We start from the raw sequence: 55,596 nt of genomic DNA, 5'->3' as shown, positions 1-55,596 counted from the left end.
CACGATGTGTTGTTGCGTGCGCTGCTCCAGTGGGAGCACCTGAAGCATTGGGAGTCGTACAAGCAGCGCTTCTGGTTGGGGCGCGTCGCCGAGAACTGCTTCCTGGACCGGTGCCGTCGCAGGAAGAGCGAGGCGGACCGGCTGCGCAACCTGCTCGAGCTGCATGAAGAAGCCGAGCACATCGACGAAGCCGCGCAGGACGAGCTGTGGTGTCACGTCGGTGAAGACGACGTGAAGCGGGCGCTGGGCTTCCTCAGCCCCAGACTCCGTCTGACCTTCGAGCTGTACCTCCAAGGGATGTCCTATGCACGCATCGCTCGTGAGACTGGCGTATCGCCGGGGACGGTGGGAGCGCGCCTGCATCACGCCCGGTTGGAGCTACGAGAACTGCTGCGCGAGACGGCCGAGCGTCGACGCCGGGAGCGGGGGCGATGAGCGCCGATTGCAAGGACCTGCCTCGCTTCCTCGATGGACAGATGGACGCGGTGGAGCAGGGTGGGTTCCGTCAGCACCTGGGTGGGTGTGAGCGCTGCGAGGCGCGCTTCCGAGATGCGCTGCAACTGGAGCTGCTGGCGCACCAGGCGCTGCCCTCGCTCGCGCCGCCCATCGAGAAGCCGTCCGAGTCGACGGAGCGCAAGCGCTGGAGGCCTCGGCGGGGGGATGTCGGCTCCGGGTTCCGCGTGCTCGTCGCCTGCTTCGCGATGTTGCTGATATCTCCCAGCGCCAGCCACTGGAGCGGTGATGACCTGGCCTGGCTGGTGAAGGATGGCCCTCGCACGCTGGAGGCGCGGGTGACGTATCGCGCCGTGGATGCGCGTCATCAGCCCTTTGTCCCGGACCGGGGTGGACCCTGGGAGCGCCCCGGCGTCCCTTCGCTGCCGCTCCACGAGCTGTCGCGGATGGAGGCCCGAGGAGACCTGCACGGCATCGCCACCGCGTACCTGCTCCATGGCGCGCCCCGTCAGGCGCTGGCCTTCCTGAAGCGCCTGCCTCCCTCGGTGGACAGGGACTCTGATCTGGCGCTCCTGGCGCTGGAGCAGGCTCGGCAGGACGGGCCGCTCGACAGCCGGCATGCGCACCTGGAAGAGGCGCTGGAGCTGCTGTCGGAGGTGCTGCGCGTCGCGCCGCGACATCCCCAGGCCCTGTGGAACCGGGCGCTGACGCTGGCCGAGCTGGGGCTGACGCTCCAGGCGGCGGACTCGTTCGGTGAGGTCGCGAAGCTGGGGGAGCCGGGCTGGAGCGAGGAGGCCGCTTCCCGTGAGCGCGCCCTGCGGGAGTCCACGCTCTCTCGCGGGAGGGCCTGGAAGGACGCCTTCGCGGCGACGCGCGACTTGCTGACGGATGCGTCGGCGCCGCTGCCCGTGGCGGCGGTGAGGGACCATCCGGGCATCCTCCGGCTCGCCTTCTACGACGCGGTGCGCGCGGCGCCTCGACGGCAGGACGTGCTGCGGTTGCTGCCGCTGGCCCGGGCGCTGGACGAGCGCTACGGGGGGAGCGTCCTCCAGACGTGGCTGGCGCGCGTGGCGGAGCGGGACTTCACGCGACGGGGGCCCCTGGCGCGGAGGTATGCGCAGCTCGTGCTGGGGGCGCTGTCGCCCTCGGGAGCGGTGATGGAGGAGCTGCGCCGCTCGGGGGAGGATGACCTGTACCTGGGCGCGCTCGTGCTCGCGGGGTTCGCGCGACAGCCCGTGGACTCGGCGGCGCTGGTGCGACTGGCGCGGGCCTCCGAGGACCCGTGGATGCGGGTGTTCGGAGAGCTGGAGCTGGCGCGCGTGGACCAACGCGAGGGGCGCTGGTGGAACGCCGAGCAGCGACTGCTGGAGGCGCTGGACTCGTGCCAGAAGCAGGGCCTGGTGTATCGCTGCCTGGGCTTGGAGCAGGCGCTCACGGACCTGTACCTGGACCTGCACCGCCCCGCCGAGGCCTTCCAACATGCATGGAATGGCTGGAGCCGCGCGCAGGAGGCCCGCGAGTGGCGCTACGAGCAGGTGTTCCTCCAGGAGCTGGCGGACGTGGCGCGCTACCAGCACTCCTTCACCAGCGCCCGGGCCTATCTGGAGGAGTCGCTGGTCCGCATGCCGGAGGACTGCGCGCAGCGCACGCATGTGCACAGCAACGTGGCCTTGCTGGAGTGGCAGCGGTTCCGCCCGGAGGCTGCGCGCGAGTCACTGGAGCGGGCGCTGGAGTGCGAGCGGCCCCTGGGGATGACGGGCGCGCGGGTGTTGTCGGAGCTGGCCCGCTTCCAGCCCCGGCCGCATGACGGACATTGGCTGCGCCGCGCCCTGGCGGACCTGAGACAGGCGGGCGTCTCGCCGGGCCGCGAGGCGCTGCTGCTCGTCCTCGAGGGCCAGTTCGCGCTGGAGCAGTCGCATGACACGGGGCAGGCGCTGCTCTGGCGGGGCGTGTCGATGGCGGAGCACCTGCCGGACAGTGTCGATGCGCGCAAGGCCCTGGCCTTCGGCTACTCCGCCCTGCTGTCCGAGGCGGGGCGCGCCGGGGCCTGGCACGAGGCCCTGTCGTTGATGGCGCGCGAGCTGAGCGTCGAGCCCGCTCCCACCCGCTGTCTGTTGGCGGTGTCGCTCCAGCACGAGCGCACCCTGGTGCTCGCGCGGGGACCCGGTGGTGAGCTGAAGGGGGCGTACTCCACGGGGCGACGGGTGCCGCTGCGAGACGACGCCTCGGGGCTGGTGCCCGATGAACTCTTGAAGGAGCTGACGGGCTGCGAGCACGTGGACGTGTTGACCCGTCCTCCTGTGCACGGGCTCACCGGGTTGCTGCCGGGCGAGCTGGCGTGGAGCTATCGGGTGGGACGTGGTGGGCGCCCCACGCCGGCGCAGGGTGGGGGCTCCAGCCACCTGGTCATCACGGAGGTGGCGAGCCCGCCCGCGCTGAGATTACCGAAGCTGGGGGCGCTGACCGCGCCGCGCGTGCCGGACCCGTGGCGTGTGGAGCTCCGGGGCGGGGAGGCCACGCCGTCGCGCGTGGCGAGAGAGATGGCGGATGCGTCCGAGATTGAAATCCACACCCATGGGCTGTTCAGCGCCTCCTTGTCGGATGCGTCGATGGTGGTGCTCGCACCGGATGCGGATGGCGACTACGCGCTGAGCGCCGACAGGGTCCGTCAGACGCGCTTGAAGCACGCGCCGCTGGTGCTGCTGGCCACGTGTGGCGCGGCGAGGACGGCGCCGTTTCCGCACGAGTCCTACAGCCTGCCCGTGGCCTTCATCTCCGCGGGCGCGAGCGCGGTGCTGGCCGCCTCCGTGGAGATTCCCGACTCGGCGGGGGCCTTCTTCGAGAAGGTGCGTGAGCGCATCCGCGCGGGCACGCGTCCGTCCGTGGCGCTGAGGGATGCGCGCGCGCTGTGGCTGCGCGAGCACCCCGATGACGCGCGGTGGCTGTCCCACGTCCTCCTCTTCGAGTGAGCGCCTGTCCAGGCGCGCCTCGGGGGTTGTGACGTTGGAGGTTTCCGGCAACAAGCAGGACGTCGTGCGTTCTATGGCTTGAGGGCCGCTGGTGCCCCGCATCTTGCGGGAGGGACGGCGGACCCCAGGAGCCGTGCGACATGACGAGCTGCATGAGCGATGCGAAGCCGGCGGAGGAGACCCCTGCCCTGCAAGGGCCGGCGGTGAGCGGGGCGGCGGTTCCGAAGAAGGCGCCCGTGGTGGAGTCCGACGCGCCGCGAGACTCCGTCGTCCCCCCGCCGGAGTCGGCGCGTCCCGATGTGCGAGACCCTCCGCCCACCGGTCCTCCGGGCTGAGCGAGTCACTCGCGACGGCGCGAGGTCCTCGCCGATGCGCCGTCCGTGGGACCTCCATGCAGTCGAGGGAGGCCGCAAGACGCGGTGTCCTCCAGGTGGCGGGTCGACTCCGCCCTGGGGGCTGCAACGGTGTCGGGGAGGCGGCGGAAACCGGCGTGGCTGCGTCGGTTTCCGGACGGCGACCCAAGGATTCCGGGTGGCTGCGTTTCGAGTGGGCGTGGAAGGAGGGCGAGGGGTCGATGAGGGACCATCGCAATGCCTCGGTGAAGCGATTCACCGTGGCCTACAGTGCCGCCGTGGCACACGAAGGCTTTGAAGAGTTCGCTCAGCGCGTCAGGCCCATGCTCGTGGCCCTGGCGAGGCGTCTGTGCGGCCAGGGTGGTATCGACCCGGAGGATCTGGCGCAGGAAGCGCTTGTCCGGGCGCTCGTCCACCATGCCACCTTGTCCGCGCAGCCAGAGCCCGTGTACCGGGCGTGGCTGTGCCGGGCGCTCACCAATCACTTCCTGGACCAGTGCCGCAAGCGCAGGACGGAGCTGCTGGAGCAGGAGCGCCGGGACATCCGGCTCGTGCGAGAGGACGTGGAGTCTCCCGACGCCAGGACGGGGGAGATGTGGGAGCGCATCACCGACGCGGACCTGGTCCAGGCCATCTCCCGGCTGCCCAATCCGCGCGTGCGTGAGGCGTTCGAGCTGCACGCCACGGGACTGCGCTACCGGGCCATCGCCCAGCGCATGGGGGTGCCCGAGGGCACCGTGGGGAGCTGGCTGTTCCAGGCGCGCAAGGAGCTGCGCGAGCTGCTGATGCCGCTGACGGACGGCGGAGGGCTGGTATGAGCCCTCCGTGTCATCGGTTGTATCTGTTCCTGGATGGCGAGTTGCCCCCGGTCGACGAGGAGAACTTCCGCCACCACCTGGCCCGCTGCGCGATGTGCGCGTCCGGGTTGCATGAGGCGATGCAGCTGGAGCTGCTCGGCTTCCAGGCGCTCCACCCGGAGGGGCTTCCTCTCCAGGATGAGGAGGAGGTCGAGGAGGAGGCGCCTCGCTACGAGTCGCCTCCGGCGTGGCCCGCGCCGCCCTGGCCGAAGCCGGTGTGGCACCAGCGGCTGCGCTCGATGTTGCCCGCGCGGCGGGCCCCAGTGGGCTGGTGGGCCGCGGGCGCGGTGGCGCTGGGGCTGCTGGTGCTGGTGCTGGCCGTGCCTCGCGGGCGGGACACGCCGCCAGAGGTGTGGACGGCGCATCCGGCGCAGCGCGCGTTGGAGGCACGGGTCGCCTATGCGCGGGCGGACGGGTATCGGCGCTACGTGCCGATGCGCGCCGGGCCCGAGGCTCCCGTGGTGACGACGCCCCTGCCGCTGCGCGAGCTGGCGGAGCTGGAGGACCGGGGGGATTTGCACGGCATCGCCGCCGCGTACCTGGTGCGACGGGACGTGCGGCAGGCGGCGGACTTCCTGCGGCGGACTCCCGCGTCGTTGGACCGTGACAGCGACCTGGCGGTCATCGCGCTGGAGCAGGGCCGCCGCGAGGACGCGCTGGAGTTGCTGGAGGCCGTGTTGCGCAAGTCTCCGGACCATCCGCAGGCGCTGTGGAACCGGGCGCTGGTGCTGCGGGAGCTGGGGCTGACGCTCCAGGCGGCGGAGGCCTTCGACGCGGTGGCGAAGCAGGGAGAGGCCGGGTGGAGCGAGGAGGCCCGGGTGCGCTCCCAGGCGCTGCGCAGCGAGACGCTCCTGCGCTCGCGGGACTTCCACGACGCCCGGGCGGCGGCGCAGAACCTGGCCACGCTGGAGGGTGCGCGGCTTCCCCTGGATGAGGCCCGCCGCTTCCCGGGTGTGGTGCGGCTGGCCTTCTATGACGCCTTGAGGGCCGCGCCCACGCGAGAGGCGGCGCTGCGACTGCTGCCGCTCGCGGAGGTGCTGGACGAGGTGCAGGGCAGCGCCACGCTGCGAGACACCGTGCACGCTGTCTCACGCGCGGACTTCCAGCGGCGCGGTCCGCTGGCGCGCGAGTACGTGCGGCTCTTGCGCGACGAGCACCCCACGCCGGAGGCCTATCTGGAGACGCTGCGGCGCTCCGGCGAGGATGACCTGTACCTGGGTGCGCTCGTGTCGCGTGACGCGGTGGCGAGCCACCTGGATGACTTCGTGCGCATCGCCCGGGCGGGAGGAGACCCGTGGCTGGTGCTGCTCGCCGAGCGCGAGCTGTCCGTGCGCGAGGAACTCCAGGGTCAGTGGTGGAAGGCGGAGCAGCGGCTGCGCGCGGCGCTGGCGTCGTGCTCGGGGCGGGGGCTGGCCTACCGGTGCGCCACGCTGCGACGACGGCTGGCGGACCTCTTCGTGCGCCTGCACCGTCCGGCCGATGCGCTGGAGGAGGCGCGTGACGGCTGGCGCCTGACGCGGGAGCTGGGCGAGTGGAACCTGGAGCAGCAGTTCCTCCAGGAGATGGCGCAGATTGCCCGCTATCGCCACAGCGCGGCCAGCGCGCGGGCCTTCCTGCGCGAGTCACTGGCCCGCATTCCCGATGAGTGCGAGCAGCGCACGTACGCGCATCGCAACCTCGCCATGGTGGCCTGGGCCGACTTCCGTCCGGACGAGGCCCGCGAGGAGCTGGAGCAGGCCACCCGCTGCGGACGGCCCCTGGGCATGTCGGGCGCGTGGGTGCTCTCGTATCTGGCCCGCCATGGCGCGGAGGTCCGCGACGAGGATCTGCTGCGGCGCACGCTCGACGAGCTGCGGCGCGGCTCGCGCACGGCGGGTGAGCTGGCGATGCTCACCTTCCTGGAAGGGCAGTTCATGCTGGAGCGCGAGCGCGCGTCGGGCCGGGAGCTGCTCCACGGCGCCATCGACGCGGCGGAGTCGCTCCCCCGGGACGTGGACGCTCGCAAGGCGCGAGGCTTCGCGTACGGCGTGCTGGTGAGCGACGCGGGCCGCTCGGGCGTCCAGGAGCAGGTGCTGGAGCTGATGGGGCAGGCGCTGCGCGTGCCCGCTCCGGAGCGCTGTGTGCTGGCGGTATCCGTGGACCACGAGCGCACGGTGGTCACCGTGCGCGACGCGGAGGGCTCGCTGGCGGGCGTCTATGACGACCAGCGCTCCACGCCCCTGCATGGGACGGCGGAGGGCCTGGTTCCTCCGCGCCTGGTGGCGGCGCTCCGGGGCTGTGAGCACGTGGACGTGCTGGCCCTGCCGCCCGTGCATGGCCTTCCCGGACTGCTGCCCGCGGACCTGGCGTGGAGCTACCGCGTGGGCCGGGGAGGGCCCGCTCCCGAGGCGCACGGCCCTGTCGGGCGCCACCTCGTCGTCACGGGCGTGGAGGCGCCGCAGGCGCTCGGGCTGGAGAAGCTCTCTCCCCTGGAAGGGCCCCGAGTGCCGGACCCGCTGCGCGTGGAGCTGCGCGGCGCCGGAGCCACCCCGTCGCGCGTGCTGCGGGAGATGGCCCAGGCGCGCGAGATTGAAATCCACACGCACGGCCTCTTCAGCCCGGAGCTGTCGGACAGCTCGCTGCTGGTGCTCGCTCCGGAAGAGGACGGGCGGTACGCGCTCGCGGCGGCCCAGGTGCGCGAGCAGCCACTGCTCGGCGCGCCCCTCGTCCTGCTCGCGGCGTGTGGCGCCGCTCGGGCCGCGCCGTTCCTGCACGAGCCGGTGAGCCTGCCGGTGGCCTTCATCGAGGCGGGGGCACGCACGGTGCTCGCCTCCACCGGTGACATCCCCGACACGGCGGGGCGCTTCTTCGAAGCCGTGCGCGAGCGCATCCGCGCGGGGGCCCCGGCCGCCCGGGCCCTGCGTGACGAGCGCCTGGCGTGGCTGGCCCGTGAGCCGGCCGCGACGTGGCCCGCCCAGGTCCTCCTGTTCGAGTGACGTGGCGGAGCGTCTTCAAGGATTCCGACCCCCCGCGTTCTGAAGGTGACGCTTGCGTCCACGTGATGGCGCGTCGTGCCTTGAAACGTCGAACAGGGGGGGATTCACACATGAAGAACTCGAGCTTGGGGAAGCCCGGCGCGGACATCATCGCCCAGGAGATTCCGGACCCACCGCCGGAGCGGGACAGGGGCCTGCGCGCACCCGGGGAGGAGGCCACGCCCGTCTTCTCGGCGAAGCTCTCCATCCCCCCGCCTCCTCCGGTGGAGTCGTCAACCGTGAGCGACGAGCGCTGAAACAAGTAACAGCCGTTTCATGGCTCTCCTGAATTTCGAGAGAGTTGCATGTTTTTCGGGGCGTTCTCGGGGGAGGCGCTCCGAATTTTTTTGAACAAGGACGCTCAAGGAAAAAGGCTCGAAACGTATTTCAGAAGGAAGAGGGCGGCGACGGGGGAGTACGGCTGCTTCGACTGCATCGCGACAGGGGGGAGTGATGTTCCGAAGTGACGCACGGGGCCATGGGAACTCCCATGGGATGTGGGCACCGGAGGATGGGCGGGGTTCGGGTGGGGGCGCCTGGGGGGCGCTGGCGGAGGGGGGCGAGCGGGAGTCGGGTGGGGGGAGTCGGGCGGGGGGGGCTTTCTTCGGGGGGGATGAGCAGGAGCAGGAGGGCTCGCGGACGGAGCTCCTCCTGGATGACGACCTGGATTTTCAGATCGCCAGTTATTGAGTTTCACGGCGCGAGGGTTCGGGGAAACGCATCACGCTGGCGGCTGACGTCGGGGGACGCCAGCCACCTCAATCGGATGGCGTCGTAGTGGTGGGGGAGACGACGCGTAGGCCTTGACGGTCGCGGGGGGGCGTCATCTGAAGAGGGCCAGGTGCGGCGGACGAGGGTGCAGGTGGCAGGACGCGCCCCAGGTCCTCCGCCTCCGGAGTCTCCAAGGGCTCCGGGGGTGGGGGACTTCGGCGAACGGCGCGCTGGGGCTAGGGTGGGGTTCCAGCTCGACTCGGAGTCCCGCATGACCCTTCTGAAGTGGGCGGCCTTGCCGCTCTTGTTCCTGTCCGCCTGTACCGGTGCCCGGTGCGCCGAGCGGGCCGACGAAGCGCCTCGCCTGTTGCCCATGTCCCAGCAGATCTCGCTGCGGGAGGACTGGCTGGACAAGCGCCATGGCCTGCTGCTGGAGATGATGCGGCGGCACGGCGTGGGCATGTGGATCGTCGTCAACGAGGAGTTCCACGATGATCCGCTGACGCAGTTCGTGGCGCCGCCGCGTCCGTACGCGGGCAACCGGGACATCTTCGTCTTCGTGGACGCAGGCACGGAGGGCCTGAAGCGCGTGGCGCTGACGGGCTACGCGGAGGAGTCCATCCTCAAGTTCTTCGAGGCGCCCGAGGAGGGCCAGTCCGCCCCCGAGGCCTTGAAGTCGCTCGACGCGCGCTACCACCCCAAGGCGATTGCGCTGGGCATCGGCGGCAAGCGGGGCGTCACGCGCAGCCTGACGAAGGATGCCTATGCCTACCTGGTGGACGCGTTCGGCGCGGAGGCGGAGGCGCGCTTCGTGAGCGCGGCGCCCCTCATTGAAGAGTACCTGGACACGCGGCTGCCCGAGGAATGGGAGCCTTACAAGGGGATGGTGGAGCTGACGGACGCCATCGTGAAGGAGGCCTTCTCCTCGAAGGTCATCGTGCCGGGGAAGACGACGGTGGGGGACGTGCGCCGCTGGCTCTACGACAGGTTGGGGACGCTGGGCCTGAGCACGTGGTTCCAGCCGGACATGCGCGTGCAGCGCAAGGGCGGCATCCCCGCGAAGTCCCGAGGCTTCCTCGCGGTGGCGAAGGAGGACCTGGTCATCGAGCGCGGCGACCTCATCCACGTGGACTTCGGCATCAGCTACCTGGGGCTGCACACCGACTGGCAGAAGATGGCCTATGTGCTGCGCGACGGTGAGACGGACGCGCCCGCGGGTCTGAAGAACGCGCTGTCGAACACGAACGCGCTCCAGGACGTGTTGATGTTGAAGGCCTCCCGGCCGGGCCGCTCGTCCGCGGACGTGTATGACGAGGTGATGGCGGAGATGAAGGCGCGCGGAATCGAAGCGCAGGTGTACAGCCATCCCCTGGGCAACCACGGCCACGCGCTGGGGGCGTCCATCGACTTCCGCTCGTCCACGCGCAAGGAGGACGCGCCGAAGCTACTGCGAGAAGGCTCATACATCGCCATCGAGCTGAACACGTCCACGCCGGTGCCGGAGTGGGACGGGCAGAAGGTGGCGGTGATGGAGGAGGACCCGGCCTACCTCACGCACGAGGGCTGGAAGTTCTTCGTGCCGCGTCAGGAAGCCTTCTACCTCATCAAGTAGCGGGGCCTTTCAGAAGGCCACGCCCATCCCCAACCCCAGTGCCCACATGCGTGAGGCGCTGGGCGCGGGGCTCGACTCGGGAGCCCCCAGGTCGATGCGCACGCCCGCCCGGGCGAACGCGGGCCCGAGGCGCGCGCGGACGAACGGCTCCAGGGAGAGCTGGGAGTCCTCTCCGTCCCACGTCGCCTCGGTGAGGTGGGGCGAGACGACCTGGGCGCGCACGCCGGGCTCGAGCATGCCGAGCCCGAGCGAGGCCTCCGCGCTGGCCTGAGCGACGAGGTGGGTGTCGCGCGCGGAGCGGGACACGGGCATGAGCATGCCGAGCGCCACGTCCGCGCGGAGCTGGAAGCCGGGCAGGTCGATGCCCACGGCCATGGGCAGGACGACGGAGGTTGTATCGAGCGCCCACAGCCATGGGTCCGCCAGCCCGCGCACGGCGGCGGCGGTGGCGTAGTTGACGCCTTCCGTCTCAACCCTCCGAGCGTCGGTGACGCCAGCGTCCTCATGTCGTGCCAGTGGCAGGGCGACGCCCGCGCCGATGCGGACGAACAGGCTGTCATCCGCGAACGTGCGGACATGGTGCAGACCCACGAGCAGGTTGGATGAGCCCAGGTGGCTCATGGACCCCTCCACGCCGCCCTCGGGTTTCAGCGCGGTGTAGGGCAGCCCCCAGTCGAGCCGGAGCTGGCCATGCTCGGAGACACGGAAGCCAGCGGCCACGGTGGGCGAGACGTGCCGAGTGGAGACGTGCCGCAGCCTGGGCGCGGAGGAGAGGGTGACGGCGGTGGAGAGGAAGTTGTCGGGCTCGCGCACCTGCGCCCCGGCGCGCATCCCGGTCAGGAGCAGGGCGGTGGCGATGAGCCACGCGGCGCTCCAGCGGCGAGGCACGAGGGTGCGGTGAGGCGTAGGCATGGCGATGGTCCCGTCGAAGGCCCGTCCGGCTCACGGCCCCCCTTCTTCGTGGAACACCGATGAAGACGCCGAGCGTCACCACCCTTGAGGCGGGGGCGTGCTTTTTCCGCGCCGCCCTCGGCTTCGTCAGTCCGGGCCCGCCATCCCGCTGACGTCGGCCCAGGTGAGGCCGAAGCGCGCGAGGTACTTCTTGAGGCGGTCCGCGTCGTTGACGCTCGCCTTCCTCGCGCGGGATTGGGAGAACAGCACGCGACCGGCTTCGGACAGCGAGCGCACGCCCTGGCAGACGCCCAGCACGTCCGCGAGCTGCACGCGGTCGAACCTGTCCAACTCCTGGGCCAGCGCCTCCCCCAGCACCTCGGCGACGCGGTCCCCGGCCCCCGAGGGTTGCAACGGCCCGGGGCGCGAGCCACCCGTGCGCCACTGCGCGCGCAGCCGCTCCAGCTCCTCGTCCACCACGTCGCGGGTGATGCGGCCACCGGGCGCGAGCGTGGCCATGCGCAGCACCGCGGCGTTGAGGTCCCGGAAGTTGCCCGACCAGCGCGCATCGGGCGAGGTCGCGAAGCGCAGGAAGCGCTCCTGGGCCTCCTTGTTGAAGGTGATGCGCGCGCCCATCGCCTCGGAGGCCTTGTCCAACTCGTAGAGGAGGTTGGGCGGGATGTCCTCCGGCCGCTCTCGCAGCGCGGGCAGTCGGAAGGTCCACAGGTTGATGCGCGCGAGCAGGTCTTCCCGGAAGCGCCCCTGCTCGACGTCCACCTGCAAGTCCCGGTTGGTGCCGGCGATGAGCTGGAAGTCGCTCTCGACTTCCCGGTCCGAGCCCACGGGCAGGAAGCGCTTGTCCTCCAGCGCCCGCAGCAGCATGGCCTGCTCGTCCGCCCCCAGCTCCCCAATCTCATCCAGGAACAGCACGCCGCCGTGGGCCTGTCTCAGCAAGCCGGGCCGGTCCTGGAGTGCCCCGGTGAAGGAGCCCTTCACGTGGCCGAACAGCGCGGACATGGCGCCGTCGCCGCGCAGCGTGGCGCAGTTGAGGTCCACGAACGGTCCGCTGACGGTGCCTCGCGACTTCTTCAGCGTGTAGACGCGCCGGGCGAGCTGGGACTTGCCCGCGCCGGTGGGGCCGGTGATGAGCAGCGGGGCCCGCGACTGGGTGGCCACCTGCTCGATTCGCTCGATGATGCGGTTGAAGGCGGCGTTGCGCGTGTCGATGCCGGCCTTGAGGAAGGACAAGCCCTCGCGCTGCTCCTGCTGGAAGCGCGTGGCCAGGGTGTCGTAGCGCGACAGGTCCAGGTCGATGAGCGTGTGCGTGCCAGCGCCCGTGCCCGTCTTGTCCCGGCCCGCGGGGGACAGCTGCACCAGCCGGCCGGGGATGAGCCGGCTCTCCACCAGCAGGAACATGCAGATCTGCGCGATGTGCGTGCCCGTGGTGATGTGGACGAGATAGTCCTCCTCCTCCGGGTTGAAGGGATACGCGCGCACGTAGTCGAGCAGCGCGCCGTAGGTCTCCTCCAAATCCCACGGGTTGCGAATCTCCAGCGGCCGGGCGCGCACGGACGTCTCCGGAGACACCTGGCGGATGTCTCCCACCAGCGTGGCCGCGAGCGCCGCCGCGCCAGGAGGGTGCAGCAGCTCCAGCCGGTGCACCACCAGGTCGTCCTGCTGGCACAGCGCCACCGTGGGGCGCCACTTGCTCCACCGCCCCGGGCCCTGGCCCGTGTCCAGCGTCGTCCCGAGCATCCCAAGGACCACCGTCTGCTTCGCCCGTGTCTTCGCCATTCGAATAGGACTTTATCCCAAGGGATAGGGATGACCAGCCGCTTCGGGGCGCTTCCCTCGGGAGGAGGGTTGGCACGCCGGCTGCTCTACGTCCCTCCGTGCCCGGGAAACAGAGCCCGGGCGAACGACCGAAAGGTGAAGGCCATGGAGCGCAACAAGGTGAGCTACGAGGTGCTGTCGGACGAGGCGGGTCGCCCCATCAAGTCGTGGACGATGGGAGTGCCGTTCGAGGACGAGGCCAAGAAGCAGCTCCGGAACCTGCGTGGCCTGCCTTTCATCCACAAGTGGGTCGCGGTGATGCCGGACGTGCACCGCGGTTACGGTGCGACCGTGGGGAGCGTCGTCCCGACGGTGGGCGCGGTGGTTCCGGCGGCGGTGGGTGTGGATATCGGCTGCGGGATGATCGCCGTGCGCACGACGCTGCGTGCGGACCAGCTCCCGGACTCGCTGCGTGGGGTGCGCTCGGCCATCGAGCGGGCGGTGCCGCATGGCCGCTCGGATAACGGGGGCCGCAACGACGTCGGCGCGTGGCGCGTGGCTCCGGCCTCGCATCAGCAGGTGTGGTCGCGGTTGATGGAAGGGTATGACCGCATCGTCGCCAAGCACCCTCGCATCGGCCGTGGGCCGGAGCTGGCGCACCTGGGTACGCTCGGGACGGGTAACCACTTCATCGAGCTGTGCCTGGACGAGTCGGATGGCGTGTGGCTGATGTTGCACTCCGGTTCGCGTGGCGTGGGTAACCGTATCGGCAGCTACTTCATCGAGCTGGCGAAGGAGGACATGCGCCGCTGGCATATCAACCTCCCCGACGCGGACCTGGCGTACCTGCCGGAGGGGACGGAGCACTTCGATGACTACGTCTTCGCGGTGAGCTGGGCGCAGGACTTCGCGGCGATGAACCGCGAGCTGATGCTGCGAGGCGCGGTGGATGCGTTGCAGTTGAGCGGTGAGCTGCCTCCGTTCTCGCTGTCCGAGTCGGCGGTGAACTGCCACCACAACTACGTGTCGCGTGAGCATCACTTCGGGAAGAACTGCTTCGTGACGCGCAAGGGCGCGGTGCGGGCGCGAGAGGGTGACCTCGGCATCATCCCCGGCAGCATGGGGGCGCGTTCGTACATCGTCCGAGGGAAGGGAAACGCGGACAGCTTCCATTCCTGCAGCCACGGCGCGGGCCGGGTGATGTCGCGTGAGGCGGCGAAGAAGCGCTTCACGCTGGAGGACCACGCGAAGGCGACGGAGGGCGTGGAGTGCCGCAAGGACGTGGACGTGATTGACGAGACGCCGGCGGCGTACAAGCCCATCGATGCGGTGATGGCGGCGCAGTCGGACCTGGTCGAAGTGGTCCACACGCTGAAGCAGGTCGTCTGTGTGAAGGGGTAGCCGAAGGACAACGACAACCCCCAACACGCGAGGTGGCCATGCCGGGATGACGACACCGAGGCGCCCGTTCCCCCCAAGAGGCCGAAAGGCCGCCAGAGTGGGGGAGCGGGCTCCGCTATTTGGGGAAGGGTGTCAGAATGCCGGGGCGGGGCCGTGAGGCGTGGGAAAAGCAGGAGACGACACACATGCTGCGCATCGATGGTTCCAGGGGAGAGGGCGGCGGCCAGGTGCTGCGCACGTCGCTGGCGTTGTCCTTGGTGACGGGGACGCCCTTCACGATGACGAACATCCGCGCGGGCCGCGCGAAGCCGGGCCTGCTGCGACAACACCTGACGGGCGTGAAGGCCGCCGAGGCAGTGGGCGCGGCGGAGGTCTCCGGCGCGGAGCTGGGCTCGAAGGAGCTGACGTTCCGTCCGCGCGCGCTGACGGCGGGCAACTATCACTTCGCGGTGGGCACGGCGGGCAGCGCCACGCTGGTGTTGCAGACGGTGCTCCCCGCGCTGCTGGCCGCATCCGAGCCGTCCACGCTGATGTTGGAGGGGGGAACGCACAACCCGGCGGCGCCGCCGTTCGACTTCCTCACCCGCGCGTATCTGCCGATTCTGCGCAAGCTGGGGCCAGACGTCGCGGCCACGCTGGAGCGTCCCGGCTTCTTTCCGGCGGGTGGCGGGAAGTTCCGCGTGGACGTGCGGCCCGGGCCGATGAAGCCCCTGTCACTGCTGGAGCGCGGGCGGGTGCTGCGCCGCGACGCGAAGGCGGTGGTGGCGATGATTCCCTTCGACGTGGCGAAGCGGGAGATGGAGACGGCGGGCGCGCTGCTCAAGTGGCGTCCGGACGAGCTGCGGGTGGAGGAACTCAAGCGCACCACGGGACCGGGCAACGTGCTGGTGGCGGAGGTGGAGAGCGAGCACGTCACGGAGGTCTTCACGGGCTTCGGAGAGCGTGGCAAGCGCGCCGAAGTCGTCGCGGAGGAGGTTGCCAGCGAGGTGAAGCGCTACCTGGATGCGGAAGTCCCGGTGGGCGAGCACCTGTGCGACCAGCTGCTCCTGCTGTTCGCGCTGGCGCGAGGCGGGGAGTTCCGCACGCTGCCGCTGGATGGGCACTCGGTGACGCAGCTGGAGACGATGGCGCACTTCCTCGATGTGAAGGTGGACGTGCGCGAGGTGTCTCGCGAGGTGCGGGAGGTGGTGGTGCGCGGCTGAGCAGGCCGTCGAGCGCGTCCTCCAAGTGGTTGCCGCACCTGGGGGACGCGCTCACGTCACGTGGCTGCTGAAGGTGTCACTGTCCGGTGCGCAGGTACTCGATGGCGCGCAGCAGCTCCGGGTCTCGACCGGTGGCGATGTCCGAGGCGGTGGGAGCCACCTCGATGTCGGGGACGATGCCGATGCCGTGGAAGCGCTCGCGGTTCTGGTGGAGGACCTCCATGCTGGTGAAGCACGCTGACATGAGGCCCGGCAGCAGCAGGTAGGTGATGTTGCCGTTGGTCCCCGCGCTGCGGCGACCCACCACCGTCACCCGCTGGGCGCCCTTCAGCATGATGGAGAAGTTCTCCGCCGCCGACACCGTCCCAGGCCCCACCAGCAGGACGATGGGGCCCGCATAGGAGGGGTTTGACTGCGGCTGACGGGTGTGGATGCTGTCGAACATCTCGAAGGCGTCAGGCCCCGTCCAGACGGGGTACCGGAAGATGGGCGACTGGAACGGCGCGGGGACGAGCCGCTCCGCAATCTGATAGTTGCTGACGCCCGGATAGCCGCGCATGTCCACCACGAGCCCTTGCGCGCCCTGGGCCCCGGTCAGTGCCGTCAAGAAGGCCGCGGGTGTGTTGAGAACCTCACTGGCCAGGTTGAGGTAGTGCAGCTCCGGTGCGCCGAGGTCCGCGAGGCTCCCCGCGCCTCGCAGCGACGCGGGGCCACTCACCTGGCGCAGCGCCGCCACTGGCTGGGGCTGTACTTGCACCGAGCGCACCGTGCCATCCACGGCGCGAAGACCGAAGGTGGTGGGACCCTTGAGTGGGAGGAGCCGGCGGACCACCACGTTGTGCAGGTAGCCCGGGGTGGCGGCGGAGGCATGGGCCTTCTCCTCGGCCAGCCACGCGGACATCGGTGTTCCTCCCACGCTCACCACCGTATCGCCTGGGTGGACGTCGGGCAGCGCGGAGCGGCGGATGACGGGCTCTCCCGAGACTTCTTCCAGCGCGACGGGGAAGTAGCCGGCGGGGGCATCGGAGTTCCAATCATCGACGAAGCCGTGGCCATCCTTGAGGACCTCATTGAACCGTTGCAGGAGCCGGTGCGTCTGTGAGCTCTGGGTGACGGGGGTGGCATCGACCAGGGCCAGGGTCTCCATCAGCCGCGCGTCGATTCCGTCACCCACCACGTGGAAGTAGGGGAAGAACAGGCGGGTGGCGCCGTGAAGGATGAGCAGGTCGGCGCGGGCGATGCCGGAGGATGCGCCAGGGGGAGGCGTGTCCTCGAACGGGATGCGCTCGGACGGAGCCTTGCGTACGACAGGCGCGGTGCGGTCCACGGGGGCGGGCGTGCCGAGCAACGACGTGAGGGAGCTCGCTCGCGCCGAGGTGGGCAGGTCCGTGGTGGCGCCACTCAGTCCCAGGATGGACAGCGACAGGTCCGGAGCGAGGACGTCGGGAATCGGGCCCTGGCTGTCCTCCAGCCGCGAGGTCCGGATGAGCAGCCCTCTGGCACTCACGGGCATCCACCGGGATTCGGCGACGCTCGTGTGGACCGGCGCTCCGACGAGCCAGGCTCGCTGGGCCATCCGCAGGTCCACCGCGAAGCGCGCGGCGGCGGGCGCCAGCGCGGGCCCGGTGAGCAGCGCGACGGGAAGCTGCGCGTGTCCTGTCGCCGCGTGGGGCGCTGGCGTGCGCGCGTCGATGAAGTTCCGATAGACGTTGTAGTACGACATCTCGTCCATCATTCCGAGGTGCCCCCGGACGCGCTCCGTCAGTCGGGTGACGGGCGCGGTGCTGGCCACGCCGATGGCTCGGGCCAGGGCCTCTTCCAGTCGCGGGTCCTGGGGAAGGTTGCGCAGGTCGATGACCACCGCGCGCGTGTGACGTGGAAGGGTGAGCGGGCCCGTGCCGGGACGGACGAAGGCGATGGGGCCCAGGGCGAGGACTCGGGCGGGCGCCAGTGATTGCGATGAGACGTCCAGGGCACAGACGGACTCCATCATGTCCGCGTAGCTCGTGGTGGCCGCGTCCCAGTCCACCGTGAGTCCCTCGAGCGCGGCGGCGAGGGACAGGTCCGTGTCGACGTAGTTGGGGCCCGCGCCGAAGAAGCGTGCCTGCGCGTGAGCGGCGGACATCGCGACGGGGGCGGGTAGCGCGCTCGCTGGACCGGCACTGCCATTTCCGCACCAGGTTTCGGAGGACGGATGCGACTGTGCCCCGGCACTTCCTCCCAGCAGTGCGAGGAGGCTGGCGGTGAGGACGGGGTGGTGACGGAACGAACGCGCACGGGTGGCGCCGTCGTCGACAATGCGACGGAAGAACGACTTGCTCATGGGGCTCTCCAGACCTGGCCGGAATGGCTCATCAGGTCGCGGAGGGAACGCGAGGCTTCGCGGCGCAATATCGCCACGTGTTTGCAGCGGTATCGCGTGACAACTATTCCCGAGCCCGCGTGGAGTCCTGACGACAGGCCCCCGGGTGCGGGTGACTCACCCGGGATGGCGTTCTTCAGGGCGAGCCTTCGCGGTGTCCAGTCCATGCTTGCCTGGAGTCCCGCCGGGCACCCGGGAATGAAGTCCTCCAGACTGGCGAGAGTACGGGCCGCGCGACAGTGGAGGGACGGAGGACATGCGTCGCAATGGCCGAGGTTCCCGAGGTCGAAATCATCGCCCGTGACTTGCGACAGGCTGTTGTCGGCCGGCGCATCACGGACGTGGAAGTGCTCGCTCCGCAGGCGGTCCGCTTCCCATCCCCACCGGAGTTCGTCTCCGCGCTGCGAGGCCGGCTCATCACCGGTGCTCATCGTCGGGCGAAGTTCATCCTCCTGTCGCTGGAGGACGGACAGACGCTCGCGGTCCACTTCATGCTCTGGGGCTCGTTGTCATTGAGGCCCGTGGGCAGTGAGCGTCCACCCGAGAGTCTGGTGGTCCTGAAGCTCGACGCGGATGAGGAGCTCTGGCTCACGGACACCCTGGGTTACGCGCGCATGGCGGTGGCCCGCGCCACCGAGCTGAGCACGCGCCTGAAGCTGGAGGAGCTGGGGCCGGAGGTGCTCGATGCGGACTTCACCGTGGACCACCTGGCGAGTCGGCTGTCACGTCGCAGGAGTCCCCTCAAGACGGTGTTGCTCAGCCAGCGTGTCATCGCGGGGCTGGGGAATCGGGACGCGGATGAGAGCCTGTGGAAGGCGGGGTTGGACCCCCGTCGCCTGGCAACATCGCTCACGCGAGAAGAGCTGACGCGGCTGCATCGCTCGATGCGCGAGGTGCTCGAAGAGGGCCTGTCGCTGCGAGGCACGCAGCGGGACTTGTTCGGGGTGAAGGGTCAGGCGAGGCACCGGCGCAATGTCTTCGAGCGCACCGGAGCGCCGTGTCCGAGCTGTGGCACGCCCATCACCCACGAGCGCGTCGGAGGCCGCAACACGCACTGGTGCGCCCGGTGCCAACCCGAGTCAGGAACACCCTCTGGACCGACGCAGGGGTTGTTGCTGTAAGCCCCCGTCAGGAGGAGGCCATTGCCTCTTCTTGTCCCTCGCAGCAGGAGGAGCGGGCCACCCCGCTGCACTCCCTCCCGCTCCGCTGTTATGAAGCAGGTGTGTCCGACGTCACCGAGTCCACACCGTCGCCGCTCGACTCCGCGCTGGCCCGAGCCAGTGAGGAGCTGGGGCTGCCCAGCTACTACCAGTCCTGTGTGCGCCCGCTGCTGCGCAACCCCGAGGGCCGTTGGCCCCGGTGCTGTGGCGGCGGCTGCGAGCCGTGCGCCCAGACGCTCATCCAGGTGGCCATGCGCACCCTGGAGATCCTGGGCACGCCGCGCCAGGCCCCCCTGCCGGACTGAGGCCACGCCATGGCGCCCGCCCATCCCCTGCTGCTCGTCGACGACGACTCCGCCTTCCGAAAGGTCTACGGCGGCCTGCTGCGCGACGCGGGTTACGAGGTGGTGGAGGCGGGAGACCGTCCCTCCGCTCGCGCCGCCTTCGAGGCGCGCCCCTTTCCCCTCGTCCTGCTGGACTTGATGCTGCCTCCGGACGGCAGCGTCTCCGCGGGCCTGGCCGGACTGGCCGCGCTGCTCGACGCCCGGCCCGGCACCAAGGTCATCGTCGTCTCCGGGGTGGGTGACACGCGGCACTCGCTGGAGGCGATTCGCCTGGGCGCCTACGACTTCCTCACCAAGCCGGTGGACCCGGATGTGCTGCTCGTCGTCGTGCAGCGCGCGCTGGCCCGGGTGGCGCTGGAGCGCCAGGTGGAGGCGCTGCGCACGTCCCTGGAGCGCGCCGCCGGAGACGCGGCCATGGTGGGGCAGAGCGCTCCATTCCTCGCCGCCCTGTCGCTGGCGGAGCGGGTGGCCGGCAGCGATTTGCCCGTGCTCGTCACCGGCGAGAATGGCACCGGCAAGGAGCTGCTCGCGCGCCTGGTGCACCAGAAGAGCCGGCGCCACGCGGGCCCCTTCATCCCCGTCAACTGCGGCGCGCTTCCGGAGACGCTGCTGGAGAGCGCGCTCTTCGGCCACGTGAAGGGCAGCTTCACCGGCGCGACGAGAGACCACCGGGGCCTCTTCGCGGAAGCCGACGGCGGCACCCTGTTCCTCGACGAGCTGGGCGACATGACGCCGTCGCTTCAAGTGAAGGTGCTGCGCGCGCTGGAGACGGGCGACATCCTCCCGGTGGGCGCGGACCTGCCCGTGCACGTGGACATCCGCCTCATCTCCGCGACGCACCAGGACCTGGGACACATGCTCCAGGAAGGCACCTTCCGCGAGGACCTCTACTGGCGCGTGAAGGGCGTGGAGCTTCGGCTGCCGCCCCTGCGCGAGCGCGCCACTGACTTGCCGCTCCTGGCCAAGCACTTCCTCAATCAGTGCGCGCACCTGTGCCCGGACGGACGCGCGAGACTGCTGTCGGATGCGGCGGCCGAGTCCCTCGCGTCACACGGCTGGCCGGGCAACCTGCGTGAGCTGCGTCACGAGATGCAGCGCGCCACCGTGCTGGCCGGAGAGCGCCGCGAGCTCCAGCCCGAGGACCTGTCCTTCACCGGCAGCGAGCGACCGCGCGCGAGCGCCCCGGGTGCCACCACGCTGGCCGCCAAGGTGGAGGCGCTGGAACGGCGCGAAATCGAGGACGCGCTGAAGCGCTTCGGTGGCAACCGCACGCACTCGGCGGAGGCCCTGGGGCTGTCGCGCCAGGGGCTGCTCAAGAAGCTGGAGCGCTTCGGGCTGACGTGAGTCAGAAGAGGCGCGCGCCCAGGCCCGCCTTCAGCGCCCAGCCCAGTCGCGTGTCGGTGAGGCCCGCGCGTTCCCGGAACGTGTCCGAGCCGAGCTGTCCCGCGAGCAGCACCGACACGTTGCTGCCCAGGTACACCTCGACGCCGCCACCGCCGAGCGCCTGGAAGCGCCGCTGCTCCCCCTTCGAGATGCCGATGTCCAAGGGCAGGTCCACCAGCCCCAACACCGTCACCGTCTCGGCCACCTTCCAGCCCGCCACCAACCCCGGGGACAGGCGCAGCAGCACGCCGGAGACGTTATCGTCGTCCATGTACGTGGCGCCGGAGTTGAACACCACGCCCACCCCCAGCGTCGGCGCCAGCGACACCGAGCCGCGCTCCAGCACCTTCAATCGCCCCACCAGCTCCAGCGCGGCGGAGAGCTGGAACCAGTTGAGCCGCGCGCGTGCCTCCAACTCGACGCTGGAGATGCCCTGCCGGAAGCCCACGCCGATTTCCGGCGCGCCCGCGTAGCCGTATAGCGACGTCGTCCCGGGCGGCAGCGTCACCGGCGCAATCACCGCCCCGTGCGGATTCTCCTCGGACGCGGCGGACAGCTGCTCGATGCGGCCCTCCTGTCCGGGTTGCCCGGCCGTCGCCTCCTGGGCGGCGGAGGCGGAGGCCAGCGACATCGCGGACAACAGGAGCCAGGAGGAGACTGAGCGCATCATGCGGCGCACCCTACCGCGACCTGTTTGTTACCGAAACTCAACGATTCCGAGGACTTGTGTCCAGGTTGCGAATCTATCAGGCTTCGCTGGAATAATTCGGTATCCATGACTGCCGCGCTTACCCAGCTCCCCGAGCGGAATGAGCCGATGGCCTCGGTGCCGCCGGAGGTGGGGGCGCGTCGTCGCGGGGGCCGGGGCCGGGCGCGGGTGCTGCTGGTGGACTCGGATGCGGCCGCTCAGTCCGCGCTGGCGGCGGCGCTGGTGGAGGCGGGCTTCGAGGCGCTGCTGGTGGGTGGGGCGCAGGCCGCGCTGGAGGCGCTGGCTCCGGATGGGCCGCTGCCCAGGCTGGTCATCTCGGAGGTGGAGCTGCCGGACGGTGATGGCTTCAGCCTCTGCGGACAGATTCGCGCGGACGAGCACACCGCGCACCTGCCGGTGCTGTTGCTGTCGCGGCACGAGGAGGACTTCCACCGCGACCTGGCCGGTGGCGTGGGCGCGGATGACTACCTGACGCGTCCGGTGGACGTGGCGGACGTGGTGTCGCTCGCGCGGCTCAAGTCGGGGCGCGCGACAGGCTCGGCGACGTTCGAATCACACACCGCGAGGTTGCCGCTTCCCCGGATGACGCGGGCGCTGCTGTCGGGTGTGCGCTCCGGGCGGCTCGTCCTGGCGGAGGGCGAGGGCTGGTTCTCCTTCCGCCATGGCCTGGTGGTGGACGCGATGTTTCATGGCGAGCGTGGCAGCCTCGCGTTCCGCCGCATGCTGGGTTTCGCCAGCGGCGCGTACGCGGTGGCGCTGGGGCCGGAGCTGCACAAGGGCTCGTTCACCATGGACCGGACCCACCTGTGCGAGACGGTGCTGCCGGCGCTGGAGCGCTTCGAGGCGCTCAGGGCGCGCGGCCTGCCGCTGGCCTCACGGCTCACGGTGGACTTCGCGAAGCTGGCGGAGGAGCTGCCCGCGCTGCCAGAGGACGTGGGCGAGGTGGTGCGTCTGTTTGATGGGCGACGCACGGTGCGCTCGGTGCTGCTGGAGTGCCGCTACCCGGAGGCGGTGGCGTACGAGGCGGCCACTCGCCTGTTCGCGCTGGGCGTGCTGGTGCCCGCGTGTTTCATCGAGGAGCGGGAGCGGGCACGCGGTGGGGCTGGAGTGCCCGGGTTCTTCGAGCCCACGCTCTGCGTCGAGCCCCCTCCGGCGGCGTCGCGAGAGGCGCCGGACTGAAGGTTTGACTCCGCGCCCCGGGCTGGGAGACAAGGCCGCCCAGAGGCGACACCTTCCATGTCCGGTCACAATCGGTGGTCGAAGATCAAGCGCCAGAAGGCCGCGATGGGCGCGACCAAGGGCAAGCTCTACTCGAAAGTCGTCAAGGAGATCACCGTCTCCGCGCGACTGGGAGGCGGAGACCCCGCTGGCAATCCGCGTCTGCGTGTGGCGCTGGGCCTGGCCCGTGAAGCCAACATCCCCAAGGACACCGTCGAGCGTGCCATCAAGAAGGGCACCGGCGAGCTGGAAGGGGAGCGCTACGAAGAGGTGATGTACGAGGGCTATGGCCCCGGCGGCGTGGCCGTCCTCGTCGAGTGCGTCACCGACAACCGCAACCGCACCTCTGCTGACGTGCGCTCGACGTTCGGCCACCACGGCGGCAACCTGGGCGCCGAGGGCGCGGTGGCCTGGATGTTCCAGAAGAAGGGAATCGTCACCATCAAGCCCGGCCCCCAGGAGGACGCGGTGCTGGAGAAGGCGCTGGAGGCGGGCGCCGAGGACGTCGTGCCCCAGGGCGCGGACGGCTTCGAGGTGCGCACCGCGCCGGCGGACCTGCACACGGTGGCCACGGGCCTGGAGTCCGGGGGCCTTCCGCTGGGCGAGCAGAAGTGGGCGTACCTGCCGCAGAATACCGTCCAGCTCGACGGTGATAATGCGAAGAAGATGCTCAAGCTGTTGGACGCGCTCGAGGACAACGACGACGTGCAGAACGTGCACGCGAACTTTGAAATCGACGAGTCCCTGATGGAGTCCCTGTCGCAATAGCGGTGGTTGGAACGGAGTGAACGGTGCGCGTTCTCGGAGTGGACCCTGGCAGCCGCTTCATGGGCTACGGGGTGGTGGAAGAGAAGCGAGGCCGACTGGTGCATGTGGGCCACGGCGTCATCAAGGTGGATGAAAAGGCGCCCCTGGCCTTCCGCCTGAAGGAGCTGCATGCCGCCCTGAGCGAGCAGCTCGCGCACTTCCGTCCGGAGGCAGTGGCGGTGGAGGGCCTGTTCACGTTCCGCAATGCCCGGAGCGCGCTGGTGCTGGGACATGCGCGCGGCGTGGCGCTGCTGGCGGCGGCCCAGGTGTCGCTGCCCGTCTTCGAGTACGCGCCCGCGAAGGTGAAGAAGTCGGTGGGCGCCGGTGGCGCGGACGGCAAGGACGCGGTGGCGCGGATGGTGCGGACGTTCCTGAAGCTGGAGGCCGTGGACCTGGGGCGCGCGGACGCGAGCGATGCCCTGGCCGTGGCGCTGTGTCACCTCAACCATGGTCGCGCCGCCGTCCCCTCGGCGAGCACGGCCGGCAAGAAGCGCAAGGGCGCCGCGGCGCTGCTCGCGGACAGACTGGCGCCGTCCTACCGGCGCCCGGAGGCGGGATGATTGCTCGGCTGCGTGGCGTGGTGCTGGAGAAGGATGCCGAGAGCGCCGTCATCGACGTGCAGGGCGTGGGCTACCTGGTGAACTTCTCCACGCTGGCCCTGGGGAAGCTTCCTCCAGAGGGCCAGGCGGTGGACGTGCGCGTGCGCACCGTGGTGCGCGAGGACGCCTTTGACTTGTTCGGCTTCCTGACCCGGGCGGAGGAAGAGGTCTTCCTGCTGCTCAACGGCGTCTCCCGCGTGGGCCCGCGCATGGCGATGGGCGTGCTGTCGGGCCTGGAGGTGCCGGAGCTGGTGGCGGCCCTGTCGCGCGGCGAGGTGGCGCGCCTGGCGAAGATCCACGGCGTGGGGAAGAAGACCGCCGAGCGGCTGGTGCTGGAGCTCAAGGACAAGATGAAGAACGTCCACCTGGAGGCGGTCTCCCGGGGGACGGCTCCGGTGGCGCAGTCGGGGGGGACGCAATCCGACCTTGTCTCCGCCCTGCTCAACCTTGGCTACAAGCCTCCGCAGGCGGAGAAGGCCGCGGAGCTGGCCACCAGCAGGCTCGGCGCCGACGCATCCTTCCAGACCCTCTTCCGCGAGGCCCTCAAGTCCCTCCGGGCAGGTGCCTGAAGGATTCTGGACCTTTAGCGACGCGGTTGTGACCGGGTGGCCAATTCGGGACCTCCCGGACCAGCCCGCACAAGCTTCTTTCCTCTAAGAAACCGAAACGGTCCAGGGTCCGACGGGCCCTCTGTCGGCCTGGAGGCAAGGGTCGGCGTGCGTCGCGGGATGGCGGACAGCCTGGGCCCCTCACTTCCCACCATGGGTAGCCGGTTCCGCCAAAGGTGACACTTTCCAGCCACAGCGGTGGAGGCGGGAGCCCCACCCAGGACAAGGAGTTGCTCACATGAAGGCATGGCGTGGCGTCCCGGTGCTCGTGTCCGTTCTCGTGGGAAGTCTCATCGGGGTGGGGTGTGGTCCGGCCGCTGAGGTGGGGGGGGACGAAGTCGTCGCGTCGGTCCAGTCGTCGGTGGATGCGACGCCGGGCAATGCCGACGCGGAGGTGAAGGCGCGCCGGGCCTGCGGACCGGACCGGGTGGGGCCGCCGGGCTCCAAGCCGGAGTGGTTGACGCGGGGCGCGGGGCGCCTGTTCTTCAGCGCGGAGGCGGAGGGGCTGGGGCGCGAGCTGTGGAGCAGCCGGGGCCGCGCGGGTTGCGCGAGCGTGGTGAAGGACCTCCGTCCGGGCGTCATGGGCTCGGTGCCGCGCTTCCTGACGCCGCTGGCGTCGTGGGTGCTCTTCGTCGCGGATGATGGCGAGCACGGGCCGGAGCTGTGGCGCACGGACGGCACGGCGGCGGGCACGGTGATGGTGAAGGACGTGCTGCCCGGCGAGCGCGGCTCTGCGCCCGGGTCGCTCACCCGTGTGGGGGACCTCGTCTACTTCACGGCGACGGACTTCGCGCACGGCCAGGAGCTGTGGCGCACGGACGGCACGGCCGCGGGCACGCGACTGGTGCACGAGTTCGCGCCGGGGCCGGCCTCACTGCTGCTGACGTCGCTCACGGCGTGGGGAGACCAGCTCGCGCTGGTGACGTACTCGGCCGAGGCGGCGGTGCTGTGGTCGGTGGACTCCAAGGGGCAGGCGCGCGTGCTCTACCAGTCCACGGTGGGGGTGCTGTCCTCGCTGACGGCGTCGGGCCGCCGGCTGTTCTTCCTGCGGGACGTGGGCACGGACATCGCGGAGCTGTGGGTGGCGTCGGAGCGTCAGGGCTCCGCGACGCGGGTGCGGGACTTCACCGGCGAGTTCCCCTCGTCCTTCGCGGCGATGGATGGCCAGGTGTTCTTCATGGCGGGCGCGGATGGCGTCTTCGGAGAGCAGGGCGACACGCGCCACGGCGGCGAGCTGTGGCGCAGCGACGGCACGGCGGTGGGCACGCGCGTGGTGCGCGACATCTGGCCCGGGCCCAAGGGCTCGCTGCCGTCCGACCTGGTGGTGATGGACGGCGTGCTGTACTTCGCGGCGGAGGACGGCTGGCGCGGGCGCGAGCTGTGGCGCAGCGACGGCACGCTCCTGGGGACGTGGATGGTCTGGGACCTCCAGTGGGGCGAGCAGGGCAGCGAGCCGGAGCAGCTGGTCGCGGAGGACGGCTCCCTGTTCTTCTCCGCGAAGACGGTCCTCCACGGCCGCGAGGCGTGGGCAAGCGACGGGTGGCTGTGGAACACGCGCCGGCTGACGGACATCGCTCCGGGGACGTCCTCGTCGGACCCGCACTCATTCGTGCGCCTGGGCTCGGAGCTCTTCTTCCTCGCCAACGAGACGGTGGCGGAAGAGGCGCTGTGGGTGGCGCCCCTGCGTCCCTTCGTGCCGTGCCTGGACGGTGCCGCCTCGGACGGGCGGGGCTGCTGAGCTCAGGCCGCGCGCCGGCTCGCGGGCGTGGGCCGCACGTCGCCGAAGTTGGGCGCGGGCAGGACGATGGTGGGGGACAGGCCCGGCGAGAGCAGGTGTGAAGTCAGGAGCGAAGAGGGGTGGAAGTTGATGAACGCCCCTTCCACTGCGGAGTGCCCCGCGAAGAGCTTCTCCACCACCATGGACGAGTACTGCGAAAGCGAGTCCTCGCGCGTGTTGCCGTTGAGCACCACCTCCCAGCCCATGTGCTCGGCGAAGCGGCGCACCCCGGGGATGGCGGACAACAGCGGCGTGTAGCTCTCCGTGGCCACGCCATTCTCGCTGACGACGAACACCTCGCGAGACGTCGCCACCGCCAGCGACATGTTGCCGCGCGTGTGGCCCGGCGTGCTGAGGAAGGCGGCGCCCACGCCCAGCCAGGTGTCTCCGTCGAGCAGCACCACGCGCTCGGCCGGCACCTCGGTGCCTCCGGGGACGAACCACACCGTCTGCATGGGGTGCAGCTCCTTCACCATCTCCCACTCCGCGCGCTGCACCAGCAGCTTCGCCCGGGGGAAGTACGCGGAGATGCCCTCGCCGCCCAGCCACCCGCGCAGGTCCTGGATGTGGAGGTGGTCGAAGGCCAGGTAGTCCACGTCCGCCGGCGTCAGCCCCAGCGAGGCCAGGTGGCTCTGCACCGTGCCGTGCTTGGTGGACATGACCTTGTCGGACACGAAGCCGCCGTAGCGCTCGCGCAGCGCGTGGTAGAACGGCGCGGCCACGCCTCGCTCGTAGTCGGACGGGTTGAAGAGCAGCGTGCGCCGCTCACCCCGCGCGTCGACGAACTGCACCACCTGCATGCGGTTGGTCATCATCACGTACGGCGCCGGTGACAGCGCCGCCCCGCTGAAGGCGAACAGCGAGGGGTACGGAAACGTGACGAGCTCGCACGTGGCCACGGCCGCCACGGGGCCCTCCTGGACGAAGCGCTCCCGGGCCTCGAGCGTCGCGCGGCGCAGCTTCTGGAGGCGCAGGCCCGGCAGGGGCTCGGCGTGGGCCTCGGCGAGGAAGGGCAGGGGGCGGAACGCGGGGCTCTGGCTCAAGGGTTCACCGTGACAGCAAGAGGTCGAAGACCGGCGCGACGAACGGGACGCGCGGCCCATGTTCTCCGGCCCGGCCTCGCGGATGCCAGGCAACGTCCACGTGTCTCACCCGAGCGTCCGCCAGTCCACACGCTTTCCCAGGGGCCTCGTGTGTGCGCCGTCTCACTGGCGGCGAAGCCGCTCACGCATGGATGTTGGCGCAGGTCGCCTGCTGGCTCACGGATGACTCGGGGCGAGGCGTTGAAGCCCGTCATGGCGGTGGGCGCTCCCTGGCCTGCTGGGCGCCCCGAGTCTAGCGCCCGAGGATGTGGGCGACACGCGCGACCTTCCTGTATAGGGTTCCATGGTCATGGCGAGGAAGTCCGACACGCTCTCCGAAGAGGTTCTCCCCGAGGACGTTCGGCTCGAGGCCTCCCTGCGTCCGCGCTCGTTCCACGAGTACGTGGGACAGGGGCTCGTCGTCGAGAAGCTCAAGGTGTACGTGCAGGCGGCGCGCAGCCGGGGCGAGGCCCTGGACCACTGTCTGTTCTCCGGCCCTCCGGGTCTGGGCAAGACGTCGCTGGCGCACATCATCGCCAACGAACTGGGCGTGGGCATCCACGTGACGAGCGGCCCCGCGTTGGAGCGCAAGGGCGACCTGGCGGGCCTGCTCACCAACCTGGACGCGCGCGACGTCCTCTTCATCGACGAAATCCACCGGCTCAACGCGGCCGTGGAGGAGTACCTCTACCCGGCGATGGAGGACTTCCGGCTGGACATCACCATCGACACGGGGCCGGCCGCCCGGGCGATGAAGATTGATTTGCCGCCCTTCACGCTCATCGGCGCGACGACGCGCACGGGCCTGCTCACCTCGCCTCTGCGCGACAGGTTCCAGATTCAGGAGCGGCTGGAGTACTACGACGCGAAGGATCTGGAGCTCATCCTCCACCGCTCCGCGCGCATCCTCGGCATCCCCCTGGAGAAGGGGGCCGCCCACGAGGTGGCCACCCGCTCGCGCGGCACGCCCCGCATCGTCAACCGGCTGTTGCGCCGGCTTCGCGACTTCGCGGAGGTCGAAGGCAACGGCACCATTACGTTGGACCTGGCGAAGAAGTCCCTGGACCGGCTGGGCGTGGACGCCAGCGGCCTGGACTCCATGGACCGCAAAATCCTGCTCACCATCCTGGACAAGTTCGGGGGCGGCCCGGTGGGCGTGGAGACCATCGCCGCCAGCGTGGGCGAACAACGCGATACCATCGAGGACGTGTACGAGCCCTTCCTGATGCAGGAGGGCTTCCTGCAACGCACGCCCCGGGGCCGGATGGCCACGCACCGCACCTACCAGTATTTCAAGAAGCCGCTACCGCCCACGCCCCAGGGCAGTCTCTTCTGAAACCCGCGAGCCATGAGCCAGGCCACCTCTCCCGCGTCTCCCGCTTCCGGACCCACCACCCTCCGCGTCGCGCGTGACTTCTACGCGGACCTGATGCGGGCCTCCCAGACGTCGCGCGCGGGCTTCCTCGCCGAGCGCGAGCGCTGGCTGCGCAACGTCCCCGTGGACGGCCGCGAGGAGCTGCTCTTCGAGTTCGAGATGCTCCTTCGCGCGGTGGAGCGCTACCTCAACCTCACCACCGTGGTGGACGCCAAGGACCGGCCGCTCGTCACCCGCGACTTCCACGAGGAGCTGGTGGACGTGCGCGACGCCATGGACCGCGCCATCCGTGTCGCACGTCACCTCCAGGACCCGGACAGCGACCAGAAGATGGTCTTCCGCAAGTACGTGGAGACCCAGCTCGCGGATGACCGGGTGCGTCGCGCACTCATCGAGGAGGAGCTGGACCAGGAGACGCCGCCGGAGAGCCTCTTCGTGCTGCGCGAGGACCTGGACGCGCTGCGCAACCTCCTGGACCACCTGCTCCAACTGCCCACCGCGCGCCTCAACCTCTTCCAGGATCTGGGCAAGCTGGCCCTGAAGGAGATTGTCCTCAACCGCTACTTCCGGCCCTTCCGGCCGCTGGAGTTCCGCGTCGAGTACGACCGGCTGCGCTCGGTGCGCCTCCTGGATTTGCTGGCGCCGCTGCCGGAGGAGCAGCGCGCGGGCTTCTCCACCGCGTTCCTGGGGCTGTTCCGCCTGCTGCACTACCTGACGTACGTGGACGCGGAGGGGACGCCGCCGGTGCCCCGACGGGTGCGGGTGGTGCTGGCCCTGGTCCGCAGCGAGACGCACGCGCTGGCGACGTGGCTCCACGCGGAGCTGTCGCCCAAGGCAGGCTCCAAGGTGCTCCAGGCCGCGGCCCTGCGCACCGCGCGCGATTTGGCCAAGGAGTCGGAGCGCATCGGCCGCGAGGTGCTGGCCCACGTGGACAAGGAGCCGGACGCGCCCGCCCGCGCCGCCGCCGCCTTCACGTCGCTCTTGCGCACCCAGGTCGTCGCGCTGGTGGAGGCGCTCGCGCCCAACGGCGGCCTGTCCGACGGCGTCTTCGACGCGCTGGTGAGCCCCCAGGACGCCGCGCTGCGGCTGCGCAAGGACCTGTGGGTGTACGCCCAGCTGTGCCGCGCCGCCGAGGGCCACCTGCGCGCCGACGACGTCCCCGCCGCCGAGCGGGCGCTGGACGCCCTCAAGAGCTTCCTCGCGTACTTCCACGACGGCGGCTACCAGCTCCTGCGCTACGCGGACTACGACGCCTTCGACCGCTTCACCGCGCTCCTGGTGGAGCTGCCCTGGCCGCCGGAGGGCCCGGGCATCCGCACCCGGCTCGCGGAGGACCTGCGCCGCTTCAGCCAGACGCTCGAGTCCACCTTCCACTCCGTCAGCCGCCGCACCCTCCTCCAGGGCAGGGGCTTCGACCGCCAGGAGGCCGAGGCCCTCCGCGACCGGTTTGTCGCGCTCCCAACGCGCTGACACTCCCGGCGGGGACTTTTTCGACCCACGCCCACGCGCCCCGTATGACGCAACCCCCCACGGGGCGTGCTCGTACGGGGCGTGTTTGCTTCCAGCCAGTTCCTTGCGCTATGGACGCCCCCGTGTTGCATGGAAGACACGCTTCATCGCGAAGCGCGTCATTGGGGCAGGGCGGCGGGTGAGGCGGTGAAGAATTCCCGGACACCAATGTCACGGTTCCGGGTGAATTCACCAACCCTCGGACGGGGGGAGGGTGGCTGGCCACGACGGGCACCCACCGCGCTGTCAGAAAAATGCCAACTGTTCCAAGGGGTTCGAGGCACCCAAGCCCCCCACCACGGAAGGCAGGCTGTCACACGGTCGTGGCATGCCACTTGCTGAATCTGCGCGTCGCGTCAGACCACTGTTGAACGATTCCGGCGCCATCTGGCCAGATGACCGTTCGGAAGTCCCGCAGCACGAGCAGCCACGAGGCGACACCGACATGCCCCCGTCTTCCTACAACCAGCGCACCCTCTCGAAGACCGCCAGCCTCCAGGGCATCGGGCTCCACTCGGGCGCGAAGGTGACGCTCACGCTGCGTCCGGCGCCCGCGGGGCACGGCATCGTCTTCGTGCGCACGGACCTGCCCCGCCCGGTGAGCATCCCCGCGCTGGCGGAGTACGTGGTGGACACGGCGCTGGCGACGACGCTGGGACGCGACGGCGTGAAGGTGGCGACGGTGGAGCACTTCATGTCCGCCATGGCGGGCCTGGGCATCGACAACGCCCGGGTGGAGCTGGACGGCCCCGAAGTCCCCATCATGGATGGCAGCGCCGCCCCGTTCGCGGCCCTCATCCAGGACGCGGGCATCCGGGAGCTGGACGCGCCCAAGGAGCTGCTCGTCATCCGCAAGCCCGTGTCCGTGGTGGATGGCGACAAGCAGGCCTCGCTCACCCCGTCGCGCCACTTCCGCATCAGCTGCACCATCGACTTCGAGCACCCGGTCATCCAGGGTCAGGCGTTTGATTTGGATTTCAGCGACCGGGACTTCTCCCGGGAGATTTCCCGCGCGCGCACGTTTGGCTTCCTGCGCGACGTGGAGAAGCTCAAGAAGCTGGGCCTGGCGCGCGGCGGCTCGCTGGACAACGCCATCGTCGTGGACGAGGTCTCCATCCTGAACCCGGAGGGGCTGCGCTTCACCGACGAGTTCGTGCGTCACAAGATCCTCGACGCCATCGGTGACGTGTCTCTGTTCGGCCGTCCCGTCATTGGCCACCTCACGGCCTACAAGACGGGCCACGCGCTCAATCACAAGCTGGTTCGCAAGGTCCTTTCAGACCCGAGCTGCTATGAGATTGTCCCCGCGCGTCGTCGCGACGTGGAGGGCCTGGAGCTGGGTCTGCCTGGGTTGGCTGGCGCGCTGGAGCTGGAGCCGCTCGTCGCCTGATGTTGGTTTGGCATTTCCTTGCAGGTCGGGGCTGGCTCGACTAAGTCGCGGGCTCATGCCCATGCGTCCAACCACCGTCATCCTCGCCGCGCTGCTGGCGGCTTCGTTCACCGCCGGTTGCAACAAGGAGAAGGCGCCGGTCACCGCGCAGGCTCCCGAAAACCAGGCCGCCGGTCAGCCCTCCCCGGACACCGTGGTCGCCACCTTCGGTGACGGCCAGAAGATCACCTACAAGGAACTCAACGACCGCGTCCAGGAGCCGCTGGCCAATCTGGAGAAGCAGCAGTTCCAGATTCGCAAGCGCGGCCTCGAGGGCATGGTGACGGAGAAGCTGGTCGACGCCGAGGCCAAGAAGCGCGGCATCACCCAGGACGCGTTCCTCAAGGCGGAGATCGACGACAAGGTTCCCGCGCCCACCGAGGAGAAGATCAAGGAAGTCTACGACGGCGCCGCGGGCCAGCTGCCCCCGGGCTCGACGTTCGAGCAGATGAAGCCGCAGATCCTGGAGTTCCTCACGCAGCAGCCCAAGCAGGAGCGGGCCCAGGCCCTCTTCGCGGAGCTGCGCAAGAACGCCAACGTCACGATTACGCTGCCGGAGCCGCCGCGTCCTCCCGCCGAGCGCAAGACGGTCTCCGCCGTCGGCCCGTCGAAGGGTCCGGACAACGCGCCCATCACCATCGTCGAGTTCAGCGACTTCCAGTGCCCGTTCTGCAGCCGCGCCATCGGCGCCGTGGACCAGGTGATGAAGGACTACGACGGCAAGGTGAAGCTGGTGTTCCGCCAGTTCCCCCTGGACTTCCACAAGGAGGCGCAGAAGGCCGCCGAGGCGTCGCTGTGCGCCAATGACCAGGGCAAGTTCTGGGAGATGCACGACAAGCTGTTCGCCAGCCAGTCCGCGCTGCAGGTGGAGAACCTCAAGAAGTACGCGGGCGAGCTGAAGCTGGACCAGGCCAAGTTCGACAAGTGCCTGGACTCCGGTGAGAAGGCCGCCACCGTGAAGAGCGACATGGCGGACGCGCAGAAGGTCGGCGTCAGCGGCACGCCGGCGTTCTTCATCAACGGCATCATGCTGTCGGGCGCGCAGCCCGTCGAAGAGTTCAAGAGCATCATCGACGCCGAGCTGAAGCCGCAGGCGCAGAAGTAATCACGCGGTTCGGAGGGCACGGGCGGTGGCCCAGAAACCCAAGGCCACGCCCCGTGTCGGCGGTGAGGCGACTTCGCTGGAGCTGGAGAAGTCGCTCGCCGCTGGCCTGTCCTCCTCCCGTCCCCTCTCGGCCTGGTTCCACGGGCCGGAGGGGATGGTGCTCCTCCAGGAGCCCACGGGCTTCGCCGGCTTCCTGGCCGGCACGCTCGGGACGCTCTCTGTCGAGGAGGTGTTCGCCCACGTCCTGACGGGCATTCGCAGCGGGTTGCTCGCCGTGCAGCACGGCGCCGTGCGCCGCACGGTGTCCTTCCGGGATGGGCAGGTGGTCTTCGCCACGTCCACGGAGCGATGGGAGCGGCTGGGCGCGGTGCTGGTGCGGCTGGGGCTGGTGACGCAGGCGCAGCTCACGCAGGCGCTCTCTCGCGTGACGCCGTCGCGGCGCATCGGCCAGGTGCTCACCTCCGAGGGCCTGGTGTCCGAGGCCCACCTCTACAGCGCCATGACGTACGTGGTGCGGGAGGTGGTGCTGAGCCTCTTCGAGCTGACGGAGGGCAGCTTCCTCTTCGTCGAGGGCCCCGCGCCCATGGCGGACGTGGTGAAGCTGCCGGAGCGCACGCGGGACCTGGTGCTCACCGGAATCAAGCGCTCGGAGGAGCTGTCGCGGTGGCGGCGGCGCTACCCGGAGGACATGCGCGCGGAAGGCGGGCCCCAGGGGCCGCGGCCGGGCGAGGAGCGCTTCTTCCAGAAGCTGGGCGCGGGCACCACGCTGGGCGAGCTGCGCACGCTGCGCGAGAGCGGCCACCACGCGTTCTTCACGTGGGTGGAGGAGTGCGTGCAGGCAGGCCACCTGACGGTGCGTCCCGCCACGCCTCCCGCGCCGCCCGTGCCCGCGGTGGAGGGCATGGCCTGGGAGCTGTTGTCCGCGGAGGAGCGCTACAACCTGCTCCTGTCCCTGATTCACCGCGCGCTGCGCGACGCGGGCAAGGACGTGGACCTGCTGCGGGGTTTTTTGGATTCACCGCCCGCGGGGCTCGAGGACGCGTATGCGGGGGTGGTGCTGAGCGCGGAGGGGCGGGTGGACGTGGCGCGGCTGCGAGCGAACCTGTCCAGCGGCGGCGAGGCGGTGGCGCGCGCGCTGACGCTGGAGGCGCTGGACGCCATCGTCTCGTACGCGCTGTTCTCCGCGCGCAACGTGCTGCCTCCCGACGTGGCCGAGCGCCTGTCCAACACCTACCGCACCCTCCAGGGAGGGCTGGCCTAGCAGGCGCCACATGCCCACGTTCGCGGCCACGGCGTTCGTGGTCGGGGGACGATGGTCATGGGTGTGTTGCGGAAGCTGGCGTGGGGGTTTCTGGTGCTGGGCGCGGCGGGCTGTAGCAGCTCGCGCCAGGCCGTGAAGGCGGACGCGGCGCAGCCCGGGACGGGTGGCTCGGGACGGGTGGAGGCGCCGCTGACGACGTCCGTGTCCGGGCCGTATGTGGACGAGGAGCTGGGGTTCGAAATCATCCGTCCCAGCGACGAGTGGCAGCTGGATGTGTCGACTGAGCGCACGCCGGAGGGCCTGGCGATTCCGGTGGTGCTGCGTCACGCGGGGTCCGGAGCGCAGGTGGTGCTCCAGGTGGCGCCCGCGGTGGCCACGCCCACCCAGTTCGCGGAGCGACTGGCGGAGGGCCTGCGTCAGCAGCCGGGCTTCATCACCACGGACCCGGTGCCGCTGTCGCTGTCGGACACGGCGGTGGGCTTCAGCTTCAAGGTGGGTGACAACGTGCATGGCCGCGTGGCCGTGCGCGAGGGGCAGGAGGGCCGCGTGCTGATGATGCTGGCCACCTGGCCCGCGCAGGCGGTGGCGGGAGACCTCCTCAACGTGGATGCCCTCATCGAAGGCATCCGCCCGCTGCCCGACCGCAAGGCCCCGCCCAGCAAGATGCCGCAGGCCGTGGTGCCCTGAGCCGCGGGCTTTCGCTTCACCGCGTCTGCGCGCGGCCCGTCGACGAACTGGACGGGCCGCGGCGAGGAGGGGCGCGACTTCAGCTCCGCGCGGACTTCCTGGCGCCACGCGCCGCGCGGGCCGGCTTCGCGGGGGCCTCGGGGGCTTGGGTGGCCTGCGTCTCGGCGCGCAGCCGGACCCACTCCACCAGGGTGCGGACGCCCACGCCGGTGGCGCCCTTGGCGTTGTAGCCGCGCTCCTTGGGGCTGTTGGACGGACCAGCGATATCCAGGTGCACCCACGGCGTCTCGCCGACGAATTCCTTGAGGAACAGGGCGGCGTTGATGGAGCCGCCCCAGCGCTCGCCGGAGTTCTTCATGTCGGCGACCTCGGAGCGCAGCGCGTCCTTCTGCAGCTCGCTCACCGGCAGGCGCCACATCTCCTCGCCCGCGGTGCGCGCGGCCTGGAGGACCTCGTTGACCGTGCCGTCGTTGTCGCCGAAGGCGCCGACGATGTAGTTGCCCAGCGCGACGATGCACGCGCCCGTGAGCGTCGCCAGGTCGATGACGGCGGACGGCTGGTGCTCGCAGGCCCAGGTGAGGATGTCACCCAGGACGAGGCGGCCCTCGGCGTCCGTGTTGGTGATCTCCACCGTCTTGCCCAGCCGCGACGTGAGGATGTCGCCCGGCCTGTAGGCATCGCCGGAGGGCATGTTCTCGCACGCGCCGATGAAGGCATGCACGGGGAAGGGCGGCTTGAGGGCGGCGATGACCTGCATGGCGCCCAGCACCGCGGCCGAGCCCGCCATGTCCGTCTTCATGTCCACCATGCCCTCGGCCGTCTTCAGCGACAGGCCGCCGGAGTCGAAGGTGATGGCCTTGCCCACCAGCGCCAGCGGCGGGCGCTTCGCATCGCGCGCGTTCTTCGGCGTGTAGACGACGTGGATGAGCCGGGGCTCCTCCGTGCTCCCGGCCGTGACGCCCAGGAACATGCCCATCTCCAGCTTTTCAATCTCGCGCTTGCCGCCGATGGTGATCTTCAGCCCGTGCTCGCGCGCTGACTTGCGGGCGGCCTCGGCCAGCGCCGTGGGCGTCACCGTGTTGGGCGGCTCGTTCACCAGGTCGCGCGCCCAGTTGGAGGCTTCCGCCACGCGCTTGCCCAGCGCCAGGGCGTCCTCCACGTCCCGCGACTTCTCGGTGCCCTCGGGCAGCGCGAGCGAGACCTTGATGGGCTTGGGCGTGCCCTTCTCCTCGCGCGCGGAGGACTTGTACTTGTCGAAGCGGTACGCCCCCAGCTCCAGGCCCTCCACCACCGCGCGCACCGCGTCCACGGGCGACTGCGTCGTCGGCAGCGCGACGATGAGCGACGTCACCTTGAGCCGCTGGGCCGTCTTCGCCGCGCGTCCGGCCGCCAGCCGCAGGACTTCCGGGTGGAAGCGCGCGCGGCTGCCCAGGCCCAGCAGCAGCACGCGGCCCGCCGCCGTGCGTCCAAGGGTGTGCATCACCAGGGACTGGTCGGCCTTCGCCTTGAATCCCTCCTGGGTGGCGGCGCCGCGCAGGCGGCCTTCCAGCGACTTGTCCGCCGAAGCCAGACTGGCCGGGGCGCCCTCACCCAGCTCGCCCTCGAAGAGCGGGATGACGAGCAGGTCGCCATTCGCGAGGGTGGCGTCGCCGGAGACGAAGGTGAAATTCATGGGCCGATGAGCTCCTGAACGGGAGTGGGGATGCAGGGGAGGGCGCGGACTGTAACGCCCACCTTGTTGCACGCAAAGCGCTCGATTTCATTCGAGCGTTGCATTGCGACAGGGCCCTGGGTAGCAGTCAGGCAATGCCCACCTTGCTGATGCATCTGACCGCCATCGAACGGTTGGCCGCCAACCCCGGAGAGCTGCCGGCGGAGTGGGTGCGCGCGCTCTCCGAGGACCTGCCCTACGCGCGCTTCGGCGTGGCGCTGCCGGACCTGCCGCTGTGCGAGGGCGTGCGTGGAGGCCTCGCCGCGTTCCTGCCCGAGCGGGAGCTGCCCCTGTACTCGCGGCTGTATCACGAGCGCGCGCCAGTGGGCTTCGGGCTGAAGATGGCGGAGCTGGTGGCCACCGGCGCGCTGGTGGGCACCGAGCCGGGGCTGGCCCTGCTGGCCGGCTACTTCACGCACCTGTGCCTGGACCGGCGGCTGCACCCGGTGGTGGACGACCTGGTGGTGCGCCACCGCCGTCGCGGCGAGCGGGCCCTGGCGGCCCACCGCGACATCGAATGGGCCCAGACGCTCTTCTACCTGCGCGAGCTGCACGGCGTGGAGCTCTTGGGCACGCCCCGGCTGCGCGAGAAGTGTCAGGTGGTGAAGAGTCCTGGCTTCCCGTGGCGCGGCATCGGCCGGGGCATCTACGAGCTGGTGCGGCTGTCGTCCCAGGAGCGCGTGGGGCAGGCGCCGACCAAGGCGGAGGTGGATGGCTGGGTGCGCGGCCTCTATGTCTCCGGCCTGTTCCTCTCCAGCCCCATGGGCCGCACGCGCGCGCTGCCCGCCTTCGCGCATCTGTCCTTCCAGGAGCTGTATCGCAACGACACGTTCGACTTCGCGCAGGAGGTTGAAGGTGCGCTGGAGTCGGCACGTGGAGTCCTTCGGAGGTTGCACGGCTACATGGCGAGGGGCACCTTCACACCTCGTACGCGCGCCCGCTTCCTGGAGGCCTTTCCCGAGGGAAACCTGGGCGTACGGGCCGCATAGCGCGCCGCGCATCGCCCCCGGGTGCCGGGTGGTTTCGCATGCAGAGCAACCGTCCTGGCGAGCTTGTTCCCTACAGGGGAATGGCTCTGGGCGTGGCGTTGGCACGCTCCTATCCTCGTGACTGAATGACGGTTCTTCTCCTCATGGTGGTGGGCGGGCTCGCGGGAGCACTGGGCGCGATGCTGGGCATCGGAGGTGGCATCGTGCTGGTGCCCGCGCTGGTGCTCGGCTTCGGGCTGCCGCTGGAGGAGGCGGTGCCGGCCAGCTTGATGTGCGTGGTCGCCAACTCGTGTGCCGCCGCGGCCGGGTATGTAGACAACCACCTGAGTGACATCCGGCTGGGGTTGACGCTGGAGCTGGCGACGGTGCTCGGCGCCATCGCCGGAGGGCTGGTGGCGGCGCTCATCGCCCCGGCGATGGTGGCGGTGGTGTTCGGCCTGTTCACCCTCTTTGTCGCGCTGCAGATGATTCTGCTGCGCTCGCCCCGGAGGGAGCCGGCCACGCTGGACGACTACCAGCCGACGAACTACCCGCTGGGCATCTCCGGCTCGTTCGTGGCGGGCGGGCTCTCCGCGCTGCTGGGCGTGGGCGGCGGGCCGCTGAAGGTGCCGCTGATGAGCTACGGCATGCGCGTGCCGTTCAAGGTGGCCAGCGCCACCAGCAACCTGATGATTGGCGTGACGGGCGCGGCGAGCGTGGCCGCCTATGCGCTGCGCGGACACCTGAAGCTGGCCCTGGTGTCTCCGCTGGTGGTGGGTGTGCTGGCCGGCGCGTATGTGGGCAGCCGGCTGATGCCGAAGGTGCCCACGGCTGTGCTCAAGAAGCTCTTCGCACTGGTGCTGCTGTCGGTGGCGGGGCAGATGTTGTGGAAGGGAGGGGCGGGACTGTGGCCGAGCGTGTGGGAGTGAGCGAAGGCGACCCGGACGGTGCTGAACCGCCGCGGGTCTCCGCGGCGATGTCGATGTCGGACCCGGCGGTGATGGGTCAGAACGCGATGGTGGCGACCCCGGCGCAAGCCGAGGCCCCGGAGCTGGAAGCAGAGCCCATCACCGAGGGGCTCATCGAGGCACCGTCCCAACGCGTCACGCGCGTGCGGGACAGGACGCTCGCGGGAGACCGGTGGATTGCCCGGGTGTTGCGCGTGGGCGCGGTGCTGAGCGGCGGCATGTTCGTGCTGTCGCTGGGCCTGGAGGCGCTGCCAGGCACGGAGACGACGCACGTGGCCATCGACCAATTGCGCAAGGCGGCGGCGTCCCTGCTGCTGGTGACGCCGGTGGCGCGGCTGGGCGTGGCGGGCACGCTGCTGGGCCTGCGCGGTGAGTGGCGCTACGCCGTCATCGCCGCGGGAGTGCTGGGGCTGTTGGCCCTGGCGGTGGGCGCCGGCATCCAGGCGTGATGCGGCGCCCGGAGCAGGGCGGTGGGTGGGCGCCTCAGGCGCCGCGCGCGGCGAAGTGGGCGAGGATGTTGCGCACCTTGGCGACCTCGTCCGCGCGGTTCTGCTCCTCGTAGAGCGGAATCACCGCCTCCAGGTGGCTTCGCGCCGCCGGCAAATCGTTCGAGTAGTAGCAGGACAGGCCCAAATCCCACCGGGCGCGGGCCTCGTACACGTGGTCGTGCAGCTCCTGGTACAGCTCCACCGCGCGCAAGAGGTGCGTGCGCGCGCCCTCGTGGTTGCCGAGCAGTCCCTCGGACTCACCCAGCAGCAGGTGGCCCAGCGCGAGCGCCTCCGCGTCGTCTCCCTGCTCCAGCATGGGAATGGCTTCGAGGAAGCGCTTGCGAGCCGGCTCGTACTCGGCCTTCTCCATGCGGATGTCGCCGATGTCGAGCAGCAGCCGCGCGGTGCGCTCGGTGTTGCGCGTCTGGCGGTAGAGGATGAGGGCCTCCTGGTACTTCTCCTCGGCGGCCTCCGGCTGACCCAGCGCGCGCAGGGACTCGCCGATGCAGGCGCGGGACAGGGCCTCGCCCTCGCGGTCCTTCGTTTCATTGAAGAGCTTGGCGGCCTGGGCGATGAGCTCCACCGCGCCCCGGTGGTCCTCGAAGTTCGCCTTCACCACACCCAGTCCGAAGCAGGCCTGGGCCTGGCCCGGCTTGTAGCCGGCCTCCTTGAACATCGCGAGGGCCTCCTCGTAGCACTGGCGGCTGGCGGCATGGTCTTCCAGCATGCCGTGCAGCTCCGCCAGGCTCACCAGCCCCTGGCCCACCTGGGTGGGCGAGCCGGTGATGCGCAGGGTGGCCAGCTCGTTCTTCTGCTTCTGGAGCGCCTCGAGGAAGTGGGCGCGTTCGGTGTCGTCGGGCGGGTGGATGCTCACGCGTCGCCACCCTTGCGGCGTCGGGCCGCCTTGTCCAACGAATCGTGCTTCTCGCTCCGGTCAGTGCCATTGACGTCCGGGGGGACGGACGCGCCCGCGGGGGGCGGCGGCGCGTGGTGCCGGTCCTTCTCCTTCTCCACCTTGTCGGCCTGCTCGTAGCCGAGCAGCGGGGAGAAGAAGCAGTCCTTCTTCGTGTACTCGTCGAAGGAGAAGGCGAAGCGGTAGCTGGCCGCCGCGCGCTGGTTGCAGTCGGTGCGCTCGCAGAAGCGGCAGGAGATGCCGGAGGGGATGGCATCCTTGCGCAAGTCGTTGGTGGGCAGGCCGTAGGCCAGGTACTTGGCGTTCTCCGCGTGGGTGCCCAGGCCGATGGAGTACGCGGTGCCCTTGACGATGGAGCCTTCCGTCGGCTGCAACTGCACCTTGGCGAAGCAGAAGTACGTCGTGCCGTCCGGCATGATGGAGTACTGCCGGGTGAGCTGCGACGGATTGAGGAAGGCCAGGTGCACGGCCCACTTGCCGCAGCTGCCGCCGCCGCTGGCGAAGCGGATGCCGGTGCCGCTGTAGCGCTTGGAGATGTTGCCGGCGATGTCCGAGCGCAGGAAGTGGAAGGGGATGCCCGGGCGCTTGGGGTCCGACAGGTTGCACAGCCGGTGGGCCACCGTCTCGTAGGTGGAGCCGAAGATGCTCGACAACAGCTCCACGTCGTAGCGCGTGCGCTGCACTTCCTTGAAGAAGTCTCCGTACGGGAGCATCAGCGCGCCGGCGAAGTAGTTGGCCAGGTTTACCTTGATGAGCCGCGTCGTCTCCCCGTGGCGGGTGCGCCCCGCGCCGAGGATGCGCTCCACCAGCTTCTCCTTGTCCAGCATCAACAGGCCGATGGACGCGGCGATCTGGAACTTCAGCGGCTGCTCGGTGAGGTCCGGGGACAGGGTGAGCGTCTGCTCCTCCGGGTCCAACCGGCGCACCACGGACGAGCCGCTGGGCGAGGCGTCGATGAGCACGCGGTAGCCGAAGCGCTTCTCCAACAGCTGCATCAGCTGGCCGCTGGTGAGCTGGCGCTCGATGCTGATGTCCCGCCGCAGCTCCTCCGCCTGCTCCTCCAGCTCCGGGAAGTAATTCCGGTGCGTCTCCAGGAAGTCGCTCACCTCGTCGAAGGGTGAGTAGTCGAAGCGCACGCCCGGCACGGTGCCGTTGCCCGCGCCGCCGCCCTGCGTCCGCGTGCGCTCCTCCACGTTGAGCTGCGCGAGCACGTTCTCTAGCTGCGTGCGCGTGTTCTTGTAGAGGTTGAAGAGCGCGGCCACGGTGCCGGCGAGCTTCGGCTCCGCGGACAGCGACTGGAGCGACTCCGGGTCGATGTCCAGGCTCTTGAGCAGCGGCTCGTCCAGCAGCTTCGCGAGCGCTTCGTCCACGCGCCCCTCGCCCAGCGTGGACATGAACTGCTCGGGGTCCTGGTCGAAATACCGCAGCGCCTTCCAGAGCAGCGGGAAGGGCATCACCCGCTTGCCCTTCTCGATGAGGTTCAAATACGCGGGGGAGACCCCCAGGTCCTTCGCCGCGTCCGCCTGCTTGATGTTGCGGGCGAGTCGCAGGCCCCGGAGCTTCAGGCCCACGTTGGCGTTCAGTGCGTTGTCGTTCATGGCTGAGTCGGGTCCCGTCGGAGTGCGCGTGGCCTCTCGCGCCCTCGCCCCTCTGAACCACTCTGCAAATCGATTTACCGATTTGCAATCAACGTTTTTCCAGGGGCTGTTCCCTGTGCGGCGGGCGACGGAACGGTCGTCCTCCACAGGGCGATAGCCCTTCGAGTACGTGCAACCACATGTAATCGCTGCGCTTTATCCGCGCGCGGATGTGCGTTTCAGGCGGTCTTCAACGCACGTTGTCAAAAGTTTACCGCCGCAGCGCGGCACAGCGGTTTGGCGTATTGGTAAACCGGGATTCGCGGTTTACAGGGTCATTTCCACGCGCGGGGCTCAAGCGCTCAGCCGGTGGAAGATGAGCGAGACGTTGGTGCCGCCGAAGCCGAAGGAGTTGCTCATCACCGCGTCGACGCGGGCCTCGCGCGCGACGTTGGGGACGCAGTCCAGGGTGATGAGCGGGTCCTGGTGCTGGAGGTTGATGGTGGGCGGCAGCACGCCTCGGGTGAGGGCGAGCACGCTGATGACGGCCTCGGCGGCGCCGGCCGCGCCGTTCATGTGGCCCGTCATGGACTTGGTGGAGGAGACGGCCACGGTGCTGGCGGCGTCGCCGAAGATGCGGGCGATGCCTTGAGTCTCCATCAGGTCGCCGACGTCGGTGGAGGTGCCGTGCGCATTCACGTAGCCGATGTCCGCCGGGGAGAGGCCCGCGTCCTTGAGGGCGGCGCGCATGCTGCGCTGGGCGCCCTCGTGCTCGGGGGCGGGCGTGGTGATGTGGTACGCGTCGGAGCTGGCGCCGTAGCCGGTCAGCTCCGCGAGGATGCGCGCGTTGCGGGCCTTCGCGTGCTCCAACTCCTCGAGGATGAGCATGCCCGCGCCCTCGGCGAGCACGAAGCCGTCGCGGTCCTTGTCGAAGGGGCGGCTGGCGGCCTGGGGCGCGTCGTTGCGCAGGGACAACGCGCGCATGGCCGCGAAGCCGCCGACACCGAGCAGGGAGATGGGCGCCTCGGAGCCTCCCGCCACCGCCACGTCGAACTCTCCGCGCTGGATGCCGCGCAGGGCCTCGCCGATGGCGTGCGCGCTGGTGGAGCACGCGGAGTTGGGCGCCCAGGACGGGCCCTTGAGGCCGTGGCGCAGGCTCACGTAGCCGGGCGCCATGTTGATGATCATCTGGAGGATGAAGAAGGGGCTGATGCGGTCCGGGCCCTTCTCCAGCGTGCGCCGGTGCGTCTCCTCCAGGCTTGCGATGCCGCCGATGCCGGAGCCGATGATGGTGGCGATGCGCTCGGCGTTCTCCGGCGTGACTTTCAGGCCCGAGTCCGCCAGCGCCATGTCCGCCGCCACCACGGCGAAGTGGGCGAAGCGGTCCATGCGCCGGGACTCACGCCGCTCGATGTAGTCGTCGACCTTGAAGTCCTTCACCTCGCCCGCGATTTGACAGTCGAGCGCGCTGGCGTCGAACAGGGTGATGGGCCCCACGCCGCTCTGGCCTCGCACCAGCGCCTCCCAGCTCTTCTCCACGCCCGTTCCCACGGGGCTGATGAGCCCCATTCCCGTCACCACGACGCGCCGCTTCTGCATCCGCCGCTCCCTTGGATGACACGCCAGGAAGACGAACGGCCCGGCCGCTCGTGCGCCTTCCTTTTCGTGGCGTGCGCTGCATGGCCCTTTGTATTATGACCATCATCCCATCTGGCAACTTTGATTGTCGGTGATGCGGAATATCCGGAATCCGGATGATGGTGTCCATCATTCCATGAGGGAGGAGCAGGGGCCGATGAGCGACGGGAAGACCGGGACGCGCGCGAGGACGGTGACGTGGGGAGACTTCCGCGAGGGCGTGGCGGCGGCGAAGTCGCTGTCGGGGTTGGAGTACCTGCGCGCCATCGTCCGGGGTGAGGTGCCCGGGGCGCCCATCGCGGCGCTGATGGGCTTCGCGCCGGTGGAGGTGTCGGAGGGGCGCGCGGTGTTCGTGGTGGAGCCGGCGGAGTACCACTACAACCCGATTGGCACGGTGCACGGGGGGCTGGCGGCCACGCTGTTGGACTCGGCGCTCGGGTGCGCGGTGCACAGCACGCTGCCGGTGGGCGCGGGCTACACCACGCTGGAGCTGCACGTGAACATGGTGCGCGCCATCTCCCAGGACACCGGGAAGCTGACGTGCACGGGCGAGGTCATCCACGTGGGAGGCCGCGTGGCGACGGCGCAGGCGCGGCTGACGGACGCGGACGGCAAGCTGTACGCCCACGGCACCGCCACGTGCATGGTGTTCCGACCCCCGAGCCCCGGTGGCCGGGAGTAGAGGGCGCGACGATGCGGTACGCACCCGAGCACAAGCAGGCCACCCGCGAGCGAATCCTCTCGGCGGCGCAGACGCTCTTCCGCAAGGAGGGCTTCGCGGGCGCGAGCGTGGAGCGCGTCATGAAGGCCGCGGGGCTGACGGTGGGAGGCTTCTACGCCCACTTCGCCTCGAAGGAGACCCTGCTCGCGGAGTCCGTGCGCGCGTTCTTCCAGCAGCAGCAGGTGCGCTGGTTCGGCGGGCTCGAGGGGCTGCGCGGCGCGGAGTTCCTGGACCCCTTCGTGCGGCGCTACCTCAACCCCCACATCCGCGACAACATGGAGACGGGCTGCGTGATGCCGTCGGTGTTGTCGGACCTGACGCGCGGGACGCCCGAGGCCCGCGAGGCGCTCGCGCAAGGCGTGGAGACGCTGGCGACGGAGCTGGCGACCCATGTCCCAGGGGAAGGGGGCCTCACCGGGCGACAGCGGGCGCTGGCCACGGTGGCGCTGCTCTTCGGCGCGATGACGCTCGCGCGGGCGGCGAAGCACCTGCCCGTCTCGGATGAAATCCTGGAGGCCGCGCGCGCCTTCCTGCTCGCGGGCGGCGCGCCGCCTCCGAAAAAGCGACACTGAGGGGACAGGGAGGCCCGAGCGTGGTGCTCGCCTCCTCCGCACCGTGCCTCCGGGCCGGGGGGTCGTTGGAGGTGGTGATGTCCTTCGCGCGCGGCCGCTGGGTGCTGGGGGTGCTCGCCGCCCTCTTGGGGCTGTCCTGTCTGGGCGTGCCGAGACCGCGTGCCGCGAAGGACCCGGCGGCGCTGCGCTACAACATCACCTACGTTCGCGAGCCCGCGCATGCGCTCGACGTGGAGGTGGTGCTGGTGCGGGGCACTCCGCGCGCGTTCCGCTTCACGCAGCCGGGTGGGGTGCGCGCCGTGAGCGCGTTTCGCGAGGACGGTGAGCGGCTCGAGTTGCGCGTGAGCGATGAGGGCCTGGTCCTGCTCCCCGCGAACATCCGCTTCCTGCGCTACCGCTATGAGCTGGATGCACGCCACGGCTCGCGCGGGGCCAGCCTGTTCTCGGGCGGAGGCGAAGGCGACGCGCGGCACGTCGCGGGCCGCGTGTACCTCATCCGTCCCAACCAGGCGCCGCCCGACCTGCGCGTGGAGCTGGTCGTCGAGGGCGTGGACGCGCTGCTGCCCTGGCAACCGGATGACACCGGCCTGTATCGGCTCCGCGCCGAGGACCTGGTGGACTCGGGCTTCCATGGCTTTGGAGGGCGCCGCTGTCAGGTGGTGTTGCCGGACGCGGTGCTGGACGTGGCGGTGCTCGGCCACTTCACCTCGGTCGACGACACCCAGGTCTGTGGCTGGTTGAAGCAGGCCGCGCAAGAGGTGCGCACCGTGCGCCGTGCGTTTCCGTATCCGCGCGCCACCGTGCGCGTCATCCCCGTGCCCGGACACGAGGGCCCCAGCCTCTTCGGCATGGTGCTCTGGAGCTCGCCACCGAGCATCTCCGTGCTCGTGGGACAGGAGGCGAGCGCGGACTCCTTCGCGCGGGACTGGGTGGTGCTGCACGAACTGCTCCACCTGACGCATCCGGCGTTCCTGCCGCGCGTGCCGTGGTTGTCGGAGGGGCTGGCCACCTACTTCACGGAGCTGGCCCGCGCGCGCTCGGGGCGGCAGAGCGCCGAGCGGGCCTGGGAGGAGCTGGTGGATGGCTTCTCGCGAGGGCGGCGCGCGGCGGGAGCCCGCACGATGGAAGAGGTCATCACCGATGGAGACTTCGCGCTGGGGACCTATTGGACGGGCGCGCTCTTCGCGTTGCATCTCGATGTGGAAATCCGCCGTGTCACTGGAAACCAGCGACAACTGGAGGATGTGTTGGAGTTGCTCGCGGAGCGCGGGAGCACCTCGACGTTCGGTGCATTCGGCGGGGCGGTGGACGCCGTCGCGGGGCAGCCGCTGTTCGATGGCTTGCTCGCGCGGCACCTCCGGCGTGTGGCTTTTGTGGAGCAGGAAGGTCTGCTAGAAGCGCTGGGTGTATCGGCGGGAGCGGAGGGCATCAAGCTGGTGCCTGCCCGGGACAGCTCGTTGCGCGAGGCGATGGTAGGTGTTCGTCGCCAGGAGGCCTCGCGATGAATGGCGAGGCGGTCGGTAACCGGCGGGCAGACAATTGCGTATCGGATGCATCCGTGAGCTCCCGCCCTCCGTAAATGAGGTCCGCCATGTCCAGAACCCCGTTGGCCGAATCCCGTGGGCGCGCATTGCGCTCCTGGGGCCGACAGGGTGCTGGGGCTCCACGCAGTCCACACCGTAGTTCCCCCTCAACGAAGCACCGAAAGGAAGCAACCCCATGAACGCGAAGGCTCTTGCGGCGATTGTCGGCACCCTGTCCCTGGCCTCCCTCGCCACCGGCTGTGCCTCCACCAAGTCGGCGGAGGCCACGCCGGCCGCCGCGGAGAAGGGCGCCGAGGGCTCCTGTGGCGCCGCGAAGACGGACGGCAAGGGCGCCGAGGCCGGCTGCGGCGCGCAGAAGCAGGAGGGCGCCCCCGCGGCGACTCCGGAGAAGGGCGCCGAGCACGGCTGCGGCGCTGGCGGCTGCAACGGCCAGAAGAAGGAGTAGTCCGCGGCGCACCAGGGGCGGGTGAAGACACCCACCCCTCGCGCCGACCTCCGGGCGGTGGGAAGAGCACCTCCCGCCGCCCGGTTTATTTGTCTCTCGGGGAGGTGGCTGACCGTGGTGGCGATGACGTACGCGCGAAGACACGGACTTTCGCCCCTGGGCGTGGGCATCGGTCTGCGCCGGAGCTTCTACGAGGAGCTGCCCCGAACCCACCGGACGCTCGACTGGGTGGAGATCATCCCGGAGAACTTCCTCTCGCTCGGAGGCCGCTCCCAGCGCGCGCTGGACGCGTGTGCCGAGCGCTGGCCGGTGTTGCCGCACGGCGTGGGGTTGGACATCGGCGGGCCGGACGCGCTGGACGAGGACTACGTCACGGGGCTCGCGGCGCTCGTGAAGCGCGTGGACGCGCCGTTCTTCTCGGACCACCTGTGCTACTCGCGGCTGGGCGGCGTGTACCTGCATGACCTGCTGCCGCTGCCCTTCACCGAGGCCGTCGTCGAGCATGTGGTGCCTCGCGTGCGCGAAGTCGTCGCGCGCGTGGGCCGGCCGTTCCTGCTGGAGAACCCGAGCTACTACGCGAACATGCCCGGCGGCACGCTGTCGGAGGCGGACTTCCTGCGCAACGTGGTGGAGGAGGCCGACTGCGGGCTGCTGTTGGACGTGAACAACGTCTACGTCAACGCGCGCAACCACGGCTATGACGCCCGCGCCTTCGTGGACGCGCTACCGTTGGAGCGCGTGGTGCAAATCCACCTCGCGGGCCACACCACGTATCCGGACGTCATCATCGACACGCACGGCGACCGCGTCTGCGACGATGTGTGGTCGCTGTACCGCTACGTGCTGGCGCGCACCGGGCCGGTGTCCACGCTCATCGAATGGGACCAGGACATCCCGTCGATGGAGGCGGTGCTGGACGAGGCGGACCTGGCGCGCGCGGCGCTGCGGGAAGGGGCGGGGCGATGAAGCCTTCGCTGAAGCACTTCTTCGACAGCATGGGGAGCTACCTGGCGCGGCCGGGTGACGAGTCGCTGCAGCGGCTCTACTCCGCGCATCCGGAGTGGCGCGCGCCCTCTACGCGCGTGTCCATCTACGGCGACTTCGTGCGAGGCCACATCCGCACCGCGGTGGAGAAGCTCTTCCCGCTGCTGCGAGGCGCGGTGGGCGCGGAGACGTGGAACGCGCTGGTGGAGGACTACACGCTGACGCGGCCCGCGCGGCACCACGAGGTGAACCGCGTGGGCGAGGGCTTCCCGGCCTTCATCGCGGATGCGGTGTCGTCGCGAGGGCTCCCCCCGTACGCACCCGCGCTGGCGCGCTTCGAGTGGTCCGACTTCGCGGTGTTCGCCTCGCAAGCGGCGGCGCCCGAGCCCGTGGAGCGCCTGACGCCGAATCCCACGTTGGTGGTGCTGGAGCAGCCGTTCCGAATCTGCGCCTGGGTGCGCGCCCGGGGCCAGGGCGTGACGAGGGAGCCTGAGGCAGGAGACGAGCTGGCGCTGCTCTGGCGTCATCCGGAGCTCCTGGTGACGTACTACCAGGAGGCCACGCCGCCCGCGCTGCTGGTGCTGAAGATGGCGGTGGAGGGCTTGTCCGCGCCAGAGGTGGCGGCGGCCACGGGAATGCCCGAGGCCGACATCCTGGACGCGGTGGCGCGGCTGTCGCGCGACGGCCTGGTGCTGGCGCCCCCCGCGTGAATCGCGTGCTTCGCGTGCCTCGGACGAAGGGCTCCTGACGCCTCAGTGGCGCAGGGAGCACACCTGTCCGACGGCGGAGTCCTCGCAGCGCGACGCGCCCGGGCACTCCACGTCCTGGGTGCAGGACACCGTGCACTGTCCCTCCAGGCACAGCCCGTCCGGCAGGCCGAGCTTCTGGCAGCGCGTATCGTCCGCGCACTCCGCGCCGAGCTGAAGCAGCGCGCGGCAGCCCTGGAAGCGCGCCGGGTCCGGGAGGCAGCTGCCTTGCTGGCAGGTGAAGCCCGCTTCGCACCGGCTCGCCACGCGGTCCTCGTCGTTCATGGACTCGGTGCACTGCTTCACGCAGGTGGCGACACCCTCGGCGAGGAGCTGGCACGCCGCGCCCTCCGCGCAGCTCCCGTTGACATCACACGCGCCGCAGCGCGGGCCCACCGCTCCGCAGCGGAAGCCCTTGCAGACCATCCCCGCGCCGCACTGCCCATCCAGCAGGCACTCGACGCAGTTGCCGCCCGGGCCGCACATCAGTCCGTCCGCGCAGCCCGTCAGGCCGCAGCGGTTGACGAGCTCCGCGTTGGGCTCCAGCTCCACGCGCAGCTCCTTCTTCTCGCCCGAGCCCACACACGCCTCGGCCTGCACCCCGGAGAAGCCCACGCCGGCGATGCTCAACCCGTAGCACCCGTCCGGCAGGGGCCCCACGCGCAGCCGCCCCGCGCCATCCAGGACGAGCCGCTCGAAGGGCGTGTCCAGCACGGACACCTCCACGCCGGCCACCCGCTCGCCATGCGAGGCCTTCACCCGCATCTCGAAGAAGCCCGCGTCTCGGGGCGCCACGCGCGAGAGCTTCACCGACTGGCCGCCCGACACCTTCACGGACACCCGCGTCGCCTTCTCCGCCGTGGCGACCACGAACAGCTCCGCGGGCCCCGTGGGCACGCCCTCCAGCTTGAACCGCCCCTCAACGTCCACCGACGAGCGCACGTCATGGGCCCCCACCAGGGACACCACCGCCACCGCCGGGTCGAACTCCGTGAGCTGCCCTTCGATGGTCCCCACTCGCAGCGGCGCGTTCTCCAGGTTGCCGCACGCCCCCGCTCCCAGCAGCAGGACGACTCCCAACGCGATGTGTTGTCTCGAACCCATCAGAATCGATACCCCACACCGGCCCAGCCGCCGGTGAATCCCACGGCCTGTCCCTCACCATCCACCACCACGTACGTCAGCATGAGCTGCGCCTGGGTCATCAATTCCAGACGTTCACCCACCCGCACCACCATTCCTCCCACCACGCCGGGGCTGACGGTGAAGAAGCGCTGCCCGCTGACGAAGGTGTCCACCTCGAAGGACCGCCCCAGGTACAGGGCGGCCACACGAGGACCGGCGAACAGCGTCAATCTTTCCCATCGCCACAGGTAAGGCAGGGCCATGCCGGCCGAAAAGGTCGTGTAGCGGAAGGAGATTTCGTCGTCGGGTTGGAGCTGGAGCGCGCGCCGGCCCGTGCTGAAGCCCACGTCGAACAGGAGGCCGAAGTCGCGCAGCGGACGGTCCTCCAGCCGCAGCGACACGGCCACCTCCGGCGCCAGCGGCAACAGCTCCTTGCGGCTGCGCGCGTCAGCGAAGGTGAACATGCCCCCGAGCAGCGACAGCGAGCGCCGGGGGAAGGCCTCCGACAGGAGCTGCTCCAGCGGCAGCCGCTCCCCGGCGCTGACCTCCACGTCGCGGCGCATCAGCACCGCGTCGCCCTTGGTCAGCTCCACCGTGCGCTTGCCGGGCGTCACCGCCGCGCCTCCCGGCAGCTCCGTGCGCGTCTCGCCGTCCACCTTCAGCGTGAAGCCATCCAACCGGGGGTTGTAGGAGAACAGCTCCGGCCGGCCCGTCCGGGCGATGTTGCCCGACAGCACCACCGGGTCCGCGCCCACTTCCAGGATTTCCGCCGACGGGCGCTGCCGGCCCTCGGTGAAGGCGAAGGTGCGCCTGCGCGCGTAGTCGTGCGCCTCCGTCGCGGTGACGGCGCCGTCGGTGTTGCGGTCCGCGCCGCCGCCCAGGCCCTCGACGAGGAAGTGCGTGTAGATGTCGTTGCGCAGCCCCTCGTCCTCGCGCGCCGTCTCGCCCCAGTCACAGGCGGCGAACACCATGGACGCTCGCGAGGACTCCTCCAGGGGCCGCGCGTAGAAGCCCGACTTGACGCCCGACAGCTCCTTCTCCAGCTCCTTGGGCAACAGCGACTTGCCGTTGCCGCTGTGACAGGATGCGAGCACCAGGAGCCTGCGGCGACTGGAGAGCGCGTCGAATTCCGCCTTCAGCATGTCCATGGACAACGCCGTCTGGGCGATGGCGCGATAAGAAGCGTCGCGCGTCACCAGGAAGCGGCGCAGCTCGCCCGTGGCGTCCCGGGCCAGGGTGCCGTGCGCGGAGAAGTAGACCACGACGACGTCGTCCGGACGGTGGGCCTGCTTTCGCAGCTCCCGCAGCGCCGCGAGGATGGCCGCGCGCGTCGTCTCCTCGGGCCGCGTGAGCACGCGCACCTGGTCGAACCGCCCGCGCGCCGGGTCCAACATCGCCGCCGCCAGGTCCGTGGCGTCCTTGGCGGGGTAGCGCAGGCCGCGCCAGTGCGGGTCATCGAACTCGGAGATGCCCACCAGCAGCGCCATGCGCCGGGGCGTGTACGCGCTCGACAGCGCCTCCTCGTCGAGCCGCAGCGGCACCAGTCCGCCCTTCTCCGTCCCCTGGGACGAAGGAGTCGCGCACGCCGTCAGCGCCACCAGCAGGATGGGAAGAAGGTTCCTCACGGTTACCCGAATCAGGGCTGATTCTGGCCGCTTCGAACGCGGACGTCGAACCTCGTCACCGCCAGCGTGCCTTGTTCCCACCGCTCACCTTCACCCACCAGCACGCGCTTCACCTCGTCCGGGGAGGGCTCCAGTCCGGCGGGAGAAGCGGCCAGCCACAGCGTCAGCGGGCCGGACTCTCCCTCCAGGCTGACCCCGGAGAGCCCCTGGGGGCCCTGCAGGTCATGCGTCCCCGCCTCCAGCGCGAAGGTTCCGAGCAGCTGGGGCTCCTCGCCCTCGCGCCGCTGGAAGAGCAGGGCGGTGCCCGCCTCGGTGGCGTGGTAGCGCAAGAGGAGCACGTCGTCGGAGTCCACCAGGGTGTCCGGGTCCAACCGGCGCAGGGCCCCATCCGAGCCCTTGGCCACCACCGCCAGCTCCAGCGCGATTCGGCCCACCTGGCCCTTCACGCCCGGCTCCTGGGACGCGGTTCCCAGCTCCACTCCGGAGCCGCCCTGGCGCAGCCGGGGGACCACGAGAATCGCGAGCAGGCCCGCGGCCACCGCTCCGGCGATGAGGCCCCATCGTCGAGTGTCCACGCGAGGCTTGCGCAGCTCCCGGCGCACCCGTGCGAAGCCCACCTCATCCAGCGGGGCGTCGGCGCGGGGCGGGGCCAGGGCGAGGAGCACGGCGTCCACCTGTCCATCCAGGACGTCGGGGCCGGAGTGGGTGGCGAGGAAGCCTTCACACACCTCGCACGCGGTGGCCAGGTGCTCGCGGAAGTACGTCACCGCGTCCGGCTCACGACGGGCAAGGGCGCGCAGCGCCTCGTCATCCAGGTGTCTCATGACCTCTCACTCCCACCGACCGGCGAGCACTCGCCGCAGCAACTCTCTCTTGATACGACCCCGGAAGCGCTCGAGTCTCATCGTCACCGCGCTTTTCCCCACACCCAGCTGCTCGGCAATCTCCCGCGCCGACAGCTCTCCTTCGATATAGAAAAGCTGGACTGTCCGCTTCTCTTCTCCCTCGGGCAGCTCGGAGATGAGCTGGCGGACCACTTCGATGTCCCGCTCCAGCTGGAGGGCCTCCGGCAGGGCGGGCACCGTCTCCGGCTCCGGGTCCGCGATGTCGTCTTCCAGGCGCCGCAGGCTCGCCTTGCGCTCCAGCCGCGTCCGGGCCCGGTTGCGAGCGATGGACAGGAGCCACGCCTCGAAGGCGCCGGCTTCCTTGAGCCGGGGCAGGGCACGGAAGGCCCGGACGAAGGTCTCCTGGATGACGTCTTCCACCTCGTCGGAGTCGAGCGGGCCGAACCCCGCCATCAGCCTCGCCACGAGGGGACGAGTGCGCCGGTACAGCTCACTGAAGGCGGAAGTCTCCCCACTCGCCGCGCGCCGCACCCACTCCGCCAGTCCCTCCGTGGAACCCACCTGTCCTCCTAGACCTCCGGAAGTGGCCGGTGGCCACGCGTCCGGCTCGACTGGCCCCTGACCGCCCGAGGAAGCGGGTGGAGCGGGGCGCTTCCTACTGGCTCCCAGGGGGGCGTCGGGGGGAAGAATGCGTCCCGCCGTTTCATTTCCGCGAGGACCCCGCCATGCGCGTCATCAACTTCAACCCTGGCCCCGCCGGCCTGCCCCTGCCCGCCCTGGAGCGCGCCCGGGACGAGCTGCTCGACTTCCAGGGCTCCGGCATGTCCGTGATGGAGCACAGCCACCGGGGCAAGGAATACGAGGCCGTCCACGACGAGGCCATTGCCCTGCTGACCGAGCTGACGGGACTGCCGTCCACCCACCAGGTGCTCTTCCTCACCGGCGGCGCGTCCCAGCAGTTCGCGCAGGTGCCGATGAACTTCCTCACCCCCGACACGAGCGCGGACTACCTCATGACGGGCGTGTGGAGCGAGAAGGCGCTCGACGAGGCGCGGTACTACGGCAAGGCGCGCGTCGCGGTGACGACGGTGCAGCCCGACAAGCACTACACGCGGGTGCCGCGCCAGGACGAGCTGAAGCTGGACCCCCAGGCCGCGTACGTCCACCTGACGAGCAACAACACCATCTACGGCACCCAGTGGCACACGGTGCCGGACGTGGGCACCGTTCCCCTGGTGGCGGACATGAGCTCCGACTTCCTGTGGAAGAAGATGGACCTGTCGCGCTACGGGCTCGTCTACGCCGGCGCGCAGAAGAACCTGGGCCCCTCCGGCGTGACGCTGGTGGTGGCGGCCAGGGACTTCATCGCGCGAGGGCGCAAGGACATCCCGAAAATCTTCCGCTACTCCATCCACGCGGAGAACAACTCGCTCTACAACACGCCCCCCACGCTGGCCATCTACCTGGTGCGCAACGTGCTCGCGTGGATGAAGAGCGTGGGCGGCCTTTCGCAGGTGGAGGCGTGGAACCGCCAGAAGGCGGAGCTCCTGTACGGCGCGCTCGACACGCACTCCGGCTTCTACCGGGCGCCGGTGGAGCGCGAGTCCCGTTCAGTGATGAACGTCGTGTTCCACCTGCCCACGCCGGAGCTGGACGCGGCCTTCGTCGCTGACGCGAAGCAGCAAGGAATGGTGGGCCTGAAGGGGCACCGCACGGCGGGGGGAATCCGGGTTTCCACGTACAACGCCGTGACTGTGGAGAATGTGCGCACCCTCGTCACCTTCATGGAACATTTCGTGAAGACCCGTGGGTAGTCTCCGTCGAACTCGCGGAACAACTCATCTGGAGGGTTTCATGAAAGCCACGCTGCCCGCCGTCGCGCTCTGCCTGCTGTTCGCCGTCCCCGCATTCGCCAAGGAAGTGGAAGTGGCCGGGGTGAAGTATCCGGAAACCGCCAAGGTGGGCGACAAGGAGCTGAAGCTCAACGGTGTGGGCCTTCGCAAGAAGTTCGTCGTCAAGGTCTACACGGTGGGGTTGTACCTGGAGACGCCGTCGAAGGATGCCGCGCAGGTCCTGGCCGCGGACGAGAGCAAGCGCGTCCGCATGTACATGCTGCGGGACTTGGACAAGAAGACCATCACCGAGGCCATCGTCGACGGCTTCAAGAAGAACGCGGGCGCGAAGATGCCGGCGCTCCAGGAGCGGCTGAACACCTTCACGGCGGAGATTCCCGACCTGAAGAAGGGCGACGAGCTCATCCTCACGTACATCCCGGGCACGGGCACGCAGATCCAGAGCAAGAAGGAGGGCGAGAAGATCTCCGTGGCGGGCAAGGACTTCGCGGACGCGCTCTTCTCGGTGTGGCTGGGCAAGGACCCGGTGGATGACGGCCTGAAGGACGGGATGCTCGGCAAGGACTGAGTCCGTCGTCCCGCGTCGAGTCACCTGGAGGCGCTCCGTGTCTCGGACCGAGGCACGGGGCGCCTTCCTCGTTTTCGGACCGCCCCGGGGACGCTTGAAATACGTCGATGCGTGGCGCGTAGTAGGAACGTGCCCGGCTGCACGGCGACGCCGGGTCTGATAGCAACCGGCCGGTCAGGAGGACGACATGGGAATTTGCGCGTGGCTGGTGCTGGGCGGAATCGCGGGTTGGCTGGCGAGCATCATCAAGGGCACGAATGCGAGGATGGGGATGTTCGCCAACATCGCCACCGGCATCGTCGGTTCGATGCTGGGCGGCTGGCTGTTCAGCCTGCTGGGCGGCCGGGGCGTGACGGGGCTCAACCTCTACTCGCTGGCGGTGGCCACGGTGGGGGCGGTCATCCTCATCAGCATCGTCCAGGCGATACGCAAATAGCGCCTGGGGCCCCTGCCGCCTTCAGAAGAGGCTGAGCTGGGGTGACGGTGGAGGCTTGCGCGGCGGACGTCGGAAGGTGTCCGGCGCGTCCTCGGTGATGAAGGAGGTGCGCAAGCCGACCTTGCGCGCCGTCGTTTCGAAGAGGCGGTGGATGGTCTCCGCGTAGAGGCCTTCGCCGCGCATGCGGTGCTTGAAGCGGGAGTCGTTGAGCTCCCCACCGCGAATCTCCCGGATGCGGTGCAGGACGCGCTCGGCGCGCAGCGGCAGCTTGGCGCGCAGCCGCTCCTCGAAGACGTCCTTCACGGGCCCAGGCAGGCGCACCAGGGTGAAGTGCGCGCGGGTGGCGCCGGCTTCCCGCACGGCGGTGAGCACACGGGAGATGTCCTCGTCGTTGAGCCCCGGGATGATGGGGGCCACGGAGACGGCCACGTTGAGGCCGGCCTCGGAGAGGCGGCGGATCGCGAGCAGCCGCCGCTGGGGCGACGCCGCGTAGGGCTCCATGGCGCGAGCGATTTCGGCGTTGTGGAAGGGCAGGCTGACGCTGACCCAGAGCCGGGCCTCGCGGGAGATGCGCTGGAGCACGTCGAGGTCCCGCTCGATGAGCACGCCCTTGGTGATGATGCCCACGGGGTTGCGGTACTCGGCGCAGACCTCCAGGCAGGCGCGCGTGAGGCGCAAGGAGGCCTCCAGCGGCTGGTAGCAGTCGGTGACGCCGCTGAAGACGACCGTCTCTCCCTTCCAGGACGGGCGCTCGAAGTGCTCTCGCAGCAGCTCCGCGGCGCGGGGCTTCACGACGAGCTTCGTCTCGAAGTCCGTGCCCGCGCCGAAGTCGAGGTACTGGTGCGTGGGCCGCGCGTAGCAGTACGCGCAGGCGTGGAGGCAGCCGCGATAGGGATTGACGCTCCAGCTGAAGCCCACGTCGGGGCTGTCGTTGTGCGAGACGACCTGCTTGCTGTGGTCCTCGAAGACTTCCAGCCGCGACGGAGGAATCTCGTCGAGGTACTCCATCGCGGTGCTTGCCCACGGGTTGGGCGGATTGTCGATGGGCCGGGCCTTCACGCGCCCAGGGTGGGGCTGAAAGCGCGTTCAGTCAAGGGCTAGAACGCCGGTCGTTTTCTTCGGTCCAGGGCTGAGGAGAAATGCGCGCTCGGTTCGTTTCCTGTCGGCAGCACCAACGTCACGCAGGAGCACTCGAGCATGAAGTCTTTTGGAATGAAG

The 55,596-nt window shown here is 70.0% G+C and carries 50 protein-coding genes (2 of these 50 only partly in view); 36 read left to right on the top strand and 14 right to left on the bottom strand.

The window, feature by feature from the left end; genetic code table 11:
- The 7 genes from LZ199_RS22545 to LZ199_RS22515 form a co-directional block, all read left to right on the top strand.
- Positions 1-435, top strand: partial view of an RNA polymerase sigma factor gene (locus LZ199_RS22545; protein WP_256569323.1) — the 3' portion only. Its footprint begins 153 nt before the window's first position; only the last 435 of its 588 coding nucleotides appear in the window; its start codon lies off the left edge, out of view; the stop codon is at positions 433-435.
- Complete coding sequence (locus LZ199_RS22540; protein WP_253995797.1) at positions 432-3,422, top strand: CHAT domain-containing protein; 2,991 nt, start codon at positions 432-434, stop codon at positions 3,420-3,422. Before LZ199_RS22545 ends, LZ199_RS22540 begins: the two co-directional genes overlap by 4 nt.
- A 140-nt stretch (positions 3,423-3,562) precedes the next feature.
- Entirely contained in the window at positions 3,563-3,757 is a 195-nt protein-coding gene (locus LZ199_RS22535) for a hypothetical protein (protein WP_253995796.1), read from the top strand.
- Positions 3,758-3,996: 239 nt separating this feature from the next.
- Positions 3,997-4,593: an RNA polymerase sigma factor gene (locus LZ199_RS22530; RefSeq protein ID WP_163862317.1), complete on the top strand. Its 597-nt coding sequence runs from the start codon at positions 3,997-3,999 to the stop codon at positions 4,591-4,593.
- The gene (locus LZ199_RS22525) at positions 4,590-7,607 is read left to right on the top strand and encodes a CHAT domain-containing protein (RefSeq protein ID WP_253995795.1); all 3,018 of its coding nucleotides are present in this window, start codon (positions 4,590-4,592) and stop codon (positions 7,605-7,607) included. The genes LZ199_RS22530 and LZ199_RS22525 overlap by 4 nt, the downstream gene beginning before the upstream one ends.
- A gap of 110 nt (positions 7,608-7,717) precedes the next feature.
- Positions 7,718-7,903: a hypothetical protein gene (locus tag LZ199_RS22520; protein WP_253995794.1), complete on the top strand. Its 186-nt coding sequence runs from the start codon at positions 7,718-7,720 to the stop codon at positions 7,901-7,903.
- A 725-nt stretch (positions 7,904-8,628) separates the two neighbouring features.
- The gene (locus LZ199_RS22515) at positions 8,629-9,969 is read left to right on the top strand and encodes a M24 family metallopeptidase (RefSeq protein ID WP_253995793.1); all 1,341 of its coding nucleotides are present in this window, start codon (positions 8,629-8,631) and stop codon (positions 9,967-9,969) included.
- A gap of 9 nt (positions 9,970-9,978) precedes the next feature.
- On the opposite strand, the gene LZ199_RS22510 is transcribed toward LZ199_RS22515, so the two are convergent.
- Positions 9,979-10,881, bottom strand: a complete 903-nt coding sequence (locus tag LZ199_RS22510) for a hypothetical protein (RefSeq protein ID WP_253995792.1) — start codon at positions 10,879-10,881, stop codon at positions 9,979-9,981.
- A gap of 126 nt (positions 10,882-11,007) precedes the next feature.
- Positions 11,008-12,654 (bottom strand): RNA repair transcriptional activator RtcR, encoded by a 1,647-nt coding sequence (gene rtcR / locus LZ199_RS22505; protein WP_253995791.1) that lies wholly within the window; start codon positions 12,652-12,654, stop codon positions 11,008-11,010.
- Between the two features lie 144 nt (positions 12,655-12,798).
- On the opposite strand from rtcR, the gene LZ199_RS22500 reads away from it, so the two are divergent.
- Complete coding sequence (locus tag LZ199_RS22500; RefSeq protein WP_253995790.1) at positions 12,799-14,034, top strand: RtcB family protein; 1,236 nt, start codon at positions 12,799-12,801, stop codon at positions 14,032-14,034.
- Positions 14,035-14,219: 185 nt separating this feature from the next.
- The gene (rtcA, locus tag LZ199_RS22495) at positions 14,220-15,236 is read left to right on the top strand and encodes an RNA 3'-terminal phosphate cyclase (RefSeq protein WP_253995789.1); all 1,017 of its coding nucleotides are present in this window, start codon (positions 14,220-14,222) and stop codon (positions 15,234-15,236) included.
- 76 nt (positions 15,237-15,312) lie between these two features.
- On the opposite strand, the gene LZ199_RS22490 is transcribed toward rtcA, so the two are convergent.
- Positions 15,313-17,559 carry a S41 family peptidase gene (locus tag LZ199_RS22490; RefSeq protein WP_253995788.1) on the bottom strand — a complete coding sequence of 749 codons (2,247 nt, stop codon included), beginning with the start codon at positions 17,557-17,559 and terminating at the stop codon, positions 15,313-15,315.
- Between the two features lie 305 nt (positions 17,560-17,864).
- Between LZ199_RS22490 and mutM the strand changes: the two genes are divergently transcribed.
- The 3 genes from mutM (at position 17,865) to LZ199_RS22475 (ending at position 20,446) form a co-directional block, all read left to right on the top strand.
- Positions 17,865-18,719, top strand: coding sequence for a bifunctional DNA-formamidopyrimidine glycosylase/DNA-(apurinic or apyrimidinic site) lyase (gene mutM, locus LZ199_RS22485; protein WP_253995787.1), 855 nt, complete (start codon positions 17,865-17,867; stop codon positions 18,717-18,719).
- A 101-nt stretch (positions 18,720-18,820) separates the two neighbouring features.
- Positions 18,821-19,063 carry a Rossmann-fold NAD(P)-binding domain-containing protein gene (locus tag LZ199_RS22480; RefSeq protein WP_163862342.1) on the top strand — a complete coding sequence of 81 codons (243 nt, stop codon included), beginning with the start codon at positions 18,821-18,823 and terminating at the stop codon, positions 19,061-19,063.
- Positions 19,064-19,072: 9 nt separating this feature from the next.
- On the top strand, positions 19,073-20,446 hold the full coding sequence (locus tag LZ199_RS22475; protein WP_253995786.1) for a sigma-54-dependent transcriptional regulator: 1,374 nt from the start codon (positions 19,073-19,075) through the stop codon (positions 20,444-20,446).
- A 1-nt stretch (position 20,447) separates the two neighbouring features.
- Here LZ199_RS22475 and LZ199_RS22470 read toward each other — a convergent pair whose 3' ends face one another.
- Positions 20,448-21,155, bottom strand: a complete 708-nt coding sequence (locus tag LZ199_RS22470) for a hypothetical protein (protein ID WP_253995785.1) — start codon at positions 21,153-21,155, stop codon at positions 20,448-20,450.
- A gap of 105 nt (positions 21,156-21,260) precedes the next feature.
- Between LZ199_RS22470 and LZ199_RS22465 the strand changes: the two genes are divergently transcribed.
- The 5 genes from LZ199_RS22465 to LZ199_RS22445 all read left to right on the top strand — a co-directional run bounded on the left by LZ199_RS22465 (position 21,261) and on the right by LZ199_RS22445 (position 26,164).
- Positions 21,261-22,373 carry a response regulator gene (locus LZ199_RS22465; RefSeq protein WP_253995784.1) on the top strand — a complete coding sequence of 371 codons (1,113 nt, stop codon included), beginning with the start codon at positions 21,261-21,263 and terminating at the stop codon, positions 22,371-22,373.
- Between the two features lie 57 nt (positions 22,374-22,430).
- On the top strand, positions 22,431-23,180 hold the full coding sequence (locus LZ199_RS22460) for a YebC/PmpR family DNA-binding transcriptional regulator (protein ID WP_253995783.1): 750 nt from the start codon (positions 22,431-22,433) through the stop codon (positions 23,178-23,180).
- A gap of 23 nt (positions 23,181-23,203) precedes the next feature.
- Complete coding sequence (ruvC, locus tag LZ199_RS22455; protein ID WP_253995782.1) at positions 23,204-23,779, top strand: crossover junction endodeoxyribonuclease RuvC; 576 nt, start codon at positions 23,204-23,206, stop codon at positions 23,777-23,779.
- Entirely contained in the window at positions 23,776-24,387 is a 612-nt protein-coding gene (gene ruvA, locus LZ199_RS22450) for a Holliday junction branch migration protein RuvA (protein ID WP_253995781.1), read from the top strand. Before ruvC ends, ruvA begins: the two co-directional genes overlap by 4 nt.
- Positions 24,388-24,664: 277 nt before the next feature.
- Positions 24,665-26,164: an ELWxxDGT repeat protein gene (locus LZ199_RS22445; protein ID WP_253995780.1), complete on the top strand. Its 1,500-nt coding sequence runs from the start codon at positions 24,665-24,667 to the stop codon at positions 26,162-26,164.
- Between the two features lie 2 nt (positions 26,165-26,166).
- Here the strand turns inward: LZ199_RS22445 and LZ199_RS22440 are convergent, their stop codons facing one another.
- Complete coding sequence (locus LZ199_RS22440) at positions 26,167-27,246, bottom strand: MBL fold metallo-hydrolase (protein ID WP_253995779.1); 1,080 nt, start codon at positions 27,244-27,246, stop codon at positions 26,167-26,169.
- A 343-nt stretch (positions 27,247-27,589) separates the two neighbouring features.
- Here LZ199_RS22440 and ruvB point away from each other — a divergent pair, with 343 nt between their 5' ends.
- The 6 genes from ruvB to LZ199_RS22410 all read left to right on the top strand — a co-directional run bounded on the left by ruvB (position 27,590) and on the right by LZ199_RS22410 (position 34,651).
- On the top strand, positions 27,590-28,621 hold the full coding sequence (gene ruvB / locus LZ199_RS22435) for a Holliday junction branch migration DNA helicase RuvB (protein ID WP_253995778.1): 1,032 nt from the start codon (positions 27,590-27,592) through the stop codon (positions 28,619-28,621).
- A gap of 12 nt (positions 28,622-28,633) precedes the next feature.
- Entirely contained in the window at positions 28,634-30,130 is a 1,497-nt protein-coding gene (locus LZ199_RS22430; RefSeq protein WP_253995777.1) for a hypothetical protein, read from the top strand.
- Positions 30,131-30,614: 484 nt separating this feature from the next.
- Positions 30,615-31,559, top strand: a complete 945-nt coding sequence (gene lpxC / locus LZ199_RS22425) for a UDP-3-O-acyl-N-acetylglucosamine deacetylase (RefSeq protein ID WP_141643507.1) — start codon at positions 30,615-30,617, stop codon at positions 31,557-31,559.
- 61 nt (positions 31,560-31,620) lie between these two features.
- Entirely contained in the window at positions 31,621-32,703 is a 1,083-nt protein-coding gene (locus LZ199_RS22420; protein ID WP_407667232.1) for a thioredoxin domain-containing protein, read from the top strand.
- 25 nt (positions 32,704-32,728) lie between these two features.
- Positions 32,729-33,964: a DUF4388 domain-containing protein gene (locus tag LZ199_RS22415; RefSeq protein ID WP_253995775.1), complete on the top strand. Its 1,236-nt coding sequence runs from the start codon at positions 32,729-32,731 to the stop codon at positions 33,962-33,964.
- A 57-nt stretch (positions 33,965-34,021) separates the two neighbouring features.
- The gene (locus tag LZ199_RS22410) at positions 34,022-34,651 is read left to right on the top strand and encodes a hypothetical protein (protein ID WP_253995774.1); all 630 of its coding nucleotides are present in this window, start codon (positions 34,022-34,024) and stop codon (positions 34,649-34,651) included.
- 79 nt (positions 34,652-34,730) lie between these two features.
- Here LZ199_RS22410 and LZ199_RS22405 read toward each other — a convergent pair whose 3' ends face one another.
- On the bottom strand, positions 34,731-36,323 hold the full coding sequence (locus tag LZ199_RS22405) for a leucyl aminopeptidase (RefSeq protein ID WP_253995773.1): 1,593 nt from the start codon (positions 36,321-36,323) through the stop codon (positions 34,731-34,733).
- 134 nt (positions 36,324-36,457) lie between these two features.
- Between LZ199_RS22405 and LZ199_RS22400 the strand changes: the two genes are divergently transcribed.
- The 3 genes from LZ199_RS22400 (at position 36,458) to LZ199_RS22390 (ending at position 38,747) form a co-directional block, all read left to right on the top strand.
- Positions 36,458-37,351 (top strand): zinc dependent phospholipase C family protein, encoded by an 894-nt coding sequence (locus tag LZ199_RS22400; protein WP_253995772.1) that lies wholly within the window; start codon positions 36,458-36,460, stop codon positions 37,349-37,351.
- A 125-nt stretch (positions 37,352-37,476) separates the two neighbouring features.
- A complete protein-coding gene (locus LZ199_RS22395; RefSeq protein WP_253995771.1) occupies positions 37,477-38,259 on the top strand; it encodes a sulfite exporter TauE/SafE family protein in 783 nt (260 codons plus the stop codon).
- Complete coding sequence (locus LZ199_RS22390; protein ID WP_253995770.1) at positions 38,256-38,747, top strand: hypothetical protein; 492 nt, start codon at positions 38,256-38,258, stop codon at positions 38,745-38,747. The genes LZ199_RS22395 and LZ199_RS22390 overlap by 4 nt, the downstream gene beginning before the upstream one ends.
- 34 nt (positions 38,748-38,781) lie before the next feature.
- Here the strand turns inward: LZ199_RS22390 and LZ199_RS22385 are convergent, their stop codons facing one another.
- The 3 genes from LZ199_RS22385 to fabF all read right to left on the bottom strand — a co-directional run bounded on the left by LZ199_RS22385 (position 38,782) and on the right by fabF (position 42,875).
- Complete coding sequence (locus LZ199_RS22385; protein WP_323389800.1) at positions 38,782-39,654, bottom strand: tetratricopeptide repeat protein; 873 nt, start codon at positions 39,652-39,654, stop codon at positions 38,782-38,784.
- Positions 39,655-39,656: 2 nt separating this feature from the next.
- Positions 39,657-41,297: a helix-turn-helix domain-containing protein gene (locus LZ199_RS22380; protein ID WP_253995768.1), complete on the bottom strand. Its 1,641-nt coding sequence runs from the start codon at positions 41,295-41,297 to the stop codon at positions 39,657-39,659.
- 333 nt (positions 41,298-41,630) lie between these two features.
- Positions 41,631-42,875: a beta-ketoacyl-ACP synthase II gene (gene fabF, locus LZ199_RS22375; RefSeq protein ID WP_253995767.1), complete on the bottom strand. Its 1,245-nt coding sequence runs from the start codon at positions 42,873-42,875 to the stop codon at positions 41,631-41,633.
- A gap of 196 nt (positions 42,876-43,071) precedes the next feature.
- Between fabF and LZ199_RS22370 the strand changes: the two genes are divergently transcribed.
- From LZ199_RS22370 to LZ199_RS22345, 6 genes are all read left to right on the top strand, one after another.
- Positions 43,072-43,596, top strand: a complete 525-nt coding sequence (locus LZ199_RS22370) for a PaaI family thioesterase (protein ID WP_253995766.1) — start codon at positions 43,072-43,074, stop codon at positions 43,594-43,596.
- Positions 43,597-43,607: 11 nt separating this feature from the next.
- Positions 43,608-44,207 (top strand): TetR/AcrR family transcriptional regulator, encoded by a 600-nt coding sequence (locus tag LZ199_RS22365; RefSeq protein WP_253995765.1) that lies wholly within the window; start codon positions 43,608-43,610, stop codon positions 44,205-44,207.
- Positions 44,208-44,284: 77 nt separating this feature from the next.
- Entirely contained in the window at positions 44,285-45,712 is a 1,428-nt protein-coding gene (locus tag LZ199_RS22360) for a M61 metallopeptidase family protein (RefSeq protein WP_253995764.1), read from the top strand.
- Positions 45,713-45,926: 214 nt separating this feature from the next.
- On the top strand, positions 45,927-46,196 hold the full coding sequence (locus LZ199_RS22355) for a hypothetical protein (protein WP_163862412.1): 270 nt from the start codon (positions 45,927-45,929) through the stop codon (positions 46,194-46,196).
- A 123-nt stretch (positions 46,197-46,319) separates the two neighbouring features.
- Positions 46,320-47,162: an MNIO family bufferin maturase gene (gene bufB, locus LZ199_RS22350; RefSeq protein WP_253995833.1), complete on the top strand. Its 843-nt coding sequence runs from the start codon at positions 46,320-46,322 to the stop codon at positions 47,160-47,162.
- The gene (locus tag LZ199_RS22345; protein ID WP_253995763.1) at positions 47,159-47,890 is read left to right on the top strand and encodes an HvfC/BufC N-terminal domain-containing protein; all 732 of its coding nucleotides are present in this window, start codon (positions 47,159-47,161) and stop codon (positions 47,888-47,890) included. Before bufB ends, LZ199_RS22345 begins: the two co-directional genes overlap by 4 nt.
- A 42-nt stretch (positions 47,891-47,932) precedes the next feature.
- Here the strand turns inward: LZ199_RS22345 and LZ199_RS22340 are convergent, their stop codons facing one another.
- The 4 genes from LZ199_RS22340 to LZ199_RS22325 are packed head-to-tail and all read right to left on the bottom strand — an operon-like array spanning position 47,933 to position 52,082.
- On the bottom strand, positions 47,933-49,030 hold the full coding sequence (locus LZ199_RS22340; RefSeq protein ID WP_253995762.1) for a carboxypeptidase regulatory-like domain-containing protein: 1,098 nt from the start codon (positions 49,028-49,030) through the stop codon (positions 47,933-47,935).
- Entirely contained in the window at positions 49,030-50,676 is a 1,647-nt protein-coding gene (locus LZ199_RS22335) for a caspase family protein (RefSeq protein WP_253995761.1), read from the bottom strand. The genes LZ199_RS22340 and LZ199_RS22335 overlap by 1 nt, the downstream gene beginning before the upstream one ends.
- 11 nt (positions 50,677-50,687) lie before the next feature.
- The gene (locus LZ199_RS22330) at positions 50,688-51,500 is read right to left on the bottom strand and encodes a hypothetical protein (protein ID WP_253995760.1); all 813 of its coding nucleotides are present in this window, start codon (positions 51,498-51,500) and stop codon (positions 50,688-50,690) included.
- Between the two features lie 6 nt (positions 51,501-51,506).
- Positions 51,507-52,082: an RNA polymerase sigma factor gene (locus LZ199_RS22325; protein ID WP_253995759.1), complete on the bottom strand. Its 576-nt coding sequence runs from the start codon at positions 52,080-52,082 to the stop codon at positions 51,507-51,509.
- Positions 52,083-52,246: 164 nt separating this feature from the next.
- Here LZ199_RS22325 and serC point away from each other — a divergent pair, with 164 nt between their 5' ends.
- The 3 genes from serC (at position 52,247) to LZ199_RS22310 (ending at position 54,378) form a co-directional block, all read left to right on the top strand.
- Positions 52,247-53,335, top strand: coding sequence for a 3-phosphoserine/phosphohydroxythreonine transaminase (gene serC, locus LZ199_RS22320; protein ID WP_253995758.1), 1,089 nt, complete (start codon positions 52,247-52,249; stop codon positions 53,333-53,335).
- 40 nt (positions 53,336-53,375) lie between these two features.
- Positions 53,376-53,942 (top strand): chalcone isomerase family protein, encoded by a 567-nt coding sequence (locus LZ199_RS22315; protein ID WP_253995757.1) that lies wholly within the window; start codon positions 53,376-53,378, stop codon positions 53,940-53,942.
- A gap of 187 nt (positions 53,943-54,129) precedes the next feature.
- Positions 54,130-54,378, top strand: a complete 249-nt coding sequence (locus tag LZ199_RS22310; protein WP_253995756.1) for a GlsB/YeaQ/YmgE family stress response membrane protein — start codon at positions 54,130-54,132, stop codon at positions 54,376-54,378.
- Positions 54,379-54,399: 21 nt separating this feature from the next.
- Here the strand turns inward: LZ199_RS22310 and LZ199_RS22305 are convergent, their stop codons facing one another.
- On the bottom strand, positions 54,400-55,437 hold the full coding sequence (locus LZ199_RS22305; RefSeq protein WP_253995755.1) for a PA0069 family radical SAM protein: 1,038 nt from the start codon (positions 55,435-55,437) through the stop codon (positions 54,400-54,402).
- 138 nt (positions 55,438-55,575) lie between these two features.
- Here LZ199_RS22305 and LZ199_RS22300 point away from each other — a divergent pair, with 138 nt between their 5' ends.
- Positions 55,576-55,596, top strand: partial view of a serine hydrolase gene (locus LZ199_RS22300; RefSeq protein WP_253995754.1) — the start only. Its footprint extends 2,004 nt past the window's final position; only the first 21 of its 2,025 coding nucleotides appear in the window; the start codon lies at positions 55,576-55,578; the stop codon falls past the right edge of the window.

It is taken from the genome of Myxococcus qinghaiensis (genome assembly GCF_024198215.1).
GTDB classification, from domain to species: domain Bacteria; phylum Myxococcota; class Myxococcia; order Myxococcales; family Myxococcaceae; genus Myxococcus; species Myxococcus qinghaiensis.
The sequence above is the reverse complement of the archived record's forward strand: the minus strand, read 5'-3'. Positions and strand labels throughout refer to the sequence as shown.

What these genes read in the sequence shown, in the direction of transcription:
- LZ199_RS22365 (WP_253995765.1), top strand. Translation starts at nt 43,608, where the DNA reads ATGCGGTACGCACCCGAGCACAAGCAGGCCACCCGCGAGCGAATCCTC.
- serC (WP_253995758.1), top strand. Translation starts at nt 52,247, where the DNA reads ATGCGCGTCATCAACTTCAACCCTGGCCCCGCCGGCCTGCCCCTGCCC.
- LZ199_RS22400 (WP_253995772.1), top strand. Translation starts at nt 36,458, where the DNA reads ATGCCCACCTTGCTGATGCATCTGACCGCCATCGAACGGTTGGCCGCC.
- LZ199_RS22530 (WP_163862317.1), top strand. Translation starts at nt 3,997, where the DNA reads ATGAGGGACCATCGCAATGCCTCGGTGAAGCGATTCACCGTGGCCTAC.
- LZ199_RS22420 (WP_407667232.1), top strand. Translation starts at nt 31,621, where the DNA reads ATGCGTCCAACCACCGTCATCCTCGCCGCGCTGCTGGCGGCTTCGTTC.
- LZ199_RS22470 (WP_253995785.1), bottom strand. Translation starts at nt 21,155, where the DNA reads ATGATGCGCTCAGTCTCCTCCTGGCTCCTGTTGTCCGCGATGTCGCTG.
- LZ199_RS22525 (WP_253995795.1), top strand. Translation starts at nt 4,590, where the DNA reads ATGAGCCCTCCGTGTCATCGGTTGTATCTGTTCCTGGATGGCGAGTTG.
- LZ199_RS22515 (WP_253995793.1), top strand. Translation starts at nt 8,629, where the DNA reads ATGACCCTTCTGAAGTGGGCGGCCTTGCCGCTCTTGTTCCTGTCCGCC.
- bufB (WP_253995833.1), top strand. Translation starts at nt 46,320, where the DNA reads ATGACGTACGCGCGAAGACACGGACTTTCGCCCCTGGGCGTGGGCATC.
- LZ199_RS22520 (WP_253995794.1), top strand. Translation starts at nt 7,718, where the DNA reads ATGAAGAACTCGAGCTTGGGGAAGCCCGGCGCGGACATCATCGCCCAG.
- LZ199_RS22410 (WP_253995774.1), top strand. Translation starts at nt 34,022, where the DNA reads ATGGGTGTGTTGCGGAAGCTGGCGTGGGGGTTTCTGGTGCTGGGCGCG.
- ruvB (WP_253995778.1), top strand. Translation starts at nt 27,590, where the DNA reads ATGGTCATGGCGAGGAAGTCCGACACGCTCTCCGAAGAGGTTCTCCCC.
- LZ199_RS22475 (WP_253995786.1), top strand. Translation starts at nt 19,073, where the DNA reads ATGGCGCCCGCCCATCCCCTGCTGCTCGTCGACGACGACTCCGCCTTC.
- LZ199_RS22535 (WP_253995796.1), top strand. Translation starts at nt 3,563, where the DNA reads ATGACGAGCTGCATGAGCGATGCGAAGCCGGCGGAGGAGACCCCTGCC.
- LZ199_RS22405 (WP_253995773.1), bottom strand. Translation starts at nt 36,323, where the DNA reads ATGAATTTCACCTTCGTCTCCGGCGACGCCACCCTCGCGAATGGCGAC.
- LZ199_RS22465 (WP_253995784.1), top strand. Translation starts at nt 21,261, where the DNA reads ATGACTGCCGCGCTTACCCAGCTCCCCGAGCGGAATGAGCCGATGGCC.
- LZ199_RS22430 (WP_253995777.1), top strand. Translation starts at nt 28,634, where the DNA reads ATGAGCCAGGCCACCTCTCCCGCGTCTCCCGCTTCCGGACCCACCACC.
- LZ199_RS22340 (WP_253995762.1), bottom strand. Translation starts at nt 49,030, where the DNA reads ATGGGTTCGAGACAACACATCGCGTTGGGAGTCGTCCTGCTGCTGGGA.
- LZ199_RS22310 (WP_253995756.1), top strand. Translation starts at nt 54,130, where the DNA reads ATGGGAATTTGCGCGTGGCTGGTGCTGGGCGGAATCGCGGGTTGGCTG.
- LZ199_RS22345 (WP_253995763.1), top strand. Translation starts at nt 47,159, where the DNA reads ATGAAGCCTTCGCTGAAGCACTTCTTCGACAGCATGGGGAGCTACCTG.
- ruvA (WP_253995781.1), top strand. Translation starts at nt 23,776, where the DNA reads ATGATTGCTCGGCTGCGTGGCGTGGTGCTGGAGAAGGATGCCGAGAGC.
- LZ199_RS22370 (WP_253995766.1), top strand. Translation starts at nt 43,072, where the DNA reads ATGAGCGACGGGAAGACCGGGACGCGCGCGAGGACGGTGACGTGGGGA.
- LZ199_RS22510 (WP_253995792.1), bottom strand. Translation starts at nt 10,881, where the DNA reads ATGCCTACGCCTCACCGCACCCTCGTGCCTCGCCGCTGGAGCGCCGCG.
- LZ199_RS22330 (WP_253995760.1), bottom strand. Translation starts at nt 51,500, where the DNA reads ATGAGACACCTGGATGACGAGGCGCTGCGCGCCCTTGCCCGTCGTGAG.
- LZ199_RS22500 (WP_253995790.1), top strand. Translation starts at nt 12,799, where the DNA reads ATGGAGCGCAACAAGGTGAGCTACGAGGTGCTGTCGGACGAGGCGGGT.
- LZ199_RS22395 (WP_253995771.1), top strand. Translation starts at nt 37,477, where the DNA reads ATGACGGTTCTTCTCCTCATGGTGGTGGGCGGGCTCGCGGGAGCACTG.
- LZ199_RS22315 (WP_253995757.1), top strand. Translation starts at nt 53,376, where the DNA reads ATGAAAGCCACGCTGCCCGCCGTCGCGCTCTGCCTGCTGTTCGCCGTC.
- lpxC (WP_141643507.1), top strand. Translation starts at nt 30,615, where the DNA reads ATGCCCCCGTCTTCCTACAACCAGCGCACCCTCTCGAAGACCGCCAGC.
- LZ199_RS22355 (WP_163862412.1), top strand. Translation starts at nt 45,927, where the DNA reads ATGAACGCGAAGGCTCTTGCGGCGATTGTCGGCACCCTGTCCCTGGCC.
- LZ199_RS22360 (WP_253995764.1), top strand. Translation starts at nt 44,285, where the DNA reads ATGTCCTTCGCGCGCGGCCGCTGGGTGCTGGGGGTGCTCGCCGCCCTC.
- rtcR (WP_253995791.1), bottom strand. Translation starts at nt 12,654, where the DNA reads ATGGCGAAGACACGGGCGAAGCAGACGGTGGTCCTTGGGATGCTCGGG.
- LZ199_RS22445 (WP_253995780.1), top strand. Translation starts at nt 24,665, where the DNA reads ATGAAGGCATGGCGTGGCGTCCCGGTGCTCGTGTCCGTTCTCGTGGGA.
- LZ199_RS22460 (WP_253995783.1), top strand. Translation starts at nt 22,431, where the DNA reads ATGTCCGGTCACAATCGGTGGTCGAAGATCAAGCGCCAGAAGGCCGCG.
- LZ199_RS22490 (WP_253995788.1), bottom strand. Translation starts at nt 17,559, where the DNA reads ATGAGCAAGTCGTTCTTCCGTCGCATTGTCGACGACGGCGCCACCCGT.
- LZ199_RS22380 (WP_253995768.1), bottom strand. Translation starts at nt 41,297, where the DNA reads ATGAACGACAACGCACTGAACGCCAACGTGGGCCTGAAGCTCCGGGGC.
- LZ199_RS22540 (WP_253995797.1), top strand. Translation starts at nt 432, where the DNA reads ATGAGCGCCGATTGCAAGGACCTGCCTCGCTTCCTCGATGGACAGATG.
- rtcA (WP_253995789.1), top strand. Translation starts at nt 14,220, where the DNA reads ATGCTGCGCATCGATGGTTCCAGGGGAGAGGGCGGCGGCCAGGTGCTG.
- fabF (WP_253995767.1), bottom strand. Translation starts at nt 42,875, where the DNA reads ATGCAGAAGCGGCGCGTCGTGGTGACGGGAATGGGGCTCATCAGCCCC.
- mutM (WP_253995787.1), top strand. Translation starts at nt 17,865, where the DNA reads ATGGCCGAGGTTCCCGAGGTCGAAATCATCGCCCGTGACTTGCGACAG.